This window comes from Methanothermobacter sp. THM-1 (genome assembly GCF_009914355.1).
In the GTDB taxonomy this organism is placed as follows: Archaea; Methanobacteriota; Methanobacteria; order Methanobacteriales; family Methanothermobacteraceae; genus Methanothermobacter; species Methanothermobacter wolfei.
In genome coordinates this window covers 659,500-717,170 of record NZ_CP044013.1, presented here as the reverse complement: position 1 = coordinate 717,170, position 57,671 = coordinate 659,500, and the positions used below count along the sequence as shown (strand labels likewise).

The following is a 57,671-nucleotide window of genomic DNA, read 5'->3' as shown; positions in this document are numbered from 1 at the left end:
TGATAATCACTCCATATGCTTATATACTAGGAATACTCTCGGGCTGTCCATATTTATAATTTTATGATAAAAGTAGGATGTAAACATACATGGCAGATGATAAAGTTGACCAGAGGATCCCTGATAGTAATATTCATCCTCCTTACTACCGGCTTTGCGGTAAGGGCAGGTACCGATAACAGCAGCCTGCATAGTGAAAGGCACCATGAACCCCTCATGTATGATATGGACTCATACTATAACCTCAGGCTCGCCATGAACCTCCTGGATCATGGCGAACTCTCTGATGGTGATGGATGGGACCGGCACTCATACTATCCTCCAGGGGTCCCCCTTGACTATCCACCCCTCCTCGCCTTCATCACCATCATCCTTCATCTACTAACATCCCGGTTTTTAAGCCTGAGTGAACTGGCCTTCTGGCTCCCTGCGGTGGTCTCCCCCCTTGCAGGGGTTGCGGTGTTCCTCTTTGCAGGGAGCCTTGACTGTGATGATCTCTCATCCGGCCTTGCAGGGCTCCTTGCAGTCACAGCACCCTTCTATTTCATGAGGACCGTCCCTGGATTTTATGATACCGACATATTCAATGTCCTCTTCCCTCTCATGGTGGTCCACTCACTCTACCTTTCAGTGCGGAGGGATGACTGGAGGTGGAGTACCGTCTCTGCCATGCTCATCACCCTCTACTCGACTGCATGGAACGGCTGGCAGATACTCTATTACGTGCTCCTGGTTTCCTGCGGGATATTCATACTCAGGTACAGGGACAGGAACATCCTCCTCTTCCTCTTAATTACCACGGCCCTCATTGAACTCACGGATCCCGGGAGGATACCTTCACTCATACGGGGGATCCCCCTTATGGCCTCCGGTGCTGCAGGGCAGCTGTTTCCTGAAATCCTGAATACAGGGTCATCCACAATGACAGGTGCATTTCCCAGTCCCTATGCGAACATAACAGAGCTTCAGCCTCCAGGATTTGCTGAAATCATAACAGGTACAGGTCCTGGCCTTCTGATTGCGGGGATAATGGGTTTAGAGCCCCTGAGGAGGCTCAGGGGTGATGATGGGTTCCTGTTCATGACTGTGATGATCTGGCTTGTTGCGGGTCTGGTGTGCCTCAGCGGGGGTTTGCGTTTCATTGAAGTCCTCATAGCCCCCCTCTCTGTAACATCCGCCCTTTTCTTCAGTGAAATAAGAACCCGCCTCGCCCGCAGGAAAAACATGGACCCACCCTTCAGGAGTCTTCTTTCAGCCTCAATCATAGTCATGCTTGTCCTACCCTCACCCCTAATCGCCCTTGACAGTTACGGCAGCCTCCACCCCAGGGTTGATGACTGTATGATGGATGCTGCAGTTTACATCAGGGAGAACACAGCGGAGGATACAGTTGTGGTCTGTAACTGGGTCCATGGACACTTCTTCGCATGGATGGCTGATCGGCCCGTTAACTTCGATGGAAGGCTCGGCTATATTGAAACGTTGCCAGTGCGGAACCATGGTTATCCCCTTGATCCCAGGGTCCCAGGTGTATGGAGGGAATACTGGCAGGACAGGGCACTTGCAACATCGGACCCTGTCCTTGCAGATGGCATCCTCAGCATGCTGGCATCATCTGGTGATGAATGCTACCTTGAAGTATATGATGCCACAGGAGACCCCGCAGGGTCTGTCAGGATAATTGAAGAGCTCATCAGAATGGATGAAGACCAGCGAATGACCTACCTTGAGTCCCTGGGGATCAGTGCTTCGGCAGCGGATTCCATTGCAGCTTTAATGGAGAGGAGATCCGGGTATGTCCTTGTAACCTCTGACAGCCTCATCGATAAGGGTTACTGGATACTCTACTATGGAAGCTGGAACTTCACGGGGCCCACGGTGAAGCCATTCTACTCCGAAGGTGAGATCATCTCCAGAAACCCCCTTATAAGCAGTGATGGTGTCACCTTTAACGGCACCGTCCTCTTTAAGGGGATGAAACCCTGCAGGGTCTTCACCGTCAAGAAAGGATGGGTTGATGTGGTTACCGTTGACCCCTCATCGGGCTTCAATGTATATATCCTGAAGGACAGGAACCGGACCGTTACTGTTCCTGTTAAATATGAGGACTCTCTCTTCGTCAGACTCGTCCTCATGGGTGATGGTGCCGGTAGGTTCAGGGCTGTTATGAGGAGCGGTGACGTGACCCTCTGGGAACCCATAGAATAAATAGAACTGTAAACTGCAGGAAAGTATGATAAAGGGCACTGACCCTTAAAAATAAATGTCCCTCTATCTACATTAAATTACTTTTTATTCTCCATGGCTGCCCTGAGGAATGAAACGAATAGTGGATGTGCCCTGTTTGGTCTTGACTTGAATTCGGGGTGGAACTGGCATCCCAGGAACCATGGGTGGTCTTTGAGTTCAATTATCTCCACGAGGAAGTCATCAGGTGATGTGCCTGAGATTACAAGTCCTTTCTCTTCAAGTTCATCCCTGAATTCGTTGTTGAGTTCAAATCTGTGTCTGTGTCTTTCACTTACAAGTTCGGTGCCGTATGCCTCACTGGCAAGGGTGCCGTCCCTGATCCTGCATTTGTAGGAGCCTAGTCTCATTGTACCCCCCATGTTCTTGATCCTCTTCTGCTCCTCCATCATGTCAATAACCGGGTAGTGTGTGTCTGCATCGAACTCTGTACTGTTGGCACCCTCCATGCCATGTAGCCTTGCGAATTCTATGACCATGCACTGCATTCCGAGGCAGATGCCGAATATCGGCACTTCCCTTTCAATTGCAAATCTGACAGCGTCAAGCTTGCCGCTTATACCCCTCTCACCGAAGCCCCCCGGGATGAGGATGGAGTCAAGGCCGGCGAGTTCATCCTCACTGACGGCGTCATCGGCACTTATCCATTCTATATGGACCTTTACGCCCAGCTGGGCTGCGGCGTGCTTGAGGGCCTCCCTTATACTGATGTATGAGTCCTCAAGTTCAACGTATTTCCCGACTATGCCCACACTGACCTCTGGCTTCTCTATCTTCAGTGACTCAACGATCCTTGCCCAGCCCTCAAGGTCGGGTTCCCCCTCAACATCCAGTTCTATCCTCCTCACAATGTAGTCACCCACATTCTCCCTGTCAAGGACCAGGGGGACCTCATAGATTGATGATGCATCGGGTGCGTTTATAACGGCCTCCTCCTCAACGTCACAGAAGTGGGCTATTTTTCGTTTGAGGGATGAGTCTATGGGCATCTCGCTCCTGCAGATGATCATGTCAGGGTTTATACCCGTGCTCCTGAGTTCCTTTGTGCTGTGCTGTGTTGGTTTGGTCTTGAATTCACCCGCGGCCCGGAGGTAGGGTACATAGGTTACATGGACGAACATAACGTTCTCATGGCCCTCCTCGTTCCTGAGCTGCCTCAGGGCTTCTAGGAAGGGCTGGCCCTCAATGTCACCCACCGTGCCCCCCACCTCAACCAGGACCACGTCCGCACCGCTCCTCTCGGCGATCTTCCTTATCATGGCCTTGATCTCATCCGTTATGTGGGGTATTATCTGGACGCATGAGCCCAGGTAGTCGCCGGATCTCTCCTTTTTGATGACCGAGAGGTAGACCTTCCCTGTGGTTATGTTGGCATCCCCTGGGAGGTCTGAGTCAAGGAACCTTTCATAGTGTCCCAGGTCGAGGTCGGTCTCCATACCGTCATCGGTTACAAAGACCTCACCGTGCTGGTAGGGGTTCAGTGTCCCCGAGTCAAAGTTGAGGTAGGGATCTATCTTTATTGCGGTCACCGATAATCCATAGGACCTGAGTATCCTTCCTATTGAAGCCGCTGTGATTCCCTTTCCAATTGAACTTACAACTCCTCCTGTTACTATAATGTATTTAGCCAGATGAACCAACTCCTCCGATGATAATTAATGGATAGATTATGTCTCTCATTCTATTAAAAAATTGCAATAGGGACTCCCTGCGGGTCCATCACCTTTGATTGAACTTACCCTCAGGGGTTCATGAGGATGTCTATGAGCCTGTGGCCCTCCATGAGACCCAGGGACCCCTTAGATGCTTCTTTTTCATCGTATGATGTGACATGATCCCCCTTCACTCCCTCGCCATGGATGAGGTAGGGTACAGGGTCATGTACATGTGTCCTTACCTCCACAGGGGTGGGGTGGTCCGGGAGCACGGCTATCCTGTGTTCATACTCGGTTATCCTGTCAAGGACCGGCCCCAGCACCAGTCTGTCAATGTTCTCTATGGCCCTTATCTTCTCCTCAAGGTCCCCTGCATGGCCTGCCTCGTCGGGTGCCTCAACGTGGATGTAGAGGAAGTCGTATTCCTCAAGGGCATCTGCAGCGTACCTTCCCTTGGCCCGGTAGTCTGTATCGATGTAACCTGTGGCACCGGGCACCTCAATGTTATCCAGTCCCGCGTATATGCCAAGGCCCTTTATGAGGTCAACAGCCGTGATGGTGGCCCCCCTTAACCCGTACCTCTCCGTTAATGGCTCCATTGAGGGCCTTGGTCCCTGGCCCCAGAGCCAGATCATGGTGGCCCTCCTCTTACCCTCTGATTTCCGTTTAAGGTTCACCTCATGGGATTCCAGGATCTTTCTTGATGATGTCATGAGTTCCCTTATGTGGAGGGCCTCCTCTGATCCTTGAGGGAGGTGTTCATCAACGGCCTCCCCGACGATGTCATGGGGTGGATAGGTCCTTACATCCCTGTACCCCCTTCCGGGTATTACGAAGAGGTTCCTGTAGCTTACACCGGGGTAGAACCTTCCAGGGGTTTCAAGGTGCTGGTTGAGGGCCTCGATGAGCCTTGTGGCGTCTGATGTTTCTATGTGGCCTGCATTGAAGTCATTTATAACCCCATCAGCGTTTATGAGGTTGCAGCGGAATGCCACGTCCTCATCAGAGAGCTCAACACCTATACTTGCAGCTTCAAGGGGCCCCCTCCCTGTGTAGTATCTTTCAGGGTCGTATCCCATTATGCTCAGGTTCGCAACGTCTGAACCTGCCTCCATACCATCAGGGACCGTTTTAAGGAGTCCGCAGGACCCTCCTGCTGCAAGTGAGTCCATGTTCGGTTTATCAGCCACCTGGAGTGGTGTTCTGCCGTCAAGTTCATCCAGCGGGTAATCTGCCATTCCATCTCCAACGAGAATAACATGCTTCATCGGTATCACTGCCATTACAGAAAACGAATAATATACTATGGGCCCTTTCAGAGCCCCCTGTTTCTCCATATGCTCACAGCGTCTGTCAGCATTGCAGAGGCCGTCTCAAGGGATCCTGCCCCCCTGCCAACCGCGGTGACCTCACCTGCAAGGTCTGTCCTGAGGGTTGCCATGTTGAGTGTCCCGTCAACCGCGTAGGGTGAACCCGTCCTCACGAGCCTGGGTCCCACCTCCAGTTTCTCACCTGATACCTCTGCAATGAGCTTTATCATGTAGCCGTCCTGGGCTGCCAGTTCAATCGCCTCTGGTGTTATGCCTGTTATCCCCTCAACCCTGACATCCCTGAGGGTGCATGGCCTTCCAAGTATTGCGTTGGCAAGTATAACAGCTTTACAGGCAGCATCAGTGCCTTCAACGTCCTGAGCAGGGTTTGTCTCTGCTATTCCAAGCTCCTGGGCCTCGAGGAGGGCCTGTTCATAGGATGAACCCTCTGACGCCATCCTTGAGAGGATGAAGTTGGTTGTGCCGTTAAGTATGCCTATTATGGACTCAACGGTGCATGATGAGAGGGTGTCCCTTGCAAGGTTTATGATGGGCATCGCACCCCCTACAGAGGCCTCGAATCTGAGTTCAACACCCTTCTCGGCGGCCGCCTCCATCAGTTCAGAGTAGAAGAGGGCCAGGTGCCCCTTGTTTGATGTTATAACATGCTTCTCCTCATTCATGGCCTCTAATAGGAGGGATCTTCCTGGTTCACCATCGGTTATGCTGGTGGGTGTTGCCTCAACAAGGCAGTCGTATTCTGCCTCATGGAGGAGTTCAAGGCCCGTCATGCCCTCAACCGCCGATGGGTGGTCCGCTATTCTGCCGGTGGCCTTCTTCTGTTCAAGGATTTCCCCTGCATCAAGGCCCCCCGGACTGTAGAGGGCGCCTGATGAGTCCGCTACACCCGTGAATCTGATTTCAAGGCCGTACTTCTCCATGAGGTGCTTTCTTTTAAGCTGGACGGCGCGGAGGAAACCCTGACCGACTGCTCCAACCCCCACTAGACACACATCCATATTATCACACCTCACCTATAACCAGGAGTTTCCTCTCCCTGGCTATGCCCTGTATCCTTTCAAGTACCGTGTCCCTTGACCCGTGGTCTGCCTCAACGGTTATCCTTGCAGCTGATCCACCCTTCTCTGATATCTTCAGTGATAGGTCGGATACCGTGGCGCCTTCCAGGCTGTTTATGGAGTTAACTGTCTCCTGAAGGTCGCCCTCACCCAGGTCGCCTATGAGGATGGTTGTGAACTTCTCCTTGAGGGGGACTCCATCCATCTCTATTATATTCACGCCCCTCTCCCTGAGTTTGCTGACTGCAAGGTCAAGGGTCTCCTTATCACCCTCCACCGTGAGCTGCACAGGGACCACCGGACCGTATTCACGGTCCCTCTCATGTATAACCGTGACTATATTCGCACCTGAACTTCCCAGGGGCTCCAGGACCGATACGAGCTGCCCTGGAACGTCCCGAAGTTCAATTACAAGGTTCAAACGCATCAGAAACACCTACTGGGTCCATTCACCCCTCTCAACCACTATGTTACCGTCCTCATCAACAGGGGCGTTTCTGAGGATCTTCTCGGGGTTGAATTTTTCAACCCTGTCCTCCTTTGTCCTGTTAAGGTTATCCACGATGTAGTATGTCTCTTCAAGTTCAGGCACGCCTTCAAGGGCCTTTGAAAATTCTTCAAGTATCTTCTCAGCCTCTTTCTCTATCTTCATTGCCAACGCCTCTAAAACTCCATGATAGGTTATCTCCTGATAAACATCAGATATCCCATAAAGGTTATCATGACTGGATCATTATGAACCTTATATCTGCAACAAGAAATATAAAATATGGGGTTATGCTCAGGTCATCCTGTGGTGGGGAGAGCGATATGGAAGATGGGTCTTCCAGCATCAGAATGACCATCTTCCATAAAAAATGACTCTAAATCGTAGAAAAAGAATATTCCCTGCACCCTACCGGTTGCTTTCGCGAGTCCCCATGAGTTTCTCCATGAAGGATTCATGGTCGAATTCCGGCAGGACCTTCCTCCTGAGTATCCTGTCTATCCCTGAACCATACTGGGCCGCCTTCTTAGGCCTCATGGCTATGTACTCAGGAACCCCCAGTTCAAGGGCCGCTTCCCTGAGTATCCTCTTTCTCAGCTCATCCCCAGGGCCCAGTATCCTGTAACTGATGGGTATGCTCACCGCAAGTCCTATAACCTCCAGGTCAAGGAAGGGCACCCTGAGCTCCATGGAGTTTGCCATTGCAGCCGCATCATCCCTCTCAAGGTTCACATGGTATATGTTTTCAAGGTCATGGATGAGGGCCTCCTCCAGTTTCCCCTCCTCAAGGAGGCGCCTGTAGCGGTGGTAACCTGCAAAGAGTTCATCTGCCCCCTGACCAGAGAACATGACCCTGTAGCCCTCAGAGGACGCCCTCCCTGATGCAATGTAGAGGGGCATGGCAACCCCTATCTTCATGACACTGTACTCCTCGATGGCTGTAAGGACACCCGGGAGGGCCTCCCTGATCGTCTCCTCGTCTACTTCAATTATCTCAAGGTCCAGCTTGAGGTCATCTGCAGCCCTTGAGGCGAATTCAAGGTCCCCTGCCCCCCTGGTGCCCACCGCGTAGAGCCTGATGTCCAGGTGTTCCTTGAGGAGGACGGCGAGCATTGTGCTGTCAACGCCCCCGGAGAATACCATGGCTGCCCTGTCAAGTCCCCGGGTCCTCTTCTCAACCGCGGATCTTAGCCTTGCTATGAGTTCATCCCTGAGCTCATCATATCCTGCCCTGAGGGGTTCTGGTTCAGGTAACCCCCTAAGCCTGACTTCCCTGCCATTTATGAGTGCGTGCCCTGGTTTAAGTGTCCCCACATCCCCCAGGCCTATCCTCCAGAGGGCCTTCTTCTCGGAGGCAAAGGCCTCTCCTGAATGGTGGAGTGGCTTAACACCCACAGGGTCGCGTACCAGTGCAAGGTTTTCACCGTCATAGTAGGCGAAGGCGTAGTCCCCGTCTATGGTGTTAACCGTGGATCTGAGGACCTCCTCCATGTCGCCCTCCTGTTCCTCGATGAGTTTCAGGAGCACCTCTGCATCGGATCCTTCACCATGGAGTTCCCTGTGGTTGTAGATTTCCCCGTTGAAGACCAGGACCCCCCTTCCAGTTACCGGCTGGGGTCCGCCGATTATTGAGAGGAGGTTGTGGCTCAGGGCAACGTCCCCTGTGACCGGCGCTTCCAACACCTCCTCCCCTGCAGGGGTGGTTATCCTTACCCTGCCGTCATGGTAGATGCCTGATGCGTCGGGTCCCCTGTGTTTCTGGGCTGCCAGCATCTTCTCCACGAGTTTCTCTGCTCCGGGGCCCCTGTAACCTGCGATTCCGCACATTCTCTTCACTGCTGAGTTTAAGCTACCTTTTCACCGGCTTCGGGTCCTGGTTTCACTGAGTATATCTCCTCCACCTTCATGAGGATGGCTGATTTTGGTTCCAGTTCTGTCATTACGTTCTGGGCCCATTCAACAACCATGTCGAAGTATTTCCCTGATTTGAATATTTCAACGGTTCCCTTGAACTGGTAGGGGCATTCCCTGGCATTTTGGGGTATCAGTGCTATTCTGGGGTTTTCATGGAGGTTCCTGATGGTCTTCTTCATGTAGTTATCTGCGATGAGGATTGTCCTGTCATCGAGGGGCCTTGCGAATCCTATTGGCACAACGTTGGGTGTGCCCTCCTCATCTGCAGTTGCAACAAAAACAAGTTCTTTTTCCACTGCATCCATCATCTCCTGAGTCATCATGGTATTCACCGTTTATGGGTATCTTGAAATGGATAGATAAACCTTAACCCCATGTTAATCGACCATTTTATGTAATCAGAAGTTCCTGTAATTGGAGGGTTTAAATCAATTAAAAATGCCAATTAAATGTTGTGATGGATTTGAATGTATTTATAAGGCATTATAGGGCCTTAAAATTACTTTAAATCCGCTGGTGTGGTTCATGCCAGTTTATCGGTGTTTTGATTCCTTCTTATGCCCTGCAGAATTGATCCCTATCCTCGAAATAGGATCTGGAGAAGCTTATATAATCTTTAATGACATGGATAGAGCCTTTATGGTTAAAATAAAATCTGATAAAGCCCCTATATTGAAAAATGACATGGAACATGGATATCCTTTATCCATCAGGATGAAAAGCTCTAATAGTGCTTATTTTGATTTAAAAAGCTCAAATATTGTTTTTTTTCGGTTAAATAAATCGTAATATTTATATATTGGTTCGAATTCAAGTTTTAGTGTCACAGTGATACTGTCACTGTGGATTGGAGGCGGTAAAATTTCGGTAGATATGAGAAGATCCGTATGCATGCTCCTTGCATGCATACTTCTCATAAATTTGAGTTCAGCAGGCTATGCAGTAAATTCAGATGAAAACACAGCACCCGTGGCAGATGAAGATGAGTTGGCGGCGGAAGACTCTGCAGGATTTCAGAGCACGATAAACCAGACCGATACACTCCTGAGTGAAGAATCGAGTTCAGGAACCGTATCAGAGAGTCTGATGGAGAGTAGAGAAGGTAATTCAGGACCCACATCAGAGGACACTGCAAAGACTGAGAACGGTGATTTAGCACCCTGTGAAGTTAAATGTGAGACCGATTGTTCTATAAATGATTCTGAGGACAGTGAAGAGTACGGTGACAATTCAGGTACCCTCTATGAGGCTGCCGGTGGCACGGTTATAACCCAGGAGGCTGTCCTTTTAGCTGCAGCTTCACTAAAAACGTACATCGAATCCAGTGGAAAGTTGCCATCAACGGTGACCGTTGGAGGACAGGTCCTGACCGTGGACCAGTTCATGGACCTCATGCTCAAAACACTCCTGAGGATCTCAGGGACAGCAACAGCACTCACGGTAAGAACAGTTCAGACAGCACCCAACCCATCAGGAACAGCAACAGGAACACTCCAGAAAACAGCATACCTCGACCTGGCAAAGAACGTGCTAAACTTCATCAACACCAACAACAGAGCACCCAACTACATCACAGCAGGAATAGGAAAAATATCCTACCAGAGCTTCATACACGCAATATCAAAGATCCTCACCTTCCACCAGACCAACAAAAGACTCCCAAACTACGTAACAGTACAGAGAATCACATCGGCGATAACACCTGCTCCGGTTAGCGGTTCAGTAACCCAGGAGGCTGTCCTTTTAGCTGCAGCTTCACTAAAAACGTACATCGAATCCAGTGGAAAGTTGCCATCAACGGTGACCGTTGGAGGACAGGTCCTGACCGTGGACCAGTTCATGGACCTCATGCTCAAAACACTCCTGAGGATCTCAGGGACAGCAACAGCACTCACGGTAAGAACAGTTCAGACAGCACCCAACCCATCAGGAACAGCAACAGGAACACTCCAGAAAACAGCATACCTCGACCTGGCAAAGAACGTGCTAAACTTCATCAACACCAACAACAGAGCACCCAACTACATCACAGCAGGAATAGGAAAAATATCCTACCAGAGCTTCATACACGCAATATCAAAGATCCTCACCTTCCACCAGACCAACAAAAGACTCCCAAACTACGTAACAGTACAGAGAATCACATCAACATCACCACCAGCTTCACTGGAAACAAGGCGGGAGAATGATCCATATAATGGTGAGGGCCTATCAGGCTACCTTGTTGCAACAGCGAACTGTCAGGTGAATGATTCAACAATCAGATCCCTTGCAGCTAACCTCACGGCGGGACTTAGCAGTGCATGGGATAAGGCAACAGCAATCTTCAACTGGGTCAGGGATAAGGTCAGCTACAGCTTCTACTACAACACAAGGTACGGTGCTGTAAATACCCTCAAATACAGGACAGGTAACTGTGTGGACCAGACTCACCTCCTTATAGCCCTGTTCAGGGCTGCGGGTCTGGCTGCAAGGTACGTCCACGGTACATGTACCTTCAACTCAGGTAACACCTATGGACATGTCTGGGCACAGGTACTTGTAGGGGATACATGGTACGCCGCTGACCCCACAAGTTCAAGTAACAGCCTGGGAGCTGTGAGAAACTGGAATACTGCAACAGCAAAGATAAGGGGAAAATACGCAAGTCTCCCCTTCTAGTGGTTCATTCAACCACTTTTTATTTTTTTAGAGTTTCAGGATCTGAACCATAAAGGACAAAAAATCACATCCTCCCTGCAAGGAGACTGTTTACTATAACAAAGAGGGATAATCCCACGTCACCTGCAGCCACGGCAAGCCAGAGGGGTACGAATCCCAGGATGGAGAAAACTGCAAGTGATAATTTGACGGTTACCGTGATTCCAGTGTTTAATTTCACCGTGCGGATTGTTCTCCTGCTTAGGTCAATGAGTTCATCTATCCTTTCAAGGTCATCCTCAACAAGGGTTACATCCGCAGTTTCAAGGGCAACATCGGATCCCCGAACACCCATGGCTATACCCACATCTGCAGCTGCAAGTGCCGGTGCATCATTAACACCATCACCTACCATTGCAACAGTACCCCTGGAGGCCATTTCATTGATTATCCTCATCTTATCCTCAGGAAATAGCCCTGCCCTGTAATCTCTGATACCTGCTCCTGATGCAATCTCAGATGCGACACCCTCATGGTCACCTGTAACCATCATGGTCTCTATCCCCTTCTCCCCCAGTTTTTCCATGACACGAGGTGCCGAGTCCCTCAGCTGATCGCCCAGGGTGATCCTTCCCATGATTCCATCCTCATCGGCAAGGAGTACGGTGGTGCCCTTTCCATCTGATCCTTCATTGAAGAGCTCTGGGCTTCCAATGGTGTAGGTCCTTCCATTGATCCTTCCTGAAACACCCCTCCCCTTAACCGACCTGAATTCATCCACTTCATCTGTTTCTCCAGTGTATGCCCCTTTGATGGCCTCTGCGATTGGATGGGATGATCTGCTCTCAAGGGATGCTGCGATCCTGAGGATCTCCTCTGACCTCTCGCCGGGTTCAACAGAAAGCACCTCAAAGCTACCCTCTGTAAGTGTACCTGTCTTATCAAAGAGTACCGTGTTAACTGAGGCCATCTTCTCAAGGAACTCGGATCCCTTGACCAGTATACCCCTTCCTGCGGCTGATGTCATCCCTGAGACCATGGCAACAGGTGTTGATATCAGGAGGGCGCATGGACAGGATATCACCAGGAGCACCAGTGCCCTGTATATCCACTCCATGGGGTTATAGCCGAGTATGATGGGTACTGCTGCCGTTAGAACTGCAAGGACCATGACAGCCGGGGTGTATATGGATGCGAACCTTTCAATGAACTTCTCCCTCCTGGATCTCCTCAGTGCTGATCTCCTCACTGTTTCAATCACCCTTGAGAGTATGGTGTTCCTTGAGGTCCTTGTAACCTCAATTTCAAGGTAGCCGTCAAGGTTCTGCGTCCCTGCGAATACCTCATCACCCTCCCCTTTTTTAACCGGTATGGATTCTCCTGTTATGTTTGACTGATCAACCCTTGAGGTTCCCCTTATGATGATGCCGTCCAGGGGTATTGAGTCACCGCCCCTTACAGCGATAACGTCCCCCTTCCTGACCTCATCAATACTCCTTGTCCCTTCAGCTCCGTCCTCAATGACCCGGGCCTCTGCTGGCCTTAATCTTATGAGGGACTCCACCGACCTTTCTGACCTTTCACCGGCGTATTCCTCCAGGTACTCTGCAAGGTAGAAGAGGACGGTTACGAGGGCTGCCTCGGCGTAATCCCCGAGGAGTATGGCGCCGATGACCGCCACCGTCATGAGGAAGTCTACGCTGAACCTTCCATGCCTCAGGGACCTGAATGCACCCCTGAATATGCTGTAGCCAGATACTGCAACCGCAAGGAGGAGGGGGATGATGTAGAGGCTACTGTCAGTAAACTGCATGTAAATCCCTCCTGCAAGGAGGGCTGCTGAGATTAAAAGAACCTTTCTGCTTTTTCCGCTGTGGTAACATTCACTGCATTCACAGCCCATACACATCACCTGAACATATGAATACATATTCATATGTATTCATGATTTATAAATCTTTATGATGTGACAGGGGGATTGCTCCAGGAAAAATGGTGAAAAAAGAAGAGGACCGGTAATTGAAAGAAAAAAAGGATTACTTCCTTGCCCTCGCAATCTTCCTTGCAATGACAAGTTCACCTATGGCTATAAGGCCGACGAAGAACTTCTCAAGGCCCCCCGTAGCCCATATAGCCTCCCCGAAGGTTGAATTCTTTATCCTTTCCTCATACTCCGCCGGCTTTATCCTTTTACCTGTGCGCCTGCGGGTGATTATTGCGGCTGCCTCCATGAGCTCATCCCAGCTCACACCCTTGAGTTCCTGGTTCATGGCCTCGAATATCTTTGAGACCTTGATCTCATAGAGCTGTGATAGTGTCTCCACAATATCAAAGGACCTGACAACCCCCACCACGCGGCCATCATCATCAAGGACAGGTATGCTCACAAGCTTGTTATGGGCGGTTTCAAGGACAGCGAGCCTTGCAGGGTCGTTCTCATTGACATAAACGATCTCCTCTGTGGGGTGCATGATGTCTGATACACTCTCAAGTCCATCCCGCAGGCCCCTCATAACATCAAAGCTTGTAACCCATCCAACAAGTTTCATGTCATCATCCACAACCGGTGTTGTGAACTTCCTTGTCTTCTCCATCTTCATGGAGACATCAACAACCTTATCCCCGGCGGAGACAACTATAAACTCCTTATCCATAATCTCCTTAACTTTCATCTGACAACCTCTCCAGTTTCAGTGCTGCCACGGGACATTTAGTGGAACAGACCTCGCAGAGTATACATTTCTCATCATCAACCACAACTTCTCCATCCTCAAGCCTTATGGCTCCGGTTGGACAGTTCTCCTCACACACCAGACACTCCACACAGGCATCCTGATCCACAAGCAGCCTCTTTGTCTTCAGAACCGGGCCCAGTTCCCTTTCAAGTTCAACGGCATCAGAGGGGCACACATTCACACATGCACCGCAGCCAATGCAGATTGACTCATCAACGGTTGCCCTGTCCTCCCCCAGCTCTATGGCGCCTGTGGGGCAGAAACGGGTGCATGTACCGCAGAGGGTGCACCTGTCTGTAACCTCTATCTCCTTCATGCGGAGCTTCCTGTGGGGTATCTTCAGGTACTCAAGGTCGTATTTAACCTCATCATCGATGCTGGCAGTGCTCTCAACAACGTTTATGCATCTTATGGGGCATGTCTGGGCGCAGATCTCGCACCTGACGCAGTTATCAAGTATCCTTGCAGCCCTGTGGGCATCTGAATCTGCAATTGCATCAACCGGGCACTCCTCAACACAGAGATTGCACCTTACACACTTGGGTGTTATGTCTATGAATTTATCACGAACACTGCACCTGTCGATTTCAATGTCAGCCGCCTCGGCTCTGTCCTCAAGGTCCATTGATTTCAGTGCAATATCCCTCTGGAGGTCCTCCAGTTTCTTCCTGAAAATAATATCCATGATACAACCCCTAAAGTATTATTTTACCAAGCCATTTAAATTATTTACTTAACCATCATCCACCGCATACTCCTCAAGGACCCTCAGGGCCTCCTGGCCTGGAAGTGACCCTGTGGCACCGTAACCCTGGATGCACCTTGACGCCAGGTAGTTGCCGAACCGGCAGGAAACCTCAAGGCCATGGCCCTTCATCCATGCGTAGAGGAAGCCTGCGTTGAAGGCATCCCCTGCACCGGTACTGTCCCTGCATTTAACCTTCAGGGCGGGTACATGGACCTCCCTGCCGTTCCAGGCACGGACGCCGCCGGCACCCATCTTCATCACCACCATGTCAGGTCCAAGTTCCTCTGCAGCCCTGGCAGGGTCTGTGTGCCCGGTCATGATTTCAAGTTCCCTCTGGTTTGTCAGGAGGATGTCCGTGCCTTCAAGGATGCCGGATATCTCCCTGGACCTCACCGCATAGAGGTGGCCCGGATCCAGGCTCACGGTGACGGATCCATCTATGACCTCAAGGACCTCCCTCTGCACCCTTAAGCCTTCACCTGCAAAGGAGGTGAGGTGCAGGAGCCTGGTTTCAAGGGCCTCATCAGGGATCTCATGGAGCCTGAGTGAATCATTGACCCCAGGGTCCACGTAGAGGGCCCTGCTGCCCTCAGGGTCAACGAAGCCCATGACGCGGCCGCTTCTACCCGACCCTGAGACCGCAACATGGTCCGCCACCCCCTCTGATCTGAGGTTCTCCCTCAGTAGGGCTCCCTCCCTGTCATCTGAAACCTTACCAGTGCATGCAGTCCTCATACCCAGCCTTGAGAGTCCTATTATGGTGTTTGCTGCCGACCCGCCGCAGGACTCTATGAACCCGCTTACAAAGGTTTCCTCGTCGGGTCCCGCGATCCTGTCGACCATGTGCAGCTGGTCCATGTTAAGGGCTCCGAGGCCCGTGGCATCGAACTTCATCAGAAGACACCGTGGAGGTCTATCCTGTAATCACCAAGCTTGCCACCATAGTTTCCTGCAGACACCCTGATAACGTCCTCGTGGCGGCACACCGCCTCTATACCTGCCCTCATGGCCTCTTTGAGGGACTCCATGGTAAGGCCGTTTATCACTATCTCAGGTATGTAAGCCACCCCCTCAGGGACCCTTGATTCATCGCCGAGCCTCTCCCTAAGGCTGGGACAGTAGGGGTGGTTGGTTGTTGGTCCTATCCATGGATAGCTTGTCTCTGGCTTTGAAGCTGCTGAGCAGATATCGAATGGTGTTACCACACCTTCAACATCTTCTATGGCCTTTAAAGCGTCTCTACCTGCCTCGAGGACCGTGTCCGGCTTGGTGCACATGTACCAGAAGTTGGCGCCCATGATGGCATCGGCATAGCCTAGCCTTGATTCTATCTTAAAGTCAGGGACGGCTATGGGTACATTTATCATTTCCCTCCCATTGAACTCCTCTATCCATTCATAGCCATCTCCACAGTGACCCACATGCTTCATCATGTCCATGTATCCGTCGGGGTCCGGTGTGGAGCTGTAGAGTGCTGTGAATGGCTTGACAAGTATGTCCTGCCTTATACGGTATGATAGTTCAACCTGAAACTTTTCCATGTCATCAAGGGCATAGTAGAACTGCAGAACCGCGCCGGGCCTTCCGTCGGGTGTTTCATCTTCATCCAGGAATGCCTCGACACCTCCTTCAACCCTTCCTATGACGGCTCCTGGTGTTGCTGTTGCATCAAAGGCCGCCCTCCTCACCGTCCCGGTGTCCCGGGCCGTTACCGTGGCCCTGACGCACCTGCCGTGGAAGGCCTCTGAGAACGTATCCTCAATTAAAGTACCGTTAATCTCCATGAACACCACCAGATATCATCAATAACTCAACAGGGTCACCGTTAATCTCCATGATAACCGCCGGGGGATACCTCCAGAAACCTATTAGAGTATCAGTCTCCATACCTGTAACTCCTTAAAGGTTAATTTCATCCAAGGGAGCCGACATCCTCTCCACGTATACCCATCCTCATATCAAGGCTGTCCTCAAGGAGTTCATCAGGATCATCTATGATGGCTATCACAGGGTAACTGTCCCTGAAGAGCTCCCTGAATTTATCCGCGACCCTGAAGTCAAGTCTGAATGATTCCAGGGCCCTTTCAGGGTTTTCAGTGTAGGCCTTAACGAATTCTATTATGTATTCCCTTCCAAACCTTGAGTGGAGGTCCAGTAGGGGCATGAGGGCCCTTGAATCATCTGATATGACAGCTATCTCGGCCTCCCTCAGGGCGAAGCGGTTCCCGTTGAAGGAAACCGAGAGGCCCCTGCCTTTGAGTTCCCTGAGGGGTTCAACGTCTGTTATGCTGTCACCGACGTACATGGCGGCCTCCTGGTTAAGTCCCAGTTCATCGAGGATCTCCATGAGGGCGAGTCTTTTGCCCTCACCACCAACGGTCCTGACACCGTCAAGTATGCCCCCTATCTCCATTTTCGGTATGATCTGGAAGAATATCTCGTCAAGTAACTCGAAGTCCCCCTCTATAACATCCTCCCTTAACCTGAAAAGCCTCCTCCTTTCATCCTCACTGATTTCTGTGTTGAGGCTGAGGCGTGTGTAGTATGCGTTCTCGAGGGGGAAGCCCGTTGCCCTGCAGAGGGCCTCTATGTAGTGCCTGTAGCTTGTGCTTACGATGTAGGATGGCATGAGCCTCTGTGCAATTCCAAGGAAGTCCGCTGCTCCCGGGACCAGTTTAAGGGTTTTTTCTGAGAACTCTATGAGCTTCTCATCCGTGACTCCGTAGGCTACAAGGAAGGGTACTATGAGTTTCAGGGTGTCCCCTGCATTGTATCCTGGCCTTTTAATCTCATCTGCAAGGATATCATCGAATTCACTGACCTTCCTGAAGAACCTGTCACCATCGGGTATGAAGGTAGCGGCGGCCTCATAGGCGTTGTCATTGAGGGATACCGGTCCCTCACAGTCTGTGACAAAAACCCTGCTCATAGGCTCCCCTCCCCAGGGATGAATTCCATGTTAACCCTATTCATCGGCTTCACCCTCCAGGTCAAGTTTTATGGCTGTTACAGGGCATATGTCCTGGCATTCACCGCAGAGTATGCATTTTTCATCATCAACCTCCACCTCATCATTGAGGCTCATTGCATCAACAGGGCAGTGGTTCACGCATACACCGCACTTCTGGCAGACCACATGGTCCACATCAACACTTCCCCTGCGGGGCCCCCTGAGGATGCGTCTTTCAAGGAGTATTCTACCATCCCTAACCCTGAACCCTTCCTCGGTGAGTTCGATGGCATCCACGGGGCAGACTCCTGTGCAGAAACCGCAGAATACACATCCATCATGTATCTTCACGGGTGCGGGTTTAAGGGGTTCAATAACATCAACCGGGCACTCCTGGACGCAGAGTCCGCATCCTATGCAGCGGTCATCAAGGACCCTGACCCTCCTTGTGGGCTTGGTGAATTCTATTATATGGTTGAGCTGTAGTACCTCAAGGTTTGAGTCAACCAGTTCCTCAATCCCGTCCATTATCTCATCAGTGACATCCACACTGAACCGGGGTTCATCCCTGGCATGGTTCCTTTTAATGGCCCTTAAAACTGAATCTATCCTTGCAAGGTTCCTTACCAGTTTCTCGGATTCCCTTTCAAGTATTTCCCCTGCTATCTCCATGTTGTTTATCTTTGAGAAGTTCTCATAGGCCCTCTTCCTTGATGAGTATTTTATGGCAGCTGATGGGCAGACATCCATGCACTCCTCGCACCTTGCACAGTAGGATGGGTTTATGTAGGGCAGCTTGTTTATCTTACCCACATTTATAGCCCCCCTGGACGGGCAGACCCTGGTACATGTCATGCAGCCTATGCAGTCCTTCTGGTTGACCACTATGGCCTTTCCACCTGCAACTGAGCGTGGGAGTATCTCCCCGTACTTTATGGCCTCTGTGGGGCATGCCCTTGCACAGTATCCGCAGCGGACGCATTTATCCTCATCTATCTCACTGTGGACCCCTGTTTCGCCCGTTGATGCCAGGTGTATGGCTCCGGTCCTGCATGCGGAGACACATGCACCGCAGCCGCGGCATATCTTCGGGTTTATTACTGGTATGTTCTCCCTTATGGGTTCTGCCAGGGTCGTCCTCATGGTTATTGCATCGTAGGGGCATGCCTCCCTGCAGAGGACGCAACCGAAGCATTTATCATCTATTTCTATCTCACCGGTGTCGGGGTCCATGTGTATGGCGTCCACCGGGCAGGAGTTGAGGCATGGTTTTTCCCTGCATTCCCTGCACTTCTCATGGTCAATCTCATAGTCAACTTCAACTTCCCTGAGGGGTTTCACGGGTCTTGCTGCAGCTGGAATGTTATCATCTCCTCATGGCTTTACAGGGAGGGCCGCTGGTTTCACGGTTATCTTTATTATCTCCTGTCCATTTGACTCATCTATAAGGAACCTTGCAACATAGTAGCCTGCAACACCGAAGGGGCATGTCTGGTAGCATGTGCTGCATCTGAGGCATTTTTCAGGGTCCCTGACAACTCCCTCCTCAGAGTAGGTTATGGCCCCTGATGGGCATTCACCGACACAGAGGCGGCACTGGACGCACTTCTCGGGGCTCCAGGTTATGATCCTCATCTTGAGTCTGTCGGTGATCTTCTCAAGGAGGTCCCTGACTATCTCCTCATCTGGGAGGATGCTGAGGGCCTCCTCAAGGAGGGGTCCCATGGGATAGTTCATCCTGTAGATGTCCCCGGCCTCAAGTCTCTTTATATCCTCCTCCCTCTCCTCGATTGCAGACTCAAGGGTGTTGACCGCAAGGTTTATAACCATCTTCTGTTCCTCAACATAGGCCACGTGTATCCTCTTGAGGGCCCCCTTCACCGGGCACTTTTCAAGGCATTCACCGCAGGCTATGCACCTGCTCTGGTCCACCTCAACACGGCCGTCCTCCTCAATGATGGCATCCACCGGGCATGCCTTCATGCACTTCCTGCACCTTATGCAGAGGTAGTCGTCGATGACATAGAGTTCCTCTGATGGGACTATGGTGAACTCCTCCCTTATGGTGTGGTTCTCTCCACACTCAAGGGTCTTGGGGTCTGTGGGGCAGACCTCGGCGCAGAAGCCGCAGCGGATACAGGCACCCTTTACTATGACTGGGTAGGTGAACCCCTCCGAGGTCTCTGTGTCCTTATCACGGACAAGTTTTATGGCCCCTGGGGCAGGGCAGGCGGCTGTGCATGCACCGCAGCCTATACAGTATTCCCTGTTCACCGTGGGGAAGTCCCTGAATCTTTCAGGTTTCTCAAGGATTTCCTTTTCTGTGTGTGCATTGGCAAACTTCTCTGCCCATGATTTACGGGCGAACTCGTACAGATACCATATTACAGAAGACATAGGACATCAACATGAATGTTTTTTAGAGGAGTATCTCCCTCTCTCCCTTCTCTTCATCTATAACCATGACCCGCTCTGCGCAGGCTATGCATGGATCGGCGCTGGCATAGGTTGCAACTGCATCGGCCACCGTTGCAACGTCCCTCAGCATGTACCTAGCGCAGGCATCAATGTTCATGATGCTGGGCGTCCTGATGGAGATGTTCTTTATGAGGTTACCGTTAGTCTCGATCATGTAGGCCACCTCACCCCTGGGGGCCTCGTTTCTCCATTCACCGTAGCCTGAACCGATATCCACCTTCTTCCTCACCGGACCCTCGGGGATGTTATCTATGATCTGTTTTATGAGGTCCGCCGAGACCCTGATCTCATCGAAGCGGTTCATGACCCTTGCGAAATTGTCACCCTCGTCCCTCCAGACGGTCCTGAAGTCCAGGTGGTCCCTGTAGGTGGGGTGGTCCTCCCTGAAGTCGTACCTTATACCCGAGGCCCTGCCTATGGGCCCCACTGCACGGGCCTTCTCTGCCTCCTCAAGGCTCATGTAACCCACATCCCTTGACCTCAGGCCTATGAGTGGTCCGTGTTCGAACATTTCCACGTAGCGGTCGAATTCCCTCTCCAGGTCAAGGATTATCTTCCTTATCCTTGAGAGGTGGCTCTTGTCTGCATCCATGCGCACACCTCCAACCACGTTCCAGCCCATGTTAACTCTGTTACCTGTCAGGAGTTCGATGGCGTCCATCACAGGCTCCCTGAGGGCAAGCATGTACATGAACATGGTCTCATGGTCAAGGGCCTTGAAGTAGGTGGAGTTGGCTATGAGGTGGCTCTGTATCCTGTCAAGTTCATTTGTCAGTGCCCTGAGGAACTGTGCCCTGGGCGGTGCCTCGGTATCGGATATCCTCTCAAAGGCCTCTGCAAAGGTCTGGGTGTGTATGTATGAGCATATACCGCAGACACGCTCGGAGAGGTATATGGCCTTCTGCCAGGTCTTGTTCCTCATAACCCTCTCTATTCCCCTGTGGACGTATCCGTATTCTATCTCTGCTTTAAGAACCCTTTCACCCCTTGTCTTAACCTTCAGCCTTATGGGTTCCTTGTAGCCGGGGTGCATGGGTCCGAGTGGCAGTATCATTTCTTCCTCCCCCTCTCTGCTATCGCACCGGGTGCAACCGCAAGTATTGCCTCCAGGATCTCCGATGGCCGCGGCGGGCAACCCGGCACCTCCGCATCCACGGGTATGAAGTCTGAGACCGGTGCATATACGCTTCCACCCTCCTGGTTGAACACGTCCCCTGAGATGGGGCAGTTACCCAGGGCCACCACGATCTTCGGTTCAGGCGCCTTCCGGTGTATCCTCTGGAGTTTATCCCTCCACTGCTCTGTCACCGCACCGGTTACAAGTATCACATCGGCCTCCCTGGGGTTCTGGTGGACGTATATGCCGTACTGTTCAAGGTCATACCTTGGTGAGAGGAGTGCAAGGACCTCTATGTCACAGCCGTTGCACCCTCCTGTGTTAACAAGACATACATGTATTGAAGTCTTCCTCAGCACACTTTTAAGAGCATCTAACATTTCTTTACCTCTACAAGCACTCTTTATGAATGTGTTATATTTAACTCCTTAAAATCTCATGAAGTTTCTTCTTACCCTCCTCAAGGGCCTCACTGTATTCTGAGCCCTCAAGGACCATCCTGGTTACATCATCCTTCAGGGCCTCGGCTTCCTCCTCGCCCACAATCTCCATGACATCCACGAGCCAGCAGAGCTGCAGGTCGCTGTGGAGGCGCTCCTTTATGCACCTTGGCCTTGCAGACTCAAACCTAGGGTGCAGGGCCTCCAGACCTGACATGTCAAGTTTGTCCATGAGTATGTCCTCAAATTCTTCGGGTTCAATTTCAAGTTCCCATGAGAGGGGCTTTATAACGTCCTCCTGCCAGCGGTAACTTTTAAGTATTCTTTTCTTCATGAGCCTCATGAGTTCGCCTTCATCCATGACTACCACCCCGGAGCCCCTGTTATGATCCACACCATGAGGGCTGCGGCAGCGCCTATCAGTGTCTCGTACCTGCCATAACCTGGCCTCATACCCGCAACCATGGCCACCATGAAGAATCCAAGGGTCCTGAGTATCCCGGTGTAGATCCAGGGGTTTATGAGGATCATCCATCCCGCCACCGCGACTGCAAGGGCCAGGGGGTCTATCCTTTCAGTGACGAATGGTTCCCTGTACTTCCTGTAACTTAGGAGCAGGCCGAGGATGGATCCGGCGATGAATGAAACCGTGTAGATAAGGTATATTTCATACAAGATTATCACCGTGATTAGATGGGTCTGTAAAGGATTATGAAGGATGCCGCAAACATTGCAAGCACCACAAAGAAGGCGGCCCTTTCAAGGTCCTCTGAGATCTCAGAGAAGCCCTCGCGTCCCTGGAATAGCAGGAGCAGTGTGAATATAACTGCGAGTACCGTGACGGGGGCCACCATGATCCGCTGCATTGTGGCTGCAAGGAGGCTTATAATTATCACTCCTCCGGCGACCAGTGATGTGAGTACTGTAAGATCCTTCTCCATTCAGAACACCCCGCAGACAAATTTGATTAATTTATCCATTCAGAACACTCCTCATTAAATTCCATATGATCGCTCATCATGTTACCACCATCAGGACTATTGACCCTGCTATCCCTATGAACGCCAGTATGACCTGTATCGCCACCGAGTGGTTGGGGTTCAGCATGGGTGTCGTTGCATTTATGAATGCCGTGACCCCTGTTATGATCACCATCCCCAGTATATACAGTGGCAGGTTCAGGCCGCCGATGAAGACTGTGAGGAATATCCAGAGGAGCATGTACCATGCTATTGACTCCGAGATCATGAGGTAGCCCCTGAGGACCCCGAAGTGCTCTGTCTCATACCCTGATATTATGTCCTTCCCCTTGGTTATGGAGAAGGGCGAGTAGGGTGCCTTTGAGAGTATGAGGACAAAGAACATCATGGCGGCCAGGGGCATCTGGAAGATAAGAGGTCCGTGGATGTTCTGGTAATTTACGATGTCCCCTATGATCATCGTCCCTGTCTGGAGGTATATTATTGCTAGGACAGCGAAGAGGGGCATTTCGGCTGCAGCAGAGAAGACCGCACGGACGCAGCTGAGTTTACCGTAGGGTGAACCTGATGATGAACCTGCATTGTGTTCAACGATCTTGTGGAGTGCGTAGATCCCGAAGAAGAGGAGGAGGGATCCTCCAAGCACCGGGCCGACTATAACCGCACTTATCCATATACCGCAGAGTGTGGCTGCTATGGCGATGTAGAAGGGCATGGCAGCCGTCCTCGGGAATGAGGACTCCTTGATATAGAACTTCAGGGTGTGCAGCAGGTGCTGTATCACAGGAGGCCCGGGTCTTCTCTGTATCCTTGCCATGACCTTCCTCTGGAATCCCAGAAGAAGGCTGCCTATGAGGAACGCGATTAAAACGTTTATCAGGATGTTTCCCATGAGATTCATTTCATCACCGGTTTCAGTAACCTATAAATGGCTCGTTAACCCTTTCATCTGCCTCTTCCTCTTCAGGTTCAGCCATGGAGAGTATACCCACCGAGAGTATGAAGAGCGGGATCAGGAATATCGCCACACCATAGACCACCCACGGTGCGGGGTCCATGATGAGGGCGTAGATTATCCCTATGGCTGAGATTATGAGTGCCGTTAAACTTCCCGTTCTGAGCCTGTTCATCCATATCACCTTAGAGTCCAGCTATCAGTAAAACCTCAATCGCCCTTACAATCACCAGGAGGGAGCTGAGGTGTATTATAAGTATGAAGGGTGAACCCGGGGTCCTGAACATCTCTGCCTTGGTTGCATAGAAGGGCGCAACCCCGGTCTCACCAACAACCCCCATGAGGATCAGGAGGGTTGCGAATATCATCATGGGGTTTCCTCCCATCCGTGAAAGTTCAAGGAGGCTCAGGGTACCCGATGATCCAAGGACAAGGGCTGCACCGCCAAAGAGGGGGAGTGATGCCATCATTGCTATGAGCCCGTACTGGAATGCCGCGTCAAGGACTTCCACCTGTCTGACCGCGGCAACTATACCTATGTTCACTATACCTATGAGGGTCACGAAGAGGGTGAAGTTGAAGAGGTCCCCTGTTATCATGGCCCCTGCGGTTGCAAGTCCGCAGACGACTGCAAGGAACCGCCTTATCCTAAACTCGGCCCTGTCCACCTCCACCCTCCGGTTCCCCAGGGTGCCGAACTCTGTTTCAACCTGTGTCTCTGTCCTGCTTATGGCTATGAGGAGGGTGAATATGAGTACAGCTGCGAACATGAAGAGGTTGAAGGGTGTGAGGTAGAGGACTATGTCACCCAGGGGTATCTGTCCAAGGAGCTCCCCTCCAAGGCTTGCTATGTCCATCATTCATCACCCCCTGCTTCCATGATCTCCTCCCTTGCAAGGACCCCGATGAGGCCCATCTTGCTGGCGACCTTGATGAGTATCCCGCATCCTGACATGAAGAGGGCCAGGAGCCAGAGCTGGGGGGCTATGAAGAATATCATGAAACCTGCAAGCCAGAGGCACCATGTGATACCTGAAACCCCTGCTATACCGTTCCATTCTATGACCGGCAGTCCCCTGGCCTTCCTGGTTGCGGCGTAGAAGAGGATGCCTGCCCCTGCAACCGCACCTCCTGTGAATCCTGTGAGGAAGACACCGTAGGCTATGAGTACAAGTGCAAGGAAGTTGGGGGCTGTCCTGAAAACTTCAAGCTCCATTGGCAGGTGCGGGAACTCAGGGGCGCCCCTGATCCTCATCTCACGTGATATGAGCACCTCTGAGATGGCCATTATCTCTGCAAGTTCAACAACAAGGCCGGGGAGTATCAGGGCCTCTGCAAGGTCGGTGCCCACAGCCGCCACAATCACCAGCATTGCGATGCCCACTATATCCGTGAGGATTAGGGCGCTGAGGTCGTTCTTCTGGAATGATATCCCCAGGAGTCCTATGAATCCTGCTATGAGTCCTGTGTAGACCGCGGGTGTGAAGAGTGAGAGGGTGAATTCAGGGACCATCATGGTTTCCTCCTCCTTCTGGCTGTGAAGTTGATGGCTACCCATGATGCTATGGTGAAGGCCATCATGAGTATGCTTGACTCAAGGACCGTGTCCAGGCCCCGTGTATAGTAGAGTATCTCATCTATGAGGCCCCCGGGTGATGAGTATATTGATGTCCCGAAGTAGACCGTAAGGTCCCTTATGACTATTGCCAGGGGTGAAAGGTAGGCTGTTATCTTGCCCAGGTTAACCTCAAAGGCGGGGTACTGGGACTTCACATCCGCTGGTTCCTTGAGGGGTTCTCCTCCACGGTCATAGGGTGCAAGGGGGTCCCCGCTGTTTATCTGTTCCTGGGGGGCTGGTCTGGGGTAGAGCTGGTTTTCGTTGAGGCTCATGGGGACCAGGAAGCCCACGAGGAGGAGGAGTCCCAGGGTGACAGCGAATATCCGGGGTATCCTCTTTGGGTTTGCAAGTTCATTGAGTATTCTTCCGAGGTTCATTCCTCCACCCCCATTTCCTCAAGCCTTATAACGGCCCTGAGGAGTATCAGTGTCATTATACTTGTTGCTGCGATGAATGTGAGGAGGGCCAGGGTGTGGTTGTAGGTGAGGAAGATCAGTGAAACTCCGACCGCAGCCACCTCCGTGTTGAGGATCCTCACTATGGGGTCCCTGACCCCTGGTCCCCTGGCTGTTGCAAGGGATCCCAGAATAACCAGTATGGCCCCTGAGTAGAACCATATCTGGGTTTCAAGCAAGGCCCTCACCCCCTCTATGCTGGAAGCAAGGTGTGGTTTCAGGCAATTTCCTCACGCCTCCCTGCCCTTATATCGTTTATCCTCATCACAGCCATCAGGAGTATTATGGTTGATATGGGGTCGAAAAGGGCGGCTGCCATTGCAACGTCAAGGTACCTTGCAGCTGCAAGGACCAGTACGAAGCCCCCCTGGAGGAGGGAGAACATTATTATCTTGTCAAGGGGCTTCGAGAGGAGTATGATCCCCGCAGTGCCCACGAATATTATGAATACTCCTGTGTTTGTAAGGTTAATGAGATCTAACGGGTTCATGATTTTTCACCAGCTGAACAATTAATATGGTCTCAGTCCTCGATAACTATTTCCTCCCCTACACGGTCAAGTGCATGTGCGATTGCATTTGATGTGAGTGTTGAGGCCACGAAGTAAACGGCTGCAAGAACGGCTCCAAAGGGCGTCTTTATGTAGAGGGCTATCATTGCAGATACCCCGAATCCCATTGCGTTGAGGTAAAGCAGCCTTTCAGCCCTGTCCTGGGCTAAGAGTGCCCTTATGGCCATTAGGGCTGTTATTATCCCGGTTATCTGGATCAACATTCATAACACCTTCTATCTGAGGGACGTGTACCTGCCCATTTTTCTGGCTATGGCTCCGAGAAGCCTTGATGATAATCCATGGTTTATTCCCTGGATGGATGTTATGGCGATAACCATCCCTGCAACGAACATCTCCGGTCTCAGTCCTGCAAGGGATGCCAGTCCTATTATAAGGGTTATTGAAAGGGCTCCTGTGGTTCCTGCGTATCCTGGGTCAGCGCAGAGCCTATTACCTATATAGACGAGGAGCGCTGCCACAAGACCGCCCTCGGGCACGCCCATAAGGTAGCATCCCACGGCACCAAGGAGGGTCCCTGCTGATGCATCGGGTGAGCATACTATGTTCCCCTGGAAGAAGCCCCCTGCAAGGTCTCCTCCCCTCTCTTTTATGTCCCTTCCAATATAATCAGCTCCCCTGACACCTGGTTTTTCAGGTAGACCCATCCATGTGTCTATAATTACGAAGTTAAGCCATGATATTACTGCCGCGACTGCAACACCAATCAGTTCATTCATGATGAATCCTCCGGTCTTGGGAATATGTCTTCAAGGAAGTACCTTGTCATTAGGGCTGAGATGGCACCTGCAATGATGCCGAGGTCAATGCCGCCGTAGATGCCTGTGACTCCAAGTTCTATGCATACAGCCATGAGTCCCGCTGCAATCACGGCTGCCGGGAAGATGGCTGATGGTGTCCATGAGTGCCTGGCTGGTCTTTCAGGTACCAGGGGCAGTCCAAGTATCACTGAAATGATTATCGATGAAACAGCGCCTGCAGCGTAACCTGAAAGATATGTAACATGAATAATCATGATAAAAGGATAATAATCCAAGGTATATAAATGTTTTTAAAATCAATTCCCGACTAAAAGGAGTTTTTTAATAAAAATTTTTCTATTTTTAGTAACCATGAAGCTGTACAGGTTAACATTGCACCCCCGTGAACACAGGAGTTTGTAATAATTATTCAATAAAAATGTAATCATTTTTGTGACTATAATCACAATAAACTGTAAGTCCATGTGAATTCACAGTAACCTTCAGGAAGGATGTGGGGGTGGATAGAGATGGGAAGACTGATAAAAACCCTGGTTCCTGCACTCGTTATTTTCTTGTTTTCAACTCCAGTATATGGAGCAACGGCAGTGCAGAATGTCACGGTCACTGTCCCTGAGAGCGTTGAGATAGTGGTGCTCTGGAACGGGACAGAGCAGGGAGACGCATTCACCCTCACAGCCATGGTACAGCCAGGAGGAGACTACATCTGGCAAGGAGGACCCGAAGGACTCCAGATAAAAAGCCTGTCAAACACACCGATAGACCTCTACATAAAAGCCGAAGGAAACCTCCAGGGCCCAGAAACCATACCCATAGAAAACCTGAAATACTCAAACTACGGAATAAACCTCCCTGAAACACCACTAACAACCAGATACACACTCGTAAGGAAAAACTGGACAGCTAAAAAGGAAATTGAAGCCGTGGTCCCGGTGGATATCCACCTCACTGTGCCGCCATTTACAGCCCCCGGAGAGTACAGGGTCAGGGTTTACCATATAGCTGTGAAGTCTGATCAATAAGCAATCAGACTCCTTAAATAGAAACTCATTTATAAAAACACCCAGAAAACACTTAACACCACAACCATATTTGAAAAAACCGCACAGACACCCAGAAAACACTTAACACCACAACCATATTTAATAGAATACATATCTTTAACATTAAAATGTTGAAGGAGAATCACAGGTGAATTTTAAGAAGGAAGCCCTGATACTCATTGCAGGAATATTATCCATGATCTTAATGACAGCACCCCAGTTCCACCTCAGGGTGGCTGGAATCGTAGCTGCTGTGCTTGTAACCGGTTATGGTTTTCTCAGAGTAACCGGCTGGGGCGACACCTTAATAGCACCAATACCCGGAATATTCATAATGGCCCTCAACGCCCTCCTCCTCAACTACACACCCCTGAGGCATCAAAGGGTACTCTATGGCCTCCCAGCCCTCATCATACCCCTCATAATATTGTTGATGCATCTTAAGGGCTCAAGAGATGAGGATGGAAAGGGAAGACCCGGCAGTGCAAGGGAACTTGCAAGGATTGACCGTAAGGATCATGCCACAATGAAGGAAGAACATATTGAAACTGCAGAAGGGGCCCCCATGGACACTGAAGGGCAAACTCCCATGGCAAATGAGGAGGATATAATCAGGCTCCGCATCCCCTCACGGGACCTAATAGTCGCGGCTGTGCTCTCAATGATCCTCCCCCCCATAATCATGGCCATAGACCCTAAGCCCGTTAGGTTCATGCTCCTTATCCCCCTTATAATCTCGGCATCATATGCTCTCCTCTCGGCCCTCATCACAGGGTTCCATGAAAGGAGGAGGCTCCTGAAGTCATTACTAACAGCAGGGATGGCCCTTACACTTACAGTGGCAGCATGCTCCCTGCCAGGGGGATACGGCCACCTATTCCTTGGAATCACCGGTGTGATCTCATCCCTTACAGCCTACATAAGAAGGTCAAGGAGAAGGATAAGGCTTATGGAGTCCCTGAAGAGGAAAGAAGCCGACATCCTTGAAAGGTACGGCATCATTGAAGATGAACCGGTACTTGAAATCCATGGAATTGATGATAAGGAGCTTAAACCAGAGATAAAACCATCCAGAATAAGGAAAACAGCCCTTAAAATGAGGAAGGCCTCTGATACAGGGATTGAAGAGGACCTTAAAAGGGCATTTCCAGGGGATGACTTCTGGAATAAACCCGAAGCCAGGAGCCCAGGGGCGGGGACCTTTTCTGACCTTGCGGTTCTCACAGTTCTAAGCCTTTTAACCCTCATCCTCTCATCCAGCTCACCGTACATGCTGAGGGAGGCCCTTTTCTACATCCAGGCCCTCTTTGTACCCGGTTACATCCTGATGTCCATCCTCGCCCCTGAGAGGCGCCAGATAAGCCTCCCTGAAAGATTGTTCCTGGCCTTCACCGGCAGTATAATCCTGACCTCAGCCCTGGCATTCATCACCGGAAATCCCTTCGCCTTCAAGGCCATCCTGAACAGGGCGCTGACGGGTCTGAGCCTCCTGATGACACCGATCGCATTCATCAGGCGCTGGAGGCTGGGTGAACTCGCCTACACCTGCAGGTTCAGGGGTTTGCCGCGGGGGCTCTCAAGGGACGCGTGGATATCCATTTTCCTTGGGGCCGTGCTCCTCTCACTCGTCACGGTAACCGTCTACATAACCCTGAACCCTGAACCCTCCGAGAGGTTCACAGAGTTCTACATCCTCGGCCCAGGAGGTAAGGCCTACGGTTACCCTGAAAATGTAACGGCAGGTGAGAATGTAGAGCTGATAGTCGGTGTTGTTAACAGGGAATACCGGAACGAGACATATCTCATGTCGGTGAAGATGAGGGGAGATGTTTTAAGGAATGAAACCATAAAGCTGAATGCAGGGGGAAAATGGGAGAGACCCGTGAACTTCACGGTTACAGGGGTCGGTGAAAATCAGAAACTTGAATTCCTGCTTTACAGGTTACCTGCAAAGAAGAAACCCTACAGGTCCCTGTACCTTTTCATCAATGTAAGGTGATAGAATCATGAAGAACATGGACGTTGCTGTAACCGGAGGACTTGGATTCATAGGATCACACCTGACAGACAGGCTCCTTGACCTTGGGAACCATGTCATGGTCATCGATGACCTTTCAACAGGGAGCTACGATAACCTCAGGGACCCCCATCATGAGGACCTTGAGGTTATAGAGGGCAATATAAATGAACTGGACCTTGAGGAGATCCTCAGTGGTAAGGACTTCGTATTCCACCAGGCGGCAATGGCAAGCGTCCCTGAAAGTGTAAGGGACCCTGTGGGGTGTCACAGGGTCAATGCAACAGGCACGCTGAGGCTCCTTGTGGCGGCCCTCAACGCGGGGGTCAGGAGGGTGGTTAACGCCTCAACATCTGCGGTTTACGGGAACAGCACCGAGATGCCATTATCCGAGGATGCAAGGCCAATGCCCCTTTCACCCTACGCCGTCTCCAAGGTCACCGGCGAGTACTACTGCAGCGTTTTCAGGGAATACGGCCTTGAAACGGTTTCACTGAGGTACTTCAACGTCTACGGCCCCAGGCAGAGGCCGGACTCCCAGTACGCTGCCGTCATCCCCAGATTCATAGACGCCCTCCTCAAGGGGAGGACCCCCCAGATATACGGTGATGGCGAGCAGAGCCGCGACTTCATCTACGTGGAGGACGTTGTAAGGGCCAACATCTACCTTGCAGAGCACGGTTCCCATGAAATTTACAACGTGGCAGGCGGATCCGCCATCACGGTCAACAGGCTCTTTGAAATCATATCAGGGATCATAGGATCATCATCAGAGCCAGAGTACCTTGATGAAAGGCCGGGGGATGTGAAACACTCCCATGCAGACACATCAAGGCTCAGGGGTGAGGGCTTCACCCCGGAGGTGGGCCTTGAGGAGGGGCTTCAGAGGACCGTGGAGTGGTTCATGAAGCATATGTGACCACGTCATGGTGGATATAATGGACCCTAAAAGGACTGTTGCAAGGAATACATTATTTCTCCTTGCAGCCGCCATATTCACGAACCTGGCCGCCTTTGTCTGGAACGTGTACCTTGCAAGGTACCTGGGGGCTGCAGGTTTCGGTGTGCTCTCAGCGGCCCTTGCACTGACAGGCGTATTCAGTATACTGGCAGACCTGGGGACAGGGACCTACCTGACAAGGGAGATTGCACGGGACCCTGAAAGGGCCCCTGAACTGGCAGGGAAGGGTCTCGGTAACCGCCTTATACTCTCATTAATCGTCCTCGTACTCGTATTTCTCTTTCCACTCACCGGGATCTACAGGGGGGCTGCTGCAGCCGTGGTCATGTTCATCGCAGGTTACATGCTGGTATCATCCTTTGGCTCGTTCTTCAACAGCATATTCCAGGGCTTCCAGCGGATGGAGTATCAGACCATATGGAACATACTGAACAGTCTCTTCATACTGGCTGGTGTGCTTCTTGTGGTATGGCTGGGCGGTGATGTTGTCAGCGTGGCCATAGCATACCTCATTGCAGCAATCCTCTCCCTGACCTACTCCATCCTGATCTTCAGAAAGCGTTTCTTCACCCCCAGGATATCATCTGACCTTAATATGCTGAGGGAATCTCTGCCCTTCGGGATAACAAGTGTATTCTCACTGATATACTTCTGGATAGACTCCGTCATGTTATCATTAATGAAGGGTGATGTCTCTGTTGGACTCTACAGTGCACCCTACCGTCTCCTTACGGTTATCGCATCCTTCTACAGCGTATACCTCCTTGCTGTCTTTCCAGTGATGTCAAGGTTCTATGTTGAGAGTTCAGAATCCCTGAGGTTCACATACAGGAGGTCCATCAAGTACCTTATCATGATCGCCATACCCCTCATATCCATTGTCTTCTTCCTGGCCCCTGATATAATCAGGATCATCTATTCAGAGGAGTACCTGAGATCAGTCCCGGCCCTCCAGGTGCTCATACTGGCCTCTGCCTTCATGTTCATTAACGGTGTCACCTCAAACCTCCTGGGATCGGCGGACAGGCAGGTTACGGTTACAAGGATAACGGGTCTTGGCGCCCTCTTCAATGTTGCTGTTAACCTGCTGCTGATACCTGGATTTAACTTCATGGGGGCCAGCGCAGCCACCGTTCTCACAGAACTCCTTATGACGGCCCTCTTTCTGAGGACTGTTACCTGTATGGGTTATGCTGGTCCCGGTGACCTGAAGGGTGCCTGGAGGCTTGCAGCAGCCTCAGTGATATCCCTTCCCACCCTGCTGATACCGGTAAACCCCCCGATAAGAGCCATGGTTTTTCTGATCGTCTATACAGCAGGCTTATTCATTTTCAGGGCCGTTGATGATGTTGACATCCAGATAATGAGGTCATTGCTGGGGAAGTAAGGGGTTAAAGGGAGACACCTTGACAGGGAAAAAATCCCCACAGCAGTCATGGACACTGTTAAAGGCCTGAAAAAGTAAACCCTCATGATTTAACATCGAGTATGCCTGATTTGACCTCCTCAAGGATGTCCCTTGCATAGTAGGATGAGAAGACCACGCCGAGGGCAGTTACGAACCAGAAGGATATGAGGCGATCCACAATGGCTATGCTCCCTGCAACCGAACCCTGAACACCGAAAAGGACAAACAGGGCCGTGAGGGAGACCTCCATTGAACCCATACCACCGGGGAGTGCTGAGAGTATGCCTATGAGGTTTGCCAGGAGGAATATTATGATAACCGCAGAGAAGGCAACCTCAACACCGAAGGCAAGGAAGACCAGGTAGAGCCTCAGGCACTCCATGAGCCATGATAGCAGTGAGAGGCTGAATATAACCAGTATTGATGTGAAATTCGAGTAGGCCCTGGTATACCCTATCATGTTCCGTATACCCTCAGTCAGCTTCACGTAAAGGTTATCAAGGGTCCTCTCTGAGATCGGGAGTCTCTCAAGGAGGGAGTGTATCCTCTCATAGATCTTCAGACCCTTCTCCTCCCTCCAGTTAACCAGGTAGATCAGGTAGGTTATAAGCAGGGAGAGAACTGCACCAAAGAGTGCGGCTATCCTTACCTGCGGCATGAGGACCGCTGCAGCTATAAGAAGGAAGCCTCCGATGCCAAGGTCAAAGAACCTCTCTGTGAGGCCGGCTGAGAGGCCCTCTGATAGCTGGATGCCGTTGAGTTTTTTACCTGCAAGTGCATTCATAACCTCCCCTGCACTCCTCATGGGGCTCAGGTTACCTGCAAAGAGTCCTATGGTCTTAACTATGAAGTTCACCCTGAACCTTCCTGTCTGGCCTATTATGAAGCCCCACTTGAGGCCCCTGACTGCAAGGACCATGATGTGGACTGCGAGGGCCATGAGGATAATGAGCAAGTCGGCCCTTGATACTGAATAGATGATCCTGGATGGTCCTATCCAGAATATTACAAGTAAGATCAAGAAAAAACTTAAAATGAAGAAGTAGGCCTTTTTCATTAATCCTCAGCCCCGTCCAGGATTGAATCTCCTTAAAAAGAGCTTTATTATGAACTTAATGTACTGGATTACGTCGCCCAAACCTATATATGACTTTTCATCACCATAGCAGCATGTTATGGGGACCTCAGCTATCCTCAACCTGTGCCTTGATGTCTCACAGATGGCCTCTGATTCATAGACGTAGTCATCATAGGGTAAATCAAGTATCAGGTGCGCGTATCTTGAAGATATGGCCCTGAACCCGCTCTGGCTGTCCGTTATACTGTAACCTGTTGCAAATCTCAGGATCCATGTTGTGAGCCTGTTTGAGAGGCGCCTCTGTACCGGCATGGTGTGGTGGTTCCTCTCAATGAACCTTGAACCTATCACAAAGTCGCCCCCGTTGATTGCAGAGGCAAGGTCCGGTATGAGGGAGGGGTCATGCTGTCCATCGGCATCCATGAATACAATGACATCATAGGAGCCCCGGAGGGCCTCCCTTATACCCGTTTTAAGGGCCGCCCCCTTCCCCAGGTTCCTTTCATGTCTTATGACCCTTGCACCGGCCCTTGCTGCAAGTTCAGATGTCCGGTCTGTGCTCCCGTCATCCACCACTATAACATCACCGTGGCTGAGGGCCCCCCTTGCAACGGACTCTATGGTCCTCTCCTCATTGAGGGCGGGTATCACCGTGACTATCCTTTCAGCAGCCATAGGGGAGATCACCTCCTTATGAGATCCTCAAGAACCCCTTCAAATCGGTCGGTTATGGTCTCCCAGTCGTTTGATTCCACGAAGCGCCTTCCCTTCATACCCTCCTCCCTGAGTCTCCCTGCAAGTCCTGATGCAACCTCAAGGGTCTCCTCAGGCCTTTCTATGTAGTGTATGCCGTTACCCTCACCGAACTCCATGACTATCCCGGGTAGCCTTGTGGCTATCACCGGCTTTGCCATTGCAAGGTACTCATAGAGTTTTATGGGTACAATGTCCTGCATTATCTCCTCATCGATGTAGGCGGGGAGTATGCAGATATCTGCAGCTGTAAGAAACTCAGGTATCTCGGTGTAGGGCTGTCTTCCTGTGAGTATGAGGGTTTCAAGGTTGTTCTCATCCCTTATCCTTTTAAGGTCACTGCAGGCGTCTCCGTCACCCACAACCATCAGTTTTATGTCAGGGTACCGGTCCCTGTTCTCTGCCATTGCTGCTGCAAGTTCCTTGAGGCCGGCGAAGTCATAGAGGAATCCCATGAAGAAGAGGAGGATCTCATGGTCGGCCACACCGTACTTCCTCCTCACCCCTGACCCGTCAAGGTGGGGGTCGAATTCTGATAGGTCTATCCCTGCATCTATAACCTCTGTCCTTTCTGCCCCGAACTCCACTGCAAGGGCATCCAGTTTACGGTTTATGGTGAGTACAAGGTCAGCCCCCCTGATGGTCCTCTCCATGAGCCACCTTCCAAGGCCCTGGAAGGCCCTTTCAGGTATCAGGGTGTAGAGCACATCGATGAGGTAATAGACGAATGGTATCCCGTGCCTCCTGGCCTGTGATGCTGCAATGTATGAGTTTATAAGTCCAAATCCCACGATAACGTCGGGTCTGAACTCCCTTATCTGTCTTCTTATCTCGCGTCCATGGGTGAAGGGTATGGAGAGGTAGTCGAGGACCGGTAGCTTGAGGTGTGCGGGCCTTAAAACATCCACTGAGGCGCTGCTCCGGACCTTGTGCTGGTCCATGTAGACCCTCCTGGGGTTTATAAGTCCGCCCCTCTCATTCTTCCTCCAGTCGATGGGGTAGTCTATGACCCTCACCTCATGGCCCCTCTCAGAGAGCCTGTCGAAGAGGTGGTGCTGCTGGTGGGGATTCCTCTCCAGCCAGTCTGATTCCTGCACAACCAGTATCCTCATGGTATCATTCCAGAAAAAAATAAGGTCTAAAACTCCGCACTCTTCTTTATGAGTTCCCAGTTTTCGGTGAACCATTCATGGGTCCTTTCAAGGCCCTCCCTGAAGGAGACCTGTGGTTTGTAGTCCAGGAGTTCCCCTGCCTTGTCTATTGATGATAATAGTCGTGTCTTGGCGTCCCAGTCCCTCCTTGGCCTGTAGACCACTCCTGCAGGGTTTTCTGTGAGTTCATTGATTATTGTGGCCATCTCAATGACCCTGTGCTCCTTGCCTGAGCCGAGGTTTATGGCCTCACCGACAGCCTCCTTCCTGGCACCCATTGCCATGAGCCCCCTGACTATGTCCTCCACGAAGGTCCAGTCCCTTGTCTCTGAGCCGTCCCCTGTGATGGGGAGTGGTTGACCGTTCATGGCCCAGTAGAAGAAGTTGGGTATCACGTTACGGTACTTTCCAGGGACCTCCCCTGGACCAAAGACATTGAAGAACCTTGCATTCACTATTGGGAGGTCGTAGAGGTTGTGGAAGTAGTTGGTGTAGAGTTCGCCCAGGAGCTTGGTGACCTGGTAGGGTGTGTGGAGGGATATGGAGATGTCATGCTCCCTGAAGGGTATCTCTGAGTCAAGGCCGTAGACACCGCAGCCTGATGATGAGTAGATGAATCTTTCAACACCCACAAGCTGAGCATATTCAAGCACCTTCAGTATACCGAGGCCGTTGACCATGAGGTCCTTTTCAGGGTTATCCACACTGTTTTGGTTTGCGAAGTGGGCTGCCAGGTGGAAGACGTACTCGGGCCTCTCCCTGAAAACCCTCTTGAGGACCTCATCGTCCAGTATGTCTCCCCTGACGAACTCTATGTTCTCATGGTCGGGTATGTTCCACTCGTAGCTTGATGAGAGGTTGTCAAGGATGATTACACGTGCACCTGCCTCTGCAAGGCTGCCTGAGAGGTTGCTCCCGACACATCCAGCTCCGCCTGTTACAAGAACGCATTTACCATCATAAACCTTGAATTCATCCATAATTAATCACCTTCCAGTTATGATATATTCTCTCCGGGCCAGTTTATCTGAATCTTCCCATGCTCCGGCTTATCTTCCATAGTGGATTATCATCCTCCTCATTGAGTCAAGGATTATGCCGGTGAAAATGAAGAAGGTCCCGAAGAGGGTGAGCATGACAGCCACTATCGTTGGCCCCATGTTGACGCTCACCCCTGTTATGTAGTCCCTTATGAACATCAGGGTGAGTGCAGCGCCTGCGATGCCTATTATGAGGCCCGGGAGGGTAAAGTAGTATAGGGGCCTCCTGACTTCAATGTCCCCGAGTATCCTGAGGAGGACCGAGACGCCGTGGCTTACAGGGTTCCTTGTTGAGCCATCCACGTCGTACCTGACGCCCACCTCAACCTCCATGATCCTCAGGCCGGCCTCTGCAGCGTCTGCAAGCATCTCGCTTTCAACCACAAATCCAGGGTCCCTGAACCTGAAGTGGGGTATGGTCTTTGATGAGAAGGCCCTGAAGCCGCTCTGGGTGTCTGTTATCTCAAGGCCGGTTGAGATGTTTGTTGCGGTGTCAAGGATCTTCTGCCCCACCCTCCTGTACCTGGGGGTGTTCTCGTCGGTTCCATGGAGGTACCTGCTGCCGTTTACTATGTCGGCTTCACCCCTGATTATGGGTTCCATGAGTTTCGGTATCTCGGCCGGGTCATGCTGTCCATCGGCATCAAGGGTGACTATCACATCGGCATCTGTTGCCTGGAATCCTGTTTTAAGGGCCGCTCCCTTCCCGAGATTCTTATGGTGCCTCAGCACCCTTGCACCGGCCATCTCCGCCACACTGGCGGTCCTGTCCGTGGACCCGTCATCAACGACCAGGACCTCATCCACGTGTTCACGTGAGAGGAGGACCACCGAGCCTATTGCAACCTCCTCGTTGAAGGCTGGGATAATCGCAGCTGTCTTCATTTTATTTCAATCCTCTATACGGTAGTACCACTTCATCCATTCAACCGTGCGCCTGATACCCTCCCCCGGCGGGACCTGGGGGTCATGTTTAAGGTCCCTTATGGCCTTGGAGAAGTCCATTGTCTTCACCTTTGTTGTGAAGGGTTCAGAGTCCCTGTAGGTTACTATTGAGTCGTCTATCCCCACCGCCTCAAGGACCATGTCAGAGTACTCCTTGATGTCATGCTCCCACTCGGTGCGTCCGCCTACGTTGTAGACCTCGCCGGGTATGAAGTTGTCGACTATGTTGGCGAAGGTCCTGACGGAGTCCTCAACGTAGTCTATGATCCTCTTATGGCCCCTGTACACCGTGTAGGGCTTCCTGTGGAGGGCATGGTATATGAATATGGGTATGAACCCCTTGTAGGGTGAGTACTTCTCATGGGGGCCGTAGCAGTTCACGGGCCTCACCCTGACGGTCTCTGTGCCGAACATCTCGGCGGAGTTCATGCACATGAGCTCCCCGGCCCACTTGGTTATGGCGTAGTCGTTCATCTGGTAGGTGTCGCTTATGGGGTTTTTAACCATGACATCCTCGCTCATAACCCCGCTGTAGTCCCCGTAGACTTCCGCTGATGAGAAGAAGATCATCCTGAAGCCCAGTTTCTCCTGCATCCTCAGCATGTGCTTTGTACCTATGACGTTGGTCTTCCAGAGGTTCTCATAGTAATCCTCACCGTTCCAGCGGCCGTACTCTGCAGCCAGGTGGTAGACGTAGTCAAATTTATCATCCTCGAATATCCTTTCAACCTGGCGGTACTCCCTGACGTCAGCCCGCATGTAATCTTCCCTTTCAGTGTGCATGAGGTCAACTGCAAGGACCTCATGGCCCCTGCTCCTGAGTTCATTGACAAGGTTTGTTCCTATGAATCCGGCTCCACCGGTAACAAGTATCCTCTGAGTTTCCATATAACTCCGCTCCTTGTTGATTAGAGTGATTAAACGTAAGAATAAGGTGTGTCTCACAGTGGGACACCTTAAACTAATTATTAACGGATACCATATAAATACTTGAAGGAAATCAAGAATCCCGCACGAAACCCTGTGAATGTTAACCCCCCTGACGTTTTAATATTAATTACTTTCTGGTGGGGTGCCGGTGCACTTATCCCGTGAGGGGGGGCCCGGCATTCCAGGTATGAGCTAACAGGGCCCATGAACATCCATTCCGATGATCACCTCTAAACCCTGACATCAGCCGGTCATGTTCATCCTTTCGGCAACTGCAACCCCCCTCCTGGAGTAGATGACCCTGTACCCTGAAGGTAGTGGTGTCTCATCGGTCCAGTAGATGTAGTAGTCCGGGTTAAGGTCCCTGAAGTATTCAATGCATAATTCCATCCTGTCCGGATGCATCTTCCTTGTGAATACATACTTTCCAAGGTACCATGTGAAGGCAGGGCCCCTGTCAGAGGCTATAATCCTCTCACTGTAGGCCGGGTCGTGTTCCATGAGCCAGGCTGCAGCTTCCTTCTCCGCCTCAACGATACCGTAACTGTCAGGCATCCCGGCCAGGTAGTTGATGGCTGAGGTTAGCATCAGGAGGGCCACCAGGGCTGAGAGAACATCTGATGCATGCTTCCATCTGATGATGCCCGCCGTCTCCCTTATGGAGAGTGAGATGCCGTAGGCAACGGCAGGCATCACGGTGATGAGGTACCTGTCAACCTTGACCGGGTGGAAGCTGTGCATGAAGAGGTAGGAGAGGAACCATACAGCCATCGCAAGGTTCATGTCAGTGTTCTCCCTGTCTCCGGCCATCCTGGCTACTGAAAGGGCCCATAGGAGGAGTATGATTTCACTCACAACAAAGGAAACCCTTCCAAAGGTGGCGACCATGAGAATTGAGAGGAGGATGAAGAGGACCTTCTCCCTTAAACCAGTCATGGAGGCCAGGTCCCTGTTATTCCAGAGTAAAATGGCCATCCCTGCCAGCAGGAACCCGATTATTATAAATGCCACGGCTGTGGGCCCCGCAATTGAGGGGTTTATCACATGGAGGTAGTCCTGTGATGGGAGGGCCGATATGTACTCCGGGAAGTGTAAGATAGTAGAGTGGGTCAAGACTGTAGCCGGGGTTTATGGAGGTTGCTGATCCCGTTGCTGTTCCTGCAGCCTGTTTTAGGAATGGGAATGGTGTCTTAACGTTCCTGTAGAAGAAGTATGCGAAGGGGAGGTAGAGGAGGATGCCCAGGCCGGTGCCGGCAAGGAGCTCCCCTAATTTTGATCTGAATTCAGGGTCCGTGAAGATTATGATTGCAAGTGGAAGTAACATGAGACCTGAAGTGTACCTTGTAAGGAAGGCTGCCATTGCAACAGGGAGCGCCAGGCAGTAGAAGCGCGGATCCTTTCTCCTCCCAAGGAGTGCTAGGTACACCGCCCAGATGGAGAGGGATGCTGCGGGGACATCCAGGGCCCCTGTTGCTGCCCATGAAAGGATTATGCTGAAGGATGCGAAGGATATGCTCCCTGCAAGGCTCTCCATTTCACTGAATCTGAGTCGCAGGAGGAGGTAGAGTCCTGTGACACCCGCGATATAGAATGCTGCGGCGGCTGAGAACACGGTGGGTTCACCTGTAAGTCCCAGCATGAACAATACTGAGAGGACCGCCGGGAAGAAGGGTGAAAGATAGAGTGTGTCCGCCGGGCCAAGGTGGGCCATCCTCATGGCATTATTCACGTAGAGGAAGATGTCCCAGTAGTATATCCCGATGTTATTCTGGATGTATACGAGAATAGCAGCCATTATCAGCGATAAAGTTAGAATAATGGGGAATACCTTCTTATCATTAATCATCAATAACATCTCCTGTGATTGATTGGAATGTCCTATACTGATTAATCATATTATGGTTAATATCAAGCACCATGATAAACCCATCAGATAGTATGTCCCCCGTCACCTTACCTGCTGGAGAGAACCTCAACATAGACCTCCTGAAATCTTCGGGATATAATGTCGGGGTCAAACTTTTCTGCTGATGGTCTGAATGACTCCCTGTTATTAAGCACTCTGTATATACCTTTCCTCAGCCCTTCAACCGAGGGTTCAACGATTACACCATCGGAAGGCTCGATCCATTCAGAAACACCACATTTTGATGTTACAACCACGGGTGTCCCACATGAGATTGCCTCGGCCACAACATTGCCGAAGGACTCATACCTTGATGGTAAGACAAAGACGTCTGCATCCCTGTATGCCCCCAGTTTATCCATACCATACAGCGGTCCCGTCATGATAACCCTCCCTGAGACTCCAAGTTTATCCATCAGGGCCCTGAGACCCTCAAGATAGTGGTCATCTGGACCTGCTATCACAAGCTTCACTTCATCCATTTCCCTGTATGCGCGAACCAGGAGGTCCAAGCCCTTCATTTCATGTATCCTTCCAATGTAAAGGACTATTCTTTCATCCCCGAGCCCCCACTTCCTCCGGAAGGCGCCCCCTTGAGGAACCCCCTCCAGCTTAACAGGGTTAGGTACTCTTATGATGGAATCATCCTTAAGGAATGGATAAACCTTCCTGTAAAATCTGGACTCAATCTCTGAGGAGGCCACCACCCTCTCGGCACCTGCCATAATCCTTCTTCCAGCCATGAAATCAAAGATGTTCTTGATGAAGCTCCGTGTCATGGTGGGTACCGAACCATGGGGCTGTACTATGTAGGGTACACGATGCCTTGATGCGAGTATGGATGTCACCGCGGCCAGGAAGGTCCTGTGTTCATGTATATGGATTATGTCAAAGCCGCCTATTTCTCGTGCTGCTACAGATGGCAGCCTGCAGGGGATTGGCATGTTAAGGTTACCTGTAAGGTACATTGAAAGGTTTCTGAAGTAGTAGGTCCTTATACCATCAACATCCACAGGTCGGTTCTTCTCAGTATCCAGGCGTCTCTTGAATCCATCGGTTGTGTATACCGTTACATCATGACCCTCTGCAACCTGCCATGATGCAAGGTCATAGACCATCCTTGGGGGTCCACCAGCCTCCCATGATGGCTTGAAATAGGGTGTAACATGAAGTATTCTCAACTAATTAACCTCCCTCCACTGCATGAAATTGGCATGTGTCAGAATTGTTTACCATCCAGCGAAAACCGTAAGCCTGCAACCATCCAGATCTGTCGGACTGTATTTATATCATGAAATTGTAACGCCGGTCAATTAATGGCTGCCACATAACATTGGGGGTGCTTCTATTTGAGTTTTAAATCTGCGGGGAATTCAATTTTGAAGGTTGTTCCATGACCTGCTTTGATCTCTATTCTGCCTCCAATTTGCCTGCTCAGCGCATTTATTAGCTGAAGGCCAAGGGTTTCAGGATTTTCCAGGTTAATTTCAGGTACTCCCACACCATTGTCTGAAACTGATAGGGTGTAAAATTCTTCCCCTGGAAGCAGTTCTATCTTTATTTCACCTTTTCCCTCCGGGAATGCGTGTTTTACACAGTTTGATACGATTTCTGTAAGTATAAGGGCCAGGGAGACTGCTGTTTCAATGCTGAGCTCTATGTTCTCCATTTTGATGTCTGTCTTTATATCTCCCCCCATGACACCATAACTATAAAGGATTTCAGGCACCATGCCCTCGGTATAGTTTTTGAAGTTGATCTTAGCAAGGTTCTCCGATTCATAGAGCTGTTTATGTATTCTTGCCATTGAATTCACGCGGTTCTGGACTTCTCTAAGGTTTTCTATCGTTTTTTCATCAGTTATGCCGTGTGCCTGGAGGCTTATGAGACTTGAGACAACCTGGAGGTTATTCTTTACCCTGTGATGGATTTCTCGAAGAAGTGTCTCCTTCTCATCCAGGAGTTCTTTTAATCTCTTCTGCGCCCTCTTCTGTTCTGTGATGTCTATACCCGACGCTACTATTTTTTCTGTGCCCGGGATCCTGCCATATGTTCCGAAGATATTCCTGATATTACCGCATCCATCAATGATCCTGAATTCAAGTCTTTCAAGTATGTTTTCAGGGCTAATTTTCCCCTCAGGTACTACAGACATCCTGTCTTCTTCCAGAATGAAGTCTGTGCAGAGTTTACCCTCAAGATCATCCCTTGAGTAACCACTGATCCTCTCAGCTTCTTTATTAACCATTGATATGGTGCCATCTTCCTCAAGGATCAGGACCGGGATCAAGGTGTTCTCAAAGAGTGATTTATAGTAAGATTCTGACTTCCTCAAAGCATCCTCGGTCTTCAGCTTCTCTGTGATATCCCTTGTGATCCCATGGATTCTGGTTATGTTTCCTTCAGAATCCCTCAGGGCGCTGGCGGTCATTAGGACCCTTACTATTTTCCCATCACATCTCCTGAAGTCCACACGATAATCCTTAACGAAACCCTTCTCTTCAAGGAGGGTCAGGAATTGTTCCCTGTCCTGCGGGTTCAAGTAGAATTCTCCTGTGGTCCTGGAGCGTAGTTCATCCTCAGTGCAGCCCAGCAACTCAAGGGTTGCCTGATTGAACTCAATGAATCTTCCCTGTGATATTATGGCTACTGCGTCCTTGGTGGTCTCAAAGAACAGGCGGAACTTTTCCTCACTCTCCCTGAGAGATTCCTCAATAATCTTGGTCTTAGTTATATCCCTTAAAGAGATCAGTCCCGCTGTTCTACCATTATATACGATTTTTTTACCGGCTGCGGATAGCTAGATTTCTCTACCATCCGCTGTTATAGCACGGAACTCATTAATCTCCTGCAAATCCTCCTCAAACATGTCCTTCAGGGCTATCCTTTCAGCCCTTTCCCTGTCCTCTGGATGGACAAAGTCAAAGACGTTGACCCCTGAAACATCATGGATTGAACCGACCCCGAATAAATCAGCGGCTGATTGATTGAACAAGAGGACGTTCATTTCTTTATCAATGATGATAAGGCCATCCATAAGATTATCCAGCACCGTCAGCAAAGTCTCATAATCTTCAGACATCCAGACACCCGCCTGTGTGAATCATTTACTGAAAATAATGGGGAATTCCCTCTCCATTATATATTCTCTATTTATATTAAATGTGGAAATATTAAACTATATCATGGCACCATAAAAAACACCACCCCAAGACCAGCAAATCTTAGATCATGCAAGGTTTGCATGCAGCCTCCTTCTGCCATTGGGATACCACATCTCTCTGGAAGATCTGCATGTATGGCAACCCCAAATCACCCTTTATTTTCCTCCCATTATTATGGATTAGGTTCACTCCGAACAAGTTAAATATTATGGCCTATAAATCTGGACCTAGTTAGATGTTAATCTGTTATTTTACAAGTCTTTGAAGGTGATTGTCATTAAAATCATTATTCTTGCTGCAGGTACCGGAAGCAGACTGGGACACGGAATACCCAAGGCCATGGTGGAACTGGACAACTCCACAACCATAATGGACCAGCAACTCGAAAACATAAAAAAAGCAACCGGAACAGAAAACATAAGGGTCGTCCTGGGATACAAGGGCAGCCTAATAGAAGAAAAACACCCTGAACTCGAATACCTCTACAACCCACGCTACAGAGAAACAAACACATCAAAAAGCCTACTCATAGGCCTCGAAGACCTTGACGAAGACGTCATCTGGATGAACGGCGACGTGGTCTTCGACCCTGAAATACTCAGAACACTCCACCAGAAAAAGGGCAACCACATATGCGTCGACAACAAAAGAGTCGGAGAAGAAGAAGTCAAATACAACCTCACAGATGACGGATACATAAAAGAACTCTCAAAAACCGTCCAGAACCCCCTCGGAGAAGCCGTGGGAATAAACAGAGTCTCCAGGGAAACACTGCCCGTCCTCAGGGAAGCCCTGAATGAGTGCCACGACCAGGACTACTTCGAACGGGGCGTCGAAATAATCATCGAAAGGGGTGAAAGATTCAAACCCCTCAACATAGGAAACATGTTCTGCATCGAAGTAGACTTCCCCGAAGACCTCGAAACAGCAAGAAAATACTACATGGAGCATAAAGAATGAAAACAGCAGTAATAGGCGCGGGAAGCTTCGGAACAGCCATCTCACAGATCCTCGCAGACAATTCAGAAGAAGTATACCTCTTCGCACGAAGACCCGAGGTCGTGGAATCCATAAACAGGGACCATGAAAACAGAGCCTACCACCCGGGCGTTAAACTCAAAGGGAACATAAAGGCAGTTCACATGGAAAGAAAGGACCTCATCGAAGAATCAGACTACATCTTCATGGCGGTCCCATCAGGAAACCTCCGAGAGATAACAAGATCCATGAGGGACGCGCTGAAGAATAAAAAGATGATATCCTGCATAAAAGGGATAGAACACCCATCCCTCAAACCCATGTCCATGGTTATGAAGGAAGAAACAGGTTCAGAGACTGTATTCAGCATATCAGGACCCAACTTCGCCGATGAACTCATAAGGGGCATGACATCAGGGATAACCATAGGTGCACCGGCCAGTTACCATGATGAGATCACAGAACTCCTCAGATCAGCCGGAGTGCTACTCGACTACTCAGAGAACATCCAGGGAGTTGAATTCTGCGGTATACTTAAAAACGTGTACGCGGTGGCCATGGGGATACTTGACGGGCAGATCACAGGAGAAAACCATCGATACGCAATTCTAACAATCTGTTTCAGGGAGATGATCAGGATACTTGACAGGATGGGTTACGGGGAACTTTATGATAAGTTCTGCGGCTTCGGTGATTTTCTTCTCACGGCATCCACCGACAAGAGCCGTAACAGGACCCTGGGTCTCATGCTGGGTAAGAAGATGAGGCTGAGTGAAGACTCAACAATAACCATTGAGAGCCTCAGATCCATAAAGGCCATAAGGGAACTGACAGATGACCTTGAACTACCCGTCCTTGAACTGGTCCACCGGACCATGGATGACCCTGAAAACGTTAACATCCATATAAGGGACTTCCAGAAGGCGATTGCAGTCTATTGATAAGTGATTGGATGAATCCCAGGGATATAGTTGCGAAGCTGAGGTCTGAGGAGTACCGTGCATTGGCTGAGAACTTCCTCTCCCTTTCAACCCTCCAGGTCCTTGTGTATGTCATCCCCCTTATAACGCTCCCCTACCTTACCAGGGTCCTGGGTGTTGCGAATTATGGTCTTGTGAATTTTGCCATCGCCTTTAACACCTACTTCCAGATACTGACTGATTACGGGTTCGGGCTTTCTGCTGTCAGGGAGATCTCGGTTAACAGGGACGACCCTGAAAGGGTTTCTGAGATCTTCAGTTCGGTGATGATAATAAAGGGTGTTCTCACGGTTGTGAGCTTCAGCATGCTCCTGGGTATCATAATGACTGTTCCGAGGTTCTCGGCTAACTGGGTGATCTATGTATTTGCCTTTGGTCTTGTGGTTGGGAGCACCCTATCACCCATGTGGTTCTATCAGGGGATGGAGAGGATGAAGTATATAACTCTCCTGAATGTCCTCACAAACCTTATCTTCCTTGCAACAATATTCATTTTCATCAGGGGGCCCTCTGATTATCTCTATGTGCCTCTCCTGCAGTCCCTTGGGACCATAACCGCTGGTTTGATCTCCCTGTGGATTATAAGGACAAGGTTTAATGTCAGGTTTCATCTGCCTCCTTGGGGTGTTATATGGGAGATCTTCAGGGACAGTACACAGTTTTTCCTTTCAAGGGCTTCTGTTTCGATTTACACCAGCAGTAACTCGTTCTTTCTGGGATTATTTGCTGGTAACGCTACTGTGGGTTATTATTCGGCTGCTGAGAAACTCTATACTGCTGCTCAGGGTCTTTACAGTCCCCTGCTGCAGGTGACGTATCCCTACATGGCCAAGACCCGGAACAAGGCGTTCCACAGGAAGGTTCTCAGGTACTCCATGATTCTGAACACCGTGCTCTGCACTTTTATAATAATATTCGCTCCCCATATAATCAGGCTTCTCTTCGGGGCCGGTTACATGCCAAGTGCCGGTGTCCTTAGGCTTCTTGCAGTTGCCCTGATGGTTGTTATACCATCAATACTCCTTGGGTACCCATTCCTCGCGGTCCTGGGACAGCAGAGGTATGCCAACGGTAGTGTTGTGGTGGGTTCACTGATTCACCTTGCCATGCTCCTTGCAGTGGCACCCTTCATGAGCATATACATTGTGGCACTGCTGGTTATAATCACAGAAACCATCGTGCTCAGCATCAGGGTCTACGGAATAAAAAAACACGACCTGTGGTAACCCGGCACAAAAAAAGGAGAACAGGAGCACACCCCCTGGAAATAATAAACCTTCACTGAAAACATCACTCCCCATCCTCACCCTGAAAGACGAGCCTATAGACCCTTTCTGATGATCTATCATCCCTGTAATGGTTCACCAGTTCATTGATCGTTCTCCTCTCCCCCGCATAATACTGGGGGTCATTCAGGGATCTTTCAAGTTCATCAAGGAATTCCCTGAAGGTCCTCACCTTGGGTCCGGGCGTCCAGAACTCGAAGGGTTCAAGGACGAAGCTTCGTGTTCTGGCGTATTCTTCAAGGTCAGATACCGCAAATATTATGGGTCTGTCCAGGAGGAGGAAATCGAAGTAGATGGATGAATAATCCGTTACAAGGACATCGACACCTGCAAGGATGTCGTTGATGTCCAGCATCTCATCCTTGAGCATCTCTGTCCTAAGCAACGCCACGTTTTCCATTTCATCCAGGAACTTCTCTGCAAACTTCTCTTCCGCCGGGTGGAACTTTACAAGGAGGAGGACATTGTTCTCAGTGAGGAATCCTGAGAGTGCTTCCGGGTTGAAGTCAGGGAAGTTCAGGTTGTGTGATAACATATCGCCATCAGAGAGAAAATCAGATTTCCTGAAGGTCGGGGCGAAGAGAACAACCTTACTGTATGACTCCGTGTCGATTCCCGGTATCTCAGGTGGTTCCCTGAAGAGCTTATCGTTCCTTGGCTGTCCGGTTACATGTATCCTCCTGGCGTCCTGGTTGAAGCAGGCTGCAAGGGCGTTCCGCATTATGGTTGATGTTGCAATCATGTAATAGTTCTCATCAGAGAACCTCACGGGATCAGTGAAGTCCCTCCCTGTGGTCTCTGCATAGGCCATGGCCTTGAGGGGCATGCCATGCCAGAGGTTAACGTACCTCTGTGACGGGACACGGATTTCAGCCATGCGGCCGTGTGTGGATACTAGGGTGCCTGCCCTGAGAATCCTGAGGAGCGCCCTGATTGAATCACGCTTCACCTGATTGAATTCAGGGTGCCTTTCCGGTTCATCAGCAATCCATAACGCCTCAAATTCACCCCGTGAGTCCATGAACTCAAAGAGGGCCATGCTGTTCCCTGTAAAATCAGGGGCGCTGTCAAATACAACCAGTCTCCTGTTCTTGGGTATAATATAATTGATAATCTTTAATATCCTCTGAAGAATCAGATCATCCTCCTATTACTGATGACTCTCCCATACGACCTGTTACGTTACTTACCACTAAATGACTCCATCTGGCATGATATCAGTTACTTTATCTAGGATTCATATAAAATCATTTACCAAACTCAGGGAAGTGGTATGATGAAAAGAGTTGCCATGATAATCCCCTTCGACACATCCATAAAAGGAGGGGTTGTGAGGGCTGTTAAATCCCAGGAAGTCGTCTACAGGATTCTGGGGGCTGAAGTTGAAACATTCTACGCATCCCATCTTGATGATGTTAACCTTGCAGATTATGATCTTATCCATGTCCATGGACCTCTGAAGTTAGGTGGTATCCTGAAGGTAAGGAGGAGCGGTGTACCTGCAATTCTCACAATACACGGATGGGTTCTTCAGGAGGCATTGACAGCCTTAAAGACAGATCCGGGAGGAAACATCCACTACATCTTCAAAATCATTAACTGGATCCTTCACAGGTTGATCTTCATAAGGTTCATCTACAGGGACAGGGTTACAACTGTTTCTGAGATAACAAAAAAGAAGAACCGTCTCAGGGCGACCGTCATACCCAACGCCCTCATCACTGATGAGATTGAAGGTAAGGTGAGCGAGTGCCCGGACCTCCAGGGTGATGGTGTCACAGCAGTCACCTATACGAGTATAGGCGGTTCAAAGGTTCTGAGCATCCAGAGGCTCGCGGAGGTAATATCAGAGGTTAACAGGAAGGCAGGGTGCAGGATCAGGCTTCTTGTCTTCGGGGAGTCCCCTGAAATTGAGGATGACTGCATAGAGTTTATGGGTTACCGTGATGACTTCCTCTGCCATGTCAGATCAGCGGATATCATGCTCCTGGGCTATGATATGAGTGAACTTGGCTACGCGGTTCTGGAGGCAGGTTACCTGGGAGTTCCGGTTGCAAAGTTCAGGGGAGAGTTCGAGGAACTCCAAGACGATGTTCATGGTATAATAGCTGAAGATGATAGTGAAATGATAGAAAAGTTAATAAGGTTTATTGAAAACCCATCAAAGGGCCCTGTGTGGGGTGAGAAACTTAAAGAGCATATAACTGAAACCCGGGACCCCCTGAGGATTGCTGATAAATGGGCCATGTTCCTGGGAGACATTATGAAATAGCCACGGGATTCATAGAAGTAATGACTTCCTTGAAAAACTCACCTGAACTGGAAATCATCAAGGAGAGACTCCCACAAACCCCTTATTTTCTCCCATCTGAAATCATTCATCCTGGATGAGGCCCTCCTAGAGTAGCATTCGATCATGGAGGGGTCCTGAAGTATTCTCCGGAGTGCCTGGATCCAGACCTTTTCGGGTTCTGTGAGTTTGTCACCGGCCTCCACTTCATCCCTGAAGACCGGGAGGAGCACACCGTAAGCTGCAAATTCAGCCCTGGATGTTTCAATATCAGGGTCGGTGCCAGGAGCCAGTATCTCTCTTGTACCCCCACAGTCTGATGCCACCACAGGAAGAAAGACTGACATGGCCTCCATTATGGCCATGGGGAGGGCCTCCCTTAATGATGTCAGAACAAAAAGCTTTGAACGTGAAAAAAACCTGTAAGGATTCTTCTGGAAACCAAGGAAATAAACCTGAAAGTCCCCTGAATCAGGGGCATCATGACAAACCTTAAGTCCGAGTTCCCTGGAGAATTTCAGAAGGGAATCCCTGAGTTCTCCATCACCAAGTATAACAAGTTTCAGGTCAGGGAAATCATCCAGGAGCTCCCTGAATATTCTCAGAAGATACCTCTGTCCCTTTGCATGGGTGAGTCTGCCTGCATTTATAATTACAGGATCTTTAAAGATTTCATGGTAGCCTTCAAGGTCTTCAGAGGCCATTCTTTCTATCTCCTCCACAGGTACCGGATTAGGTATAACCCTTATAAGTTCAGGGTCTATGCTGAAGTTCCTTACAAGGTCTGAAGCTGATTTTTCAGATACAGGGACAATAAGGTCTGCCCTGGAATAGAGGAGCTTTATGAGGAACTTCACCAGTTTCCCGTAGATGTCCTGGAGATTCTCATTCCTTGAAAGGAGGGTGTGGTGGCTGATGATCACCCCTTCATCCCCTGCTGTTAGAATGTTCTGTATACTCATGGCCTCAGAAAATGAGATCATCACATCAGTTTTAAGCATCCTCCTGAGTTTCCTCAAAGCGGTTAAGCGTTTTAGGAAGAGCATTATCCTTTCAGGGAAGCTCTGATTCACCATGGCTGGTTTAACATCCAGCATGTGGAGTTTGCCCTCATAATTCTGCATGGGCGTGTGTCTGTAGCCGGTTATGATGTGGACCTCATGTGAGAGCTGATCCAGCATGATGGAGAGCTGGGCAGCGGCCCTCGCCATTCCAGTATCATCCAGTGAAGGTATAAGTATCCCTATGCGCATTTTTAACCCCACACAAGCCTGTATACCCTTTCCGATGATCTATCATCCCTGTAATGGTTCACCAGTTCATTGATCGTTCTCCTCTCCCCCGCATAATACTGGGGGTCATTCAGGGATCTTTCAAGTTCATCAAGGAATTCCCTGAAGGTCCTCACCTTGGGTCCGGGCGTCCAGAACTCGAAGGGTTCAAGGACGAAGCTTCGTGTTCTGGCGTATTCTTCAAGGTCAGATACCGCAAATATTATGGGTCTGTCCAGGAGGAGGAAATCGAAGTAGATGGATGAATAATCTGTTACAAGGACATCGACACCTGCAAGGACGTCATAGATGTCAGCTGATGGTTCAAGAACCCTTATGTTGTCTCCTGTGGGGATCCGAACTCCCCTATCAAGGGGGTGGAGTTTCACGAGGAAACATAATCCCCTCTCCCTGAGAAAGTCCTGTAGTTTCTCTTCAGTGTAGTCTGGAAGACTGAATATGGATGCATCGGTACCTGTGTCCCTGTAGGTTGGTGTGTAGAGTATAACACCATTAAATTCCGTCTTTTCCTCAGGTGTCCTGAAGAGTTTATCGTTCCTTGGCTGTCCGGTTATGTGTATCCTCCTGGCGTCCTGGTTGAAGCAGGCTGCAAGGGCGTTCCGCATTATGGTTGATGTTGCAATCATGTAATAGTTCTCATCATCCACTCCCTGGAGGAGCAGAACAGGTTTCCCAGCGGGCTCTGTATACCCCATGGCCTTGAGGGGCATGCCATGCCAGAGGTTCACAAAAACCTGATTTCCAGCCCTTATAAGCAGATGGTGACCATGGGATGTTACTATGTACCTTGACCTGAAGAACTGCCAGATCTCAGATGGTGTATTCCTGATATACTGGGGTTCCTCAAAATCCTTATGGATACTGTCAACCACCCACACAAACCGGTAATCCTCTCCAAGTTCCTTCATGTAACTGTAAAGGTAGAATGGGTTATCAGAAATATCAGGTATGCTCTCAAAGAGTATCTGGTTTTCCCTTTTAGGTATGATTCTGTTTATAAGCCTTATAATTGAATTCAGAACCCTTCCCAGTCCTGAATTAATCAGGAACTCTGCAATGGAATTGGATGATAACATTCTGTTCCTCCTGATTACTGGTGAAAACTTTATAAAGACTGTTCCTTCTAACTAGAGTATACCACCTCATTTTATTATAGGATTGTGGGCGGATGAACATCTACAGCACCCTTTCAATACTGGCATTCGTACTTTACCTTATCATCGGCACCTACCCCCTTAGGAAGGAGCGGGGAAACCTCCAGTGGAGTTTCTTTCTTATTTCCATTGCAATGGCCCTCTGGGCTGTTAGTCCCGCGGTCATGGATGCTTTAACTGAACCGGGACATGCCATCATGATCTATACTCTCTCAGGGATCGGTTTATGTCTTCTACCGGCACTGTTTCTTAACTTCGCCCTTGTACTCTCTGCCGGTGACAGGAGGATGGATAAGGCCGGATCCCTCATAATAATACCCCCCATCATCATCCTCTTCATCATAATCAGCAGTTCAATGATAACACCTGCAGTGTCCATGGTCAATGGAGTCTGGCAAATTGAAATAATCAGGAACCGTCCCCTGGAGCTCCTCCTTCAGATCTACATTTTCGGGTACTTCGGATCAGGCATAACCCTCATATGGAACCATGCAAGGACGGCCCCCCTCTACCATGAGAGAAAGATTTCAACCATCATATTCATGACATCCTCCCTCAGCCTCATCGGAGGGTGGATCCTGAGCTCCTTCCTACCCTCACTGGACATGCAGACCGTTAATCTGGCAGGGCAGCTGATAGGCCTTGCAGGCATATCCGGCATGGTAACCCTCACGCCCCCTGTCATCAGCCCTTCCCTTGCAGGTGAAAGCATAATCGACAAGGTCACGGACCTCGTCATCCTCCTTGACCCTGAGGGGAGGGTGACACGTATTAATTACCGGGCGGAGGCTGAACTTGGAATCCATGCCGGTGAGGACTGGAGGAGATTCACAGCAGAGGACCACCAGGAAATCCTTGAGGTCGAATTGGAGTATGTGAAGGATGCCTCAAGGCATGTGAAGGGTGACTATCATCATGAACCTGTCCTGATTGACTACGTCACCCCGGGGGGTGAGAGGATCCCTGTCAAGTTATTCATATCCCTCATAAAGGAGGGCCCTGACCCTGTGGGCTACTCACTGGTTGCCCAGGACCAGAGGTACACCAGGAGGCTGATGAACAGGATAGAGAAAACCGAGAGGTCCGAGGAGGTCGCCAGGAGGCGTCTGGATGAGTTCAGGGTCCTTAATGAGATACTGAAGGATATAAATCATAGCAGGACCCCTGAGGATCTCTTCAGGACCATAATGAAACTTGCAGGGGAGTACCTTGGACTTCCAGGGGGCTGGGTCTACATCCATGATGGAAACGAACCCATCATTTCAGGGGAGGGGTCCCTTCCCCTTGACCCGTCAGAGGTCCTCAAGGAGCTGGGGGATCAGAGCGTGGCACTGGTGGATGGCTTCACGGTCGCCGCCCTGAGGCACGGTGATGAGACCCTGGGATTCATGCTGTTCCCTGGTCAGAAAACCAATGAGTATGATATCAGGCTCCTTGAGGCCATGGGGACCGAGGCTTCATCAACCCTCAAGAGGCTGTTCTACCAGGAGAAGCTTGTATCATCCCTGGAGGAGAAGGAGCTACTCCTGAGGGAGATCCACCACAGGGTAAAGAACAACCTTCAGGTCGTATCAAGCCTCCTGAACCTTCAGAGCAGCTACATTGACAACCCGAAGGTGGTTGAGGCCCTTAAGGACAGCCAGGGGAGGGTTATGAGTATGTCCATGATCCATGAGAAGCTCTACCGTTCAGGGAACCTCTCAGACATTGATGTGGGGGGTTACATCCAGGGACTTGTAAGGAGCATCATGCTCTCCTACCAGAAACCCGGGCAGAGGATCAGGCTGAACTTTGACATCGATGACGTGAAACTGAACCTTGACACCATAATGCCCCTGGGGCTCATGGTGAATGAACTTGTAACCAACGCCTTCAAGTACGCCTTCCCTGATGGCGGGGACGGGGAGGTTACCGTGAGACTCAAGGAGAGAGATGGGAGGTTCATTTTAACGGTTGCAGATGATGGTGTGGGGCTGCCCGAGGACTTCAGCATGGACAGCCTCACAAGCCTGGGGATGCTCCTTGTCAAGAACCTCACAAGGCAGCTTGACGGCAGACTGGATTACAGGTCCGGTGACGGTGCCGAGTTCAGGATTGAGTTCTCTGAGGTCATATACAGGGAACGACTCTAATCTTTGCATCCTAACGGTCCTTAAGCCCCCCATGCCAGCATACCTCCCCCAGAGGAAGCGACTCTAATTTTACATCTTTACCGGGGGGTCCTGATAACCAGGGTACCAGGCAATTTTTTGAGTTCAACAATCCCCCATCTTTACCTGATTTCCCTAGAGATCAACTGGAAATCTAATATTAAATCAGGGACATAGTAATTGGTTGCAGGGTTTTTCTCCTGCAACTGGAGGCGATAGTATATCCCGTGGTATGCAACTGCTGTGCGTGCTCTTCGCATGCATGGTGTTAATCAATACCGGAGAGATCTATGCCCAGAACACACAAGGTGAAGAAGCTTTGCTTCCTGATAACACAGCACTGCAGAACTGCAGCATTGAAGATAGCACAGGAAAATCCCTGACCTGCAGATCCCAGGGAAATGTGTCAGGGGACCCCTCAGATGGGAATGCCCCTGGAAATGCGTCCCTGGACACTGCAGATGTGAATGTCCCTGTAAATGTCTCAGGGAACACCACCGAATCAGGGGTCCCGGTTTATGCGGCAGGACCCGTAGTTTCAGGGCCTGAAGTCGAGGATGCAGCGGTACGTGTCAACGCCTTCATAGCCAAGAACAAGCGCCTCCCCCTCACCGTTGAGGTGGGTGGACTGAAGGTGAACATGGCACAGTTCCTTCAGCTAATGAGCTCCTACCTGCATAACAGGAAACTGGAGATCAACAGTGTGGCTGTACCTGCAAACACATCAGGAACAAAACTTAAAGGCTCAATTACCCTCAAGGAATACCTTGAAGTTGCATCCAGGACACTTACAAATCCTGGAGTGCCCTGTGTCAGCTTCGGGGACCAGAAGATAAGATTCGAATCACTTGTGTGGCTATTTGCAAGGGCAATTAATTTTAAAGTAACAAATCAGCGCCTTCCAAATTATGTCAGTCTCGAAGCACTGAACAACGTTTTACCGGCAACACCTTCCAGTAACAATTCCGGCAGCAGTGACGCTGCCAGTGCCAATTCAGGGTTCACAAGGGACCAGATACTCCTCGCGGCGAGATCAGTGAAGAATTACATCGAACAGTATCAGAGTCTACCCGGGTATGTGCAGGTGGCAAACCAGAGGCTTGGTATAGCCCAGTTCCTGCATCTGATGGTTAAATGCCTCAACCAGATCAACACGGGGAAGAACACCCCGATAGCACCGGTAAATGCCGGTGAGGCAACAAACCCTGCAGGCGGCGCTTCAGGTACACTTACAAGGAACGAGTACCTGAGGATAGTGTCAGATGTTCAGGGGTTCATGGAGAAGAACCTCAGAGCCCCAAACTATGCAGGATCAAGTAAAGGTAGAATCTCGTATGGGAGCCTTATATACACAGTTTCAAGGGTTCTTAACTTCTACAGCATCAACAGAAGACTCCCCAACACAGTTACGGTAACAGAACTGGCCTCATCACTGAAGAAAAGGCCTGAAAATGATCCCTACAACGGTGAGAGCACGGCAAGGTACCTTGCAGAGACAGCAAACTGCCAAGTGGGCAGCGAGGAGATAAGGGCGCTTGCAGCGAACATCACCAGCGGACTTACCTCGGCACTCTCAAGGGCAACCGCGATCTTCAGCTGGGTCAGGGACAACGTGAACTACAGCTTCTACTACAACACAAGGTACGGTGCCCTGGGAACACTCAAAAACCGGTCAGGTAACTGTGTGGACCACACACACCTCCTGGTGGCACTTGCAAGGGCCTCAGGGATACCTGCCAGGTACGTCCACGGAACCTGTAACTTCACATCAGGTAACACCTATGGACATGTATGGGCCCAGCTCCTTGTAGGGGACACATGGTATGCTGCAGATGCAACCAGTTCAAGGAACAGCCTTGGAATTGTGAACAACTGGAACACTTCCAGCGCAGTGATAAAGGGCATATACGCGAGTTTACCATTTTAGAGGGTTTTAAACCCCTATTTATTTTTTTTAATGGAAATTTTTAAGTAAAGCCTGTGCAGATAGAGAACCAGGTGTTGATATGGATGTGCCGTTCATAAGGGAAATCGTCGTGATATTCAGCCTCTCACTCATCGTACTCCTCCTACTGCACAGGGCAAGGATACCCACTATACTGGGCTTCTTTGTAACCGGGGTGATAGCAGGTCCCTCGGTGCTGGGTGTGATATCCGCTGGCAGCATTGAGAGCCTGGCGGAACTCGGGGTTATACTCCTCCTCTTCACCATTGGACTTGAAATGAGCCCTGAAAGGTTCGGTGAGTTCCGGAGGACAGCCCTCATCGGGGGGACACTCCAGATAGGACTTACGGTGTCACTTGTCGCTGTTTTAACCCTGATTATTGGTTTCCCATTTAACAAGGCCCTCTTCCTAGGCTTCCTGATCTCTCTGAGCAGTACCGCTGTTGTACTGAAGGTCCTCCAGGACTTCCATGACACCGAGAGCCCCCATGGCCAGGCATCCCTGGGCATACTCATATTCCAGGACCTTGCAGCCGTGCCCATGATACTCACCATACCATTACTTGCCGGTGTATCGGCGGATCCATCATCGATAATGGGAACCCTACTTACAGGGGGCCTAGTGCTCGTGGGGACCCTTGCATCCTCAAGGTGGCTCGTGCCGAGACTCTTTGATGTTGTTGCAGAGACAAGGAACCGTGAGATGTTCCTCCTTACGGTGATACTTGTCTGCGCCACAGTGACATGGATCACCAGTGAAGCAGGCCTCTCACCTGCCCTAGGGGCCTTCCTGGCGGGCCTTATCGTTGCAAACACCGACTACGCCCACAGGGCCCAGGGGACCATCCTACCCTTCCAGGAGGTATTCCTGAGCTTCTTCTTCGTCTCACTGGGGATGCTCCTTGACCTTGGATTCTTCCTGAGCCACCTGCCCCTTATAGTCCTGGCGGTCCTGGGGGTGCTCCTCATAAAGCTCGCCCTCAACAGTTTCGTTGGCTTCATACTGGGCTACTCTGCAAGGATAGTTGTCCTTATAAGCCTGGTGCTTGCCCAGATCGGTGAGTTCTCCTTCATACTCTCGGAGTCAGGGCTAAAGTACGGGTTGATGGACACCCTGACCTTCCAGGCATTCCTATCGGTCTCACTTATAACCATGGCCCTGACGCCCTTCCTCATATCACTTTCACCGAGGATCTCTGAGAGGGTTGTAAGGTCACGTGTGCATCCGGTTATAAAGAACGGTCGAAGGTATGAGAAGCCCCGGCTGAAGCTCGAGGACCACCTCATCATTGTTGGTATGGGTATAACCGGGAGGAGGCTTGCTGACCTCTGCCAGGAGCATGGGATACCATACATAGGCCTTGATGTTAACCCTGAAGCCGTCAGGAAGGCAAGGGATGAGGGCCTCAACGTCTATTACGGTGACGGTACCCATATGAGCGTCCTGAGACACTTTAACGTCCCTGAGGCTGCTGTCATGGTGGTTGCCATTGCAGATTATCCCTCAACCGTCCATGCGATACATGAGGCCAGGGCCCTGAACGAGTCCATGAAGATCATAGCCCGTATAAGGGGATTTGAGAACACTGAGAACCTTTACACTGCCGGGGCTGACTTTGTGGTCTCTGAGAAGCGTGAGGCCACCAGGAGGATATCTGATGAGATATTCAGCTGTTATGGTGAGGTATGTGAACTTGAAGAATGATCATGGATGGCTGGGGATGATGCCTTGCCCTGGATCTACTTAAATCGGGATTACAATGGGGTTCATGGATTCAATCAGGGCTAATGGCATTCCTTTAACTGAAAAGGGGATTTGGTTAATTTAAAGTTCCTGGCAGTGAATAAAAAAAGTTCTAATATTGACTTGTTTGATTTTAAAAGCTCTTAAAGTGTCTTTTTTCAGGATTAGAACCACAATATTTATATAATATGCTCTTTTTAAGACTATAATGGGGTTATTTAAGCCCCGCTGGAGGCGGTAAAATTTCGAGAAAGTTGAATATTTTAACAGCCCTATTTCTGGCGCTAATCCTTATGGGCTCAAATATTTCATATGC

59 protein-coding genes (2 of these 59 only partly in view) are annotated in these 57,671 nt (G+C 50.3%); 14 read left to right on the top strand and 45 right to left on the bottom strand.

Annotated elements, in window-relative coordinates; all coding sequences use genetic code 11:
- Position 1 carries a 1-nt sliver of an A24 family peptidase C-terminal domain-containing protein gene (locus FZP57_RS03870; protein ID WP_191216512.1) on the bottom strand. Its footprint begins 1,148 nt before the window's first position, so only 1 of the gene's 1,149 nt is visible here; its start codon straddles the left edge of the window (only 1 of its three bases is visible, at position 1); its stop codon lies off the left edge, out of view.
- Positions 2 to 105: 104 nt separating this feature from the next.
- Here FZP57_RS03870 and FZP57_RS03865 point away from each other — a divergent pair, with 104 nt between their 5' ends.
- On the top strand, positions 106 to 2,208 hold the full coding sequence (locus tag FZP57_RS03865) for an STT3 domain-containing protein (RefSeq protein ID WP_191216511.1): 2,103 nt from the start codon (positions 106 to 108) through the stop codon (positions 2,206 to 2,208).
- 77 nt (positions 2,209 to 2,285) lie between these two features.
- On the opposite strand, the gene pyrG is transcribed toward FZP57_RS03865, so the two are convergent.
- The 7 genes from pyrG to FZP57_RS03830 all read right to left on the bottom strand — a co-directional run bounded on the left by pyrG (position 2,286) and on the right by FZP57_RS03830 (position 9,015).
- Complete coding sequence (gene pyrG / locus FZP57_RS03860) at positions 2,286 to 3,887, bottom strand: glutamine hydrolyzing CTP synthase (protein WP_074358860.1); 1,602 nt, start codon at positions 3,885 to 3,887, stop codon at positions 2,286 to 2,288.
- Between the two features lie 101 nt (positions 3,888 to 3,988).
- Positions 3,989 to 5,170 carry a cofactor-independent phosphoglycerate mutase gene (locus FZP57_RS03855; protein WP_074359738.1) on the bottom strand — a complete coding sequence of 394 codons (1,182 nt, stop codon included), beginning with the start codon at positions 5,168 to 5,170 and terminating at the stop codon, positions 3,989 to 3,991.
- Positions 5,171 to 5,217: 47 nt separating this feature from the next.
- Entirely contained in the window at positions 5,218 to 6,231 is a 1,014-nt protein-coding gene (locus FZP57_RS03850; protein WP_074358859.1) for a homoserine dehydrogenase, read from the bottom strand.
- A gap of 4 nt (positions 6,232 to 6,235) precedes the next feature.
- The gene (locus FZP57_RS03845; protein ID WP_074358858.1) at positions 6,236 to 6,718 is read right to left on the bottom strand and encodes an ACT domain-containing protein; all 483 of its coding nucleotides are present in this window, start codon (positions 6,716 to 6,718) and stop codon (positions 6,236 to 6,238) included.
- A 9-nt stretch (positions 6,719 to 6,727) separates the two neighbouring features.
- Positions 6,728 to 6,943 carry an Asp-tRNA(Asn) amidotransferase subunit GatC gene (gene gatC / locus FZP57_RS03840; protein ID WP_074358857.1) on the bottom strand — a complete coding sequence of 72 codons (216 nt, stop codon included), beginning with the start codon at positions 6,941 to 6,943 and terminating at the stop codon, positions 6,728 to 6,730.
- Between the two features lie 243 nt (positions 6,944 to 7,186).
- Positions 7,187 to 8,605, bottom strand: a complete 1,419-nt coding sequence (locus FZP57_RS03835) for an asparagine synthase-related protein (RefSeq protein WP_191216576.1) — start codon at positions 8,603 to 8,605, stop codon at positions 7,187 to 7,189.
- A 17-nt stretch (positions 8,606 to 8,622) separates the two neighbouring features.
- Positions 8,623 to 9,015, bottom strand: a complete 393-nt coding sequence (locus FZP57_RS03830) for a pyridoxamine 5'-phosphate oxidase family protein (protein WP_074358855.1) — start codon at positions 9,013 to 9,015, stop codon at positions 8,623 to 8,625.
- Between the two features lie 550 nt (positions 9,016 to 9,565).
- Here FZP57_RS03830 and FZP57_RS03825 point away from each other — a divergent pair.
- Entirely contained in the window at positions 9,566 to 11,353 is a 1,788-nt protein-coding gene (locus FZP57_RS03825) for a pseudomurein-binding repeat-containing protein (RefSeq protein WP_191216510.1), read from the top strand.
- Positions 11,354 to 11,417: 64 nt separating this feature from the next.
- On the opposite strand, the gene FZP57_RS03820 is transcribed toward FZP57_RS03825, so the two are convergent.
- The 23 genes from FZP57_RS03820 to FZP57_RS03710 form a co-directional block, all read right to left on the bottom strand.
- Positions 11,418 to 13,235 (bottom strand): cation-translocating P-type ATPase, encoded by a 1,818-nt coding sequence (locus FZP57_RS03820; RefSeq protein ID WP_074358852.1) that lies wholly within the window; start codon positions 13,233 to 13,235, stop codon positions 11,418 to 11,420.
- A gap of 133 nt (positions 13,236 to 13,368) precedes the next feature.
- The gene (locus FZP57_RS03815; RefSeq protein WP_074358851.1) at positions 13,369 to 14,004 is read right to left on the bottom strand and encodes an HPP family protein; all 636 of its coding nucleotides are present in this window, start codon (positions 14,002 to 14,004) and stop codon (positions 13,369 to 13,371) included.
- Positions 13,994 to 14,752, bottom strand: a complete 759-nt coding sequence (locus tag FZP57_RS03810; RefSeq protein ID WP_074358850.1) for a 4Fe-4S binding protein — start codon at positions 14,750 to 14,752, stop codon at positions 13,994 to 13,996. Before FZP57_RS03810 ends, FZP57_RS03815 begins: the two co-directional genes overlap by 11 nt.
- A 48-nt stretch (positions 14,753 to 14,800) precedes the next feature.
- On the bottom strand, positions 14,801 to 15,709 hold the full coding sequence (locus tag FZP57_RS03805; RefSeq protein WP_191216509.1) for a carbohydrate kinase family protein: 909 nt from the start codon (positions 15,707 to 15,709) through the stop codon (positions 14,801 to 14,803).
- On the bottom strand, positions 15,709 to 16,599 hold the full coding sequence (locus FZP57_RS03800) for a formylmethanofuran--tetrahydromethanopterin N-formyltransferase (protein ID WP_074358848.1): 891 nt from the start codon (positions 16,597 to 16,599) through the stop codon (positions 15,709 to 15,711). Before FZP57_RS03800 ends, FZP57_RS03805 begins: the two co-directional genes overlap by 1 nt.
- Before the next feature lie 128 nt (positions 16,600 to 16,727).
- The gene (locus FZP57_RS03795; protein WP_074358847.1) at positions 16,728 to 17,744 is read right to left on the bottom strand and encodes an energy-converting hydrogenase A, subunit R; all 1,017 of its coding nucleotides are present in this window, start codon (positions 17,742 to 17,744) and stop codon (positions 16,728 to 16,730) included.
- Positions 17,745 to 17,780: 36 nt separating this feature from the next.
- Positions 17,781 to 19,106, bottom strand: a complete 1,326-nt coding sequence (locus tag FZP57_RS03790; protein ID WP_238337984.1) for a 4Fe-4S binding protein — start codon at positions 19,104 to 19,106, stop codon at positions 17,781 to 17,783.
- 33 nt (positions 19,107 to 19,139) lie between these two features.
- On the bottom strand, positions 19,140 to 20,162 hold the full coding sequence (locus tag FZP57_RS03785; protein ID WP_191216508.1) for a 4Fe-4S binding protein: 1,023 nt from the start codon (positions 20,160 to 20,162) through the stop codon (positions 19,140 to 19,142).
- A 22-nt stretch (positions 20,163 to 20,184) separates the two neighbouring features.
- A complete protein-coding gene (locus FZP57_RS03780; RefSeq protein WP_074358844.1) occupies positions 20,185 to 21,297 on the bottom strand; it encodes a nickel-dependent hydrogenase large subunit in 1,113 nt (370 codons plus the stop codon).
- Positions 21,294 to 21,740, bottom strand: coding sequence for an NADH-quinone oxidoreductase subunit B family protein (locus tag FZP57_RS03775; RefSeq protein ID WP_074358843.1), 447 nt, complete (start codon positions 21,738 to 21,740; stop codon positions 21,294 to 21,296). The genes FZP57_RS03780 and FZP57_RS03775 overlap by 4 nt, the downstream gene beginning before the upstream one ends.
- 40 nt (positions 21,741 to 21,780) lie before the next feature.
- Positions 21,781 to 22,161: a DUF1959 family protein gene (locus tag FZP57_RS03770; RefSeq protein WP_074358842.1), complete on the bottom strand. Its 381-nt coding sequence runs from the start codon at positions 22,159 to 22,161 to the stop codon at positions 21,781 to 21,783.
- A 2-nt stretch (positions 22,162 to 22,163) separates the two neighbouring features.
- A complete protein-coding gene (locus tag FZP57_RS03765; RefSeq protein ID WP_084531191.1) occupies positions 22,164 to 22,484 on the bottom strand; it encodes a DUF2104 domain-containing protein in 321 nt (106 codons plus the stop codon).
- A 5-nt stretch (positions 22,485 to 22,489) separates the two neighbouring features.
- Positions 22,490 to 22,741: an energy-converting hydrogenase A, subunit K gene (locus FZP57_RS03760; RefSeq protein ID WP_074358840.1), complete on the bottom strand. Its 252-nt coding sequence runs from the start codon at positions 22,739 to 22,741 to the stop codon at positions 22,490 to 22,492.
- A gap of 76 nt (positions 22,742 to 22,817) precedes the next feature.
- The gene (locus FZP57_RS03755; RefSeq protein ID WP_074358839.1) at positions 22,818 to 23,681 is read right to left on the bottom strand and encodes a respiratory chain complex I subunit 1 family protein; all 864 of its coding nucleotides are present in this window, start codon (positions 23,679 to 23,681) and stop codon (positions 22,818 to 22,820) included.
- Between the two features lie 13 nt (positions 23,682 to 23,694).
- A complete protein-coding gene (locus FZP57_RS03750) occupies positions 23,695 to 23,910 on the bottom strand; it encodes a DUF788 domain-containing protein (protein ID WP_074358838.1) in 216 nt (71 codons plus the stop codon).
- Positions 23,911 to 23,920: 10 nt separating this feature from the next.
- Complete coding sequence (locus tag FZP57_RS03745) at positions 23,921 to 24,592, bottom strand: proton-conducting transporter membrane subunit (protein WP_074359737.1); 672 nt, start codon at positions 24,590 to 24,592, stop codon at positions 23,921 to 23,923.
- Positions 24,592 to 25,251, bottom strand: coding sequence for an EhaG family protein (locus tag FZP57_RS03740; RefSeq protein WP_145924519.1), 660 nt, complete (start codon positions 25,249 to 25,251; stop codon positions 24,592 to 24,594). The genes FZP57_RS03745 and FZP57_RS03740 overlap by 1 nt, the downstream gene beginning before the upstream one ends.
- Complete coding sequence (locus tag FZP57_RS03735) at positions 25,248 to 25,730, bottom strand: EhaF family protein (RefSeq protein ID WP_074358836.1); 483 nt, start codon at positions 25,728 to 25,730, stop codon at positions 25,248 to 25,250. Before FZP57_RS03735 ends, FZP57_RS03740 begins: the two co-directional genes overlap by 4 nt.
- The gene (locus tag FZP57_RS03730; protein ID WP_074358835.1) at positions 25,727 to 25,987 is read right to left on the bottom strand and encodes an EhaE family protein; all 261 of its coding nucleotides are present in this window, start codon (positions 25,985 to 25,987) and stop codon (positions 25,727 to 25,729) included. The genes FZP57_RS03735 and FZP57_RS03730 overlap by 4 nt, the downstream gene beginning before the upstream one ends.
- Positions 25,988 to 26,025: 38 nt before the next feature.
- A complete protein-coding gene (locus FZP57_RS03725) occupies positions 26,026 to 26,298 on the bottom strand; it encodes a DUF2108 domain-containing protein (protein ID WP_074358834.1) in 273 nt (90 codons plus the stop codon).
- Between the two features lie 32 nt (positions 26,299 to 26,330).
- Complete coding sequence (locus FZP57_RS03720) at positions 26,331 to 26,582, bottom strand: DUF2109 family protein (protein WP_074358833.1); 252 nt, start codon at positions 26,580 to 26,582, stop codon at positions 26,331 to 26,333.
- A 12-nt stretch (positions 26,583 to 26,594) separates the two neighbouring features.
- Complete coding sequence (locus FZP57_RS03715; protein ID WP_074358832.1) at positions 26,595 to 27,098, bottom strand: hypothetical protein; 504 nt, start codon at positions 27,096 to 27,098, stop codon at positions 26,595 to 26,597.
- A complete protein-coding gene (locus tag FZP57_RS03710) occupies positions 27,095 to 27,394 on the bottom strand; it encodes an energy-converting hydrogenase A subunit A EhaA (protein ID WP_074358831.1) in 300 nt (99 codons plus the stop codon). Before FZP57_RS03710 ends, FZP57_RS03715 begins: the two co-directional genes overlap by 4 nt.
- Positions 27,395 to 27,649: 255 nt before the next feature.
- Here FZP57_RS03710 and FZP57_RS03705 point away from each other — a divergent pair, with 255 nt between their 5' ends.
- The 4 genes from FZP57_RS03705 to FZP57_RS03690 all read left to right on the top strand — a co-directional run bounded on the left by FZP57_RS03705 (position 27,650) and on the right by FZP57_RS03690 (position 32,548).
- A complete protein-coding gene (locus FZP57_RS03705) occupies positions 27,650 to 28,162 on the top strand; it encodes a hypothetical protein (protein ID WP_074359736.1) in 513 nt (170 codons plus the stop codon).
- A 169-nt stretch (positions 28,163 to 28,331) separates the two neighbouring features.
- Positions 28,332 to 30,182 (top strand): DUF1616 domain-containing protein, encoded by a 1,851-nt coding sequence (locus FZP57_RS03700; protein WP_074358830.1) that lies wholly within the window; start codon positions 28,332 to 28,334, stop codon positions 30,180 to 30,182.
- A 7-nt stretch (positions 30,183 to 30,189) separates the two neighbouring features.
- Positions 30,190 to 31,119, top strand: a complete 930-nt coding sequence (locus FZP57_RS03695; protein WP_191216507.1) for an SDR family oxidoreductase — start codon at positions 30,190 to 30,192, stop codon at positions 31,117 to 31,119.
- Positions 31,120 to 31,138: 19 nt separating this feature from the next.
- Entirely contained in the window at positions 31,139 to 32,548 is a 1,410-nt protein-coding gene (locus FZP57_RS03690; RefSeq protein ID WP_238337983.1) for a flippase, read from the top strand.
- A gap of 82 nt (positions 32,549 to 32,630) precedes the next feature.
- Here FZP57_RS03690 and FZP57_RS03685 read toward each other — a convergent pair whose 3' ends face one another.
- From FZP57_RS03685 to FZP57_RS03635, 11 genes are all read right to left on the bottom strand, one after another.
- Entirely contained in the window at positions 32,631 to 33,590 is a 960-nt protein-coding gene (locus FZP57_RS03685) for a UPF0104 family protein (protein ID WP_238337982.1), read from the bottom strand.
- A gap of 42 nt (positions 33,591 to 33,632) precedes the next feature.
- Positions 33,633 to 34,322, bottom strand: coding sequence for a glycosyltransferase family 2 protein (locus tag FZP57_RS03680; RefSeq protein WP_074358826.1), 690 nt, complete (start codon positions 34,320 to 34,322; stop codon positions 33,633 to 33,635).
- Between the two features lie 8 nt (positions 34,323 to 34,330).
- A complete protein-coding gene (locus FZP57_RS03675; protein ID WP_191216506.1) occupies positions 34,331 to 35,512 on the bottom strand; it encodes a glycosyltransferase in 1,182 nt (393 codons plus the stop codon).
- A gap of 26 nt (positions 35,513 to 35,538) precedes the next feature.
- Positions 35,539 to 36,531, bottom strand: a complete 993-nt coding sequence (locus FZP57_RS03670; protein ID WP_191216505.1) for an NAD-dependent epimerase/dehydratase family protein — start codon at positions 36,529 to 36,531, stop codon at positions 35,539 to 35,541.
- A 69-nt stretch (positions 36,532 to 36,600) separates the two neighbouring features.
- Entirely contained in the window at positions 36,601 to 37,476 is an 876-nt protein-coding gene (locus FZP57_RS03665; RefSeq protein ID WP_191216504.1) for a glycosyltransferase family 2 protein, read from the bottom strand.
- Between the two features lie 6 nt (positions 37,477 to 37,482).
- Positions 37,483 to 38,424: an NAD(P)-dependent oxidoreductase gene (locus FZP57_RS03660; RefSeq protein ID WP_191216503.1), complete on the bottom strand. Its 942-nt coding sequence runs from the start codon at positions 38,422 to 38,424 to the stop codon at positions 37,483 to 37,485.
- Positions 38,425 to 38,709: 285 nt separating this feature from the next.
- On the bottom strand, positions 38,710 to 39,477 hold the full coding sequence (locus FZP57_RS03655) for a hypothetical protein (protein ID WP_191216502.1): 768 nt from the start codon (positions 39,475 to 39,477) through the stop codon (positions 38,710 to 38,712).
- The gene (locus FZP57_RS03650; protein ID WP_238338010.1) at positions 39,419 to 40,312 is read right to left on the bottom strand and encodes a glycosyltransferase family 39 protein; all 894 of its coding nucleotides are present in this window, start codon (positions 40,310 to 40,312) and stop codon (positions 39,419 to 39,421) included. The genes FZP57_RS03655 and FZP57_RS03650 overlap by 59 nt, the downstream gene beginning before the upstream one ends.
- A gap of 107 nt (positions 40,313 to 40,419) precedes the next feature.
- Positions 40,420 to 41,553: a glycosyltransferase gene (locus FZP57_RS03645; RefSeq protein WP_074358820.1), complete on the bottom strand. Its 1,134-nt coding sequence runs from the start codon at positions 41,551 to 41,553 to the stop codon at positions 40,420 to 40,422.
- Between the two features lie 164 nt (positions 41,554 to 41,717).
- Positions 41,718 to 43,013: a PAS domain S-box protein gene (locus FZP57_RS03640; protein ID WP_238338009.1), complete on the bottom strand. Its 1,296-nt coding sequence runs from the start codon at positions 43,011 to 43,013 to the stop codon at positions 41,718 to 41,720.
- A 159-nt stretch (positions 43,014 to 43,172) separates the two neighbouring features.
- Positions 43,173 to 43,454 carry a PAS domain-containing protein gene (locus FZP57_RS03635; RefSeq protein ID WP_074358818.1) on the bottom strand — a complete coding sequence of 94 codons (282 nt, stop codon included), beginning with the start codon at positions 43,452 to 43,454 and terminating at the stop codon, positions 43,173 to 43,175.
- 349 nt (positions 43,455 to 43,803) lie between these two features.
- Here FZP57_RS03635 and FZP57_RS03630 point away from each other — a divergent pair, with 349 nt between their 5' ends.
- From FZP57_RS03630 to rfbX, 3 genes are read left to right on the top strand one after another with little or no spacing between them, the layout of a single operon-like run.
- Positions 43,804 to 44,496 carry an NTP transferase domain-containing protein gene (locus FZP57_RS03630; protein ID WP_202879480.1) on the top strand — a complete coding sequence of 231 codons (693 nt, stop codon included), beginning with the start codon at positions 43,804 to 43,806 and terminating at the stop codon, positions 44,494 to 44,496.
- Positions 44,493 to 45,455: an NAD(P)H-dependent glycerol-3-phosphate dehydrogenase gene (locus FZP57_RS03625; protein ID WP_191216499.1), complete on the top strand. Its 963-nt coding sequence runs from the start codon at positions 44,493 to 44,495 to the stop codon at positions 45,453 to 45,455. Before FZP57_RS03630 ends, FZP57_RS03625 begins: the two co-directional genes overlap by 4 nt.
- Positions 45,456 to 45,466: 11 nt before the next feature.
- Positions 45,467 to 46,720, top strand: a complete 1,254-nt coding sequence (gene rfbX / locus FZP57_RS03620; RefSeq protein WP_191216498.1) for an oligosaccharide flippase family protein — start codon at positions 45,467 to 45,469, stop codon at positions 46,718 to 46,720.
- 64 nt (positions 46,721 to 46,784) lie between these two features.
- On the opposite strand, the gene FZP57_RS03615 is transcribed toward rfbX, so the two are convergent.
- Positions 46,785 to 47,915: a CDP-glycerol glycerophosphotransferase family protein gene (locus FZP57_RS03615; RefSeq protein WP_370518343.1), complete on the bottom strand. Its 1,131-nt coding sequence runs from the start codon at positions 47,913 to 47,915 to the stop codon at positions 46,785 to 46,787.
- Between the two features lie 138 nt (positions 47,916 to 48,053).
- Between FZP57_RS03615 and FZP57_RS03610 the strand changes: the two genes are divergently transcribed.
- Positions 48,054 to 49,052, top strand: coding sequence for a glycosyltransferase family 4 protein (locus FZP57_RS03610; RefSeq protein ID WP_074358814.1), 999 nt, complete (start codon positions 48,054 to 48,056; stop codon positions 49,050 to 49,052).
- A gap of 38 nt (positions 49,053 to 49,090) precedes the next feature.
- Here FZP57_RS03610 and FZP57_RS03605 read toward each other — a convergent pair whose 3' ends face one another.
- Together FZP57_RS03605 and FZP57_RS03600 are read right to left on the bottom strand one after the other, a co-directional pair.
- Complete coding sequence (locus FZP57_RS03605; protein WP_074358813.1) at positions 49,091 to 50,323, bottom strand: glycosyltransferase; 1,233 nt, start codon at positions 50,321 to 50,323, stop codon at positions 49,091 to 49,093.
- 2 nt (positions 50,324 to 50,325) lie between these two features.
- Entirely contained in the window at positions 50,326 to 51,438 is a 1,113-nt protein-coding gene (locus tag FZP57_RS03600; RefSeq protein ID WP_191216497.1) for a CDP-glycerol glycerophosphotransferase family protein, read from the bottom strand.
- 92 nt (positions 51,439 to 51,530) lie between these two features.
- Here FZP57_RS03600 and FZP57_RS03595 point away from each other — a divergent pair, with 92 nt between their 5' ends.
- The 4 genes from FZP57_RS03595 to FZP57_RS03580 form a co-directional block, all read left to right on the top strand.
- On the top strand, positions 51,531 to 53,648 hold the full coding sequence (locus FZP57_RS03595) for a histidine kinase dimerization/phosphoacceptor domain -containing protein (protein ID WP_191216496.1): 2,118 nt from the start codon (positions 51,531 to 51,533) through the stop codon (positions 53,646 to 53,648).
- Positions 53,649 to 53,985: 337 nt separating this feature from the next.
- On the top strand, positions 53,986 to 55,593 hold the full coding sequence (locus tag FZP57_RS03590) for a pseudomurein-binding repeat-containing protein (protein ID WP_238337981.1): 1,608 nt from the start codon (positions 53,986 to 53,988) through the stop codon (positions 55,591 to 55,593).
- 79 nt (positions 55,594 to 55,672) lie between these two features.
- A complete protein-coding gene (locus FZP57_RS03585; RefSeq protein ID WP_074358809.1) occupies positions 55,673 to 57,316 on the top strand; it encodes a cation:proton antiporter in 1,644 nt (547 codons plus the stop codon).
- A 332-nt stretch (positions 57,317 to 57,648) separates the two neighbouring features.
- Positions 57,649 to 57,671, top strand: the beginning of a protein-coding gene (locus FZP57_RS03580; RefSeq protein WP_191216494.1) for a pseudomurein-binding repeat-containing protein. The gene runs 2,119 nt beyond the window's last position; the window shows 23 of its 2,142 coding nt (coding positions 1-23); its start codon is at positions 57,649 to 57,651; the stop codon falls past the right edge of the window.

Excerpts from the sequence above, each read along its gene's own strand:
- FZP57_RS03780 (WP_074358844.1), bottom strand. The coding sequence starts at position 21,297 with ATGATACTGCCACTCGGACCCATGCACCCCGGCTACAAGGAACCCATA.
- FZP57_RS03715 (WP_074358832.1), bottom strand. The coding sequence starts at position 27,098 with ATGAATGAACTGATTGGTGTTGCAGTCGCGGCAGTAATATCATGGCTT.
- FZP57_RS03850 (WP_074358859.1), bottom strand. The coding sequence starts at position 6,231 with ATGGATGTGTGTCTAGTGGGGGTTGGAGCAGTCGGTCAGGGTTTCCTC.
- FZP57_RS03650 (WP_238338010.1), bottom strand. The coding sequence starts at position 40,312 with ATGATTAATGATAAGAAGGTATTCCCCATTATTCTAACTTTATCGCTG.
- FZP57_RS03735 (WP_074358836.1), bottom strand. The coding sequence starts at position 25,730 with ATGAACCTCGGAAGAATACTCAATGAACTTGCAAACCCAAAGAGGATA.
- FZP57_RS03695 (WP_191216507.1), top strand. The coding sequence starts at position 30,190 with ATGAAGAACATGGACGTTGCTGTAACCGGAGGACTTGGATTCATAGGA.
- FZP57_RS03710 (WP_074358831.1), bottom strand. The coding sequence starts at position 27,394 with ATGATTATTCATGTTACATATCTTTCAGGTTACGCTGCAGGCGCTGTT.
- FZP57_RS03755 (WP_074358839.1), bottom strand. The coding sequence starts at position 23,681 with ATGAATCTCATGGGAAACATCCTGATAAACGTTTTAATCGCGTTCCTC.
- FZP57_RS03785 (WP_191216508.1), bottom strand. The coding sequence starts at position 20,162 with ATGTCTTCTGTAATATGGTATCTGTACGAGTTCGCCCGTAAATCATGG.
- FZP57_RS03775 (WP_074358843.1), bottom strand. The coding sequence starts at position 21,740 with ATGTTAGATGCTCTTAAAAGTGTGCTGAGGAAGACTTCAATACATGTA.
- FZP57_RS03835 (WP_191216576.1), bottom strand. The coding sequence starts at position 8,605 with ATGTGCGGAATCGCAGGTTACAGGGGCCCCGGAGCAGAGAAACTCGTG.
- FZP57_RS03805 (WP_191216509.1), bottom strand. The coding sequence starts at position 15,709 with ATGAAGTTCGATGCCACGGGCCTCGGAGCCCTTAACATGGACCAGCTG.
- FZP57_RS03825 (WP_191216510.1), top strand. The coding sequence starts at position 9,566 with ATGAGAAGATCCGTATGCATGCTCCTTGCATGCATACTTCTCATAAAT.
- FZP57_RS03820 (WP_074358852.1), bottom strand. The coding sequence starts at position 13,235 with ATGGGCTGTGAATGCAGTGAATGTTACCACAGCGGAAAAAGCAGAAAG.
- FZP57_RS03770 (WP_074358842.1), bottom strand. The coding sequence starts at position 22,161 with ATGGATGAAGGCGAACTCATGAGGCTCATGAAGAAAAGAATACTTAAA.
- FZP57_RS03665 (WP_191216504.1), bottom strand. The coding sequence starts at position 37,476 with ATGAAGACAGCTGCGATTATCCCAGCCTTCAACGAGGAGGTTGCAATA.
- FZP57_RS03760 (WP_074358840.1), bottom strand. The coding sequence starts at position 22,741 with ATGGAGAAGGATCTTACAGTACTCACATCACTGGTCGCCGGAGGAGTG.
- FZP57_RS03610 (WP_074358814.1), top strand. The coding sequence starts at position 48,054 with ATGATGAAAAGAGTTGCCATGATAATCCCCTTCGACACATCCATAAAA.
- FZP57_RS03625 (WP_191216499.1), top strand. The coding sequence starts at position 44,493 with ATGAAAACAGCAGTAATAGGCGCGGGAAGCTTCGGAACAGCCATCTCA.
- FZP57_RS03855 (WP_074359738.1), bottom strand. The coding sequence starts at position 5,170 with ATGAAGCATGTTATTCTCGTTGGAGATGGAATGGCAGATTACCCGCTG.
- FZP57_RS03800 (WP_074358848.1), bottom strand. The coding sequence starts at position 16,599 with ATGGAGATTAACGGTACTTTAATTGAGGATACGTTCTCAGAGGCCTTC.
- FZP57_RS03815 (WP_074358851.1), bottom strand. The coding sequence starts at position 14,004 with ATGAAAGTTAAGGAGATTATGGATAAGGAGTTTATAGTTGTCTCCGCC.
- FZP57_RS03750 (WP_074358838.1), bottom strand. The coding sequence starts at position 23,910 with ATGAACAGGCTCAGAACGGGAAGTTTAACGGCACTCATAATCTCAGCC.
- FZP57_RS03635 (WP_074358818.1), bottom strand. The coding sequence starts at position 43,454 with ATGTCTGAAGATTATGAGACTTTGCTGACGGTGCTGGATAATCTTATG.
- FZP57_RS03720 (WP_074358833.1), bottom strand. The coding sequence starts at position 26,582 with ATGTTGATCCAGATAACCGGGATAATAACAGCCCTAATGGCCATAAGG.
- FZP57_RS03585 (WP_074358809.1), top strand. The coding sequence starts at position 55,673 with ATGGATGTGCCGTTCATAAGGGAAATCGTCGTGATATTCAGCCTCTCA.
- FZP57_RS03660 (WP_191216503.1), bottom strand. The coding sequence starts at position 38,424 with ATGGAAACTCAGAGGATACTTGTTACCGGTGGAGCCGGATTCATAGGA.
- FZP57_RS03705 (WP_074359736.1), top strand. The coding sequence starts at position 27,650 with ATGGGAAGACTGATAAAAACCCTGGTTCCTGCACTCGTTATTTTCTTG.
- FZP57_RS03740 (WP_145924519.1), bottom strand. The coding sequence starts at position 25,251 with ATGATGGTCCCTGAATTCACCCTCTCACTCTTCACACCCGCGGTCTAC.
- rfbX (WP_191216498.1), top strand. The coding sequence starts at position 45,467 with ATGAATCCCAGGGATATAGTTGCGAAGCTGAGGTCTGAGGAGTACCGT.
- FZP57_RS03680 (WP_074358826.1), bottom strand. The coding sequence starts at position 34,322 with ATGGCTGCTGAAAGGATAGTCACGGTGATACCCGCCCTCAATGAGGAG.
- FZP57_RS03690 (WP_238337983.1), top strand. The coding sequence starts at position 31,139 with ATGGACCCTAAAAGGACTGTTGCAAGGAATACATTATTTCTCCTTGCA.
- gatC (WP_074358857.1), bottom strand. The coding sequence starts at position 6,943 with ATGAAGATAGAGAAAGAGGCTGAGAAGATACTTGAAGAATTTTCAAAG.
- FZP57_RS03810 (WP_074358850.1), bottom strand. The coding sequence starts at position 14,752 with ATGGATATTATTTTCAGGAAGAAACTGGAGGACCTCCAGAGGGATATT.
- FZP57_RS03725 (WP_074358834.1), bottom strand. The coding sequence starts at position 26,298 with ATGAACCCGTTAGATCTCATTAACCTTACAAACACAGGAGTATTCATA.
- FZP57_RS03795 (WP_074358847.1), bottom strand. The coding sequence starts at position 17,744 with ATGAGCAGGGTTTTTGTCACAGACTGTGAGGGACCGGTATCCCTCAAT.
- FZP57_RS03670 (WP_191216505.1), bottom strand. The coding sequence starts at position 36,531 with ATGGATGAATTCAAGGTTTATGATGGTAAATGCGTTCTTGTAACAGGC.
- FZP57_RS03675 (WP_191216506.1), bottom strand. The coding sequence starts at position 35,512 with ATGAGGATACTGGTTGTGCAGGAATCAGACTGGCTGGAGAGGAATCCC.
- FZP57_RS03845 (WP_074358858.1), bottom strand. The coding sequence starts at position 6,718 with ATGCGTTTGAACCTTGTAATTGAACTTCGGGACGTTCCAGGGCAGCTC.
- FZP57_RS03595 (WP_191216496.1), top strand. The coding sequence starts at position 51,531 with ATGAACATCTACAGCACCCTTTCAATACTGGCATTCGTACTTTACCTT.
- FZP57_RS03830 (WP_074358855.1), bottom strand. The coding sequence starts at position 9,015 with ATGATGACTCAGGAGATGATGGATGCAGTGGAAAAAGAACTTGTTTTT.
- FZP57_RS03600 (WP_191216497.1), bottom strand. The coding sequence starts at position 51,438 with ATGTTATCATCCAATTCCATTGCAGAGTTCCTGATTAATTCAGGACTG.
- FZP57_RS03605 (WP_074358813.1), bottom strand. The coding sequence starts at position 50,323 with ATGCGCATAGGGATACTTATACCTTCACTGGATGATACTGGAATGGCG.
- FZP57_RS03745 (WP_074359737.1), bottom strand. The coding sequence starts at position 24,592 with ATGGACATAGCAAGCCTTGGAGGGGAGCTCCTTGGACAGATACCCCTG.